The organism is Pseudomonas sp. MG-9, assembly GCF_018729515.1.
Taxonomy (GTDB): Bacteria; Pseudomonadota; Gammaproteobacteria; order Pseudomonadales; family Pseudomonadaceae; genus Aquipseudomonas; species Aquipseudomonas serboccidentalis.
Genome location: NZ_JAHHZH010000006.1, coordinates 114,261 through 171,931 on the forward strand (window position 1 = coordinate 114,261; position 57,671 = coordinate 171,931).

Annotated in this window: 50 protein-coding genes (2 of these 50 cut by a window edge); 30 read left to right on the forward strand and 20 right to left on the reverse strand. The window is 60.9% G+C overall.

Translation table 11 applies throughout. The features are described 5' to 3' along the window. The 4 genes from KKQ10_RS17100 to KKQ10_RS17115 form a co-directional block, all read right to left on the reverse strand. On the reverse strand, window positions 1-543 hold the 5' portion of the coding sequence (locus KKQ10_RS17100) for an amino acid ABC transporter ATP-binding protein (RefSeq protein WP_003221897.1). It extends 222 nt beyond the left edge of the window; only the first 543 of its 765 coding nucleotides appear in the window; the start codon lies at window positions 541-543; its stop codon lies beyond the left edge, outside the window. 13 nt (window positions 544-556) lie between these two features. After that, window positions 557-1,651: an amino acid ABC transporter permease gene (locus tag KKQ10_RS17105; protein ID WP_215501758.1), complete on the reverse strand. Its 1,095-nt coding sequence runs from the start codon at window positions 1,649-1,651 to the stop codon at window positions 557-559. 10 nt (window positions 1,652-1,661) lie between these two features. After that, the gene (locus KKQ10_RS17110) at window positions 1,662-2,843 is read right to left on the reverse strand and encodes an amino acid ABC transporter permease (protein WP_215501759.1); all 1,182 of its coding nucleotides are present in this window, start codon (window positions 2,841-2,843) and stop codon (window positions 1,662-1,664) included. 66 nt (window positions 2,844-2,909) lie between these two features. Further along, the gene (locus tag KKQ10_RS17115; protein WP_103305207.1) at window positions 2,910-3,941 is read right to left on the reverse strand and encodes an amino acid ABC transporter substrate-binding protein; all 1,032 of its coding nucleotides are present in this window, start codon (window positions 3,939-3,941) and stop codon (window positions 2,910-2,912) included. A 468-nt stretch (window positions 3,942-4,409) separates the two neighbouring features. Here KKQ10_RS17115 and KKQ10_RS17120 point away from each other — a divergent pair, with 468 nt between their 5' ends. From KKQ10_RS17120 to KKQ10_RS17140, 5 genes are all read left to right on the forward strand, one after another. Next, window positions 4,410-5,066 (forward strand): alpha/beta hydrolase, encoded by a 657-nt coding sequence (locus KKQ10_RS17120; RefSeq protein WP_215501760.1) that lies wholly within the window; start codon window positions 4,410-4,412, stop codon window positions 5,064-5,066. A gap of 96 nt (window positions 5,067-5,162) precedes the next feature. Continuing rightward, window positions 5,163-6,629, forward strand: coding sequence for an ATP-dependent RNA helicase RhlB (gene rhlB, locus KKQ10_RS17125; RefSeq protein WP_127650898.1), 1,467 nt, complete (start codon window positions 5,163-5,165; stop codon window positions 6,627-6,629). Window positions 6,630-6,763: 134 nt separating this feature from the next. Beyond that, window positions 6,764-7,708 (forward strand): ornithine cyclodeaminase family protein, encoded by a 945-nt coding sequence (locus KKQ10_RS17130; protein ID WP_215501761.1) that lies wholly within the window; start codon window positions 6,764-6,766, stop codon window positions 7,706-7,708. 129 nt (window positions 7,709-7,837) lie between these two features. Beyond that, entirely contained in the window at window positions 7,838-8,965 is a 1,128-nt protein-coding gene (locus KKQ10_RS17135; RefSeq protein WP_127650901.1) for an NAD(P)/FAD-dependent oxidoreductase, read from the forward strand. Between the two features lie 93 nt (window positions 8,966-9,058). Next, window positions 9,059-9,685 (forward strand): helix-turn-helix transcriptional regulator, encoded by a 627-nt coding sequence (locus tag KKQ10_RS17140; protein ID WP_064586076.1) that lies wholly within the window; start codon window positions 9,059-9,061, stop codon window positions 9,683-9,685. Window positions 9,686-9,769: 84 nt separating this feature from the next. Here the strand turns inward: KKQ10_RS17140 and aotJ are convergent, their stop codons facing one another. The 6 genes from aotJ to KKQ10_RS17170 all read right to left on the reverse strand — a co-directional run bounded on the left by aotJ (window position 9,770) and on the right by KKQ10_RS17170 (window position 15,009). Beyond that, window positions 9,770-10,546: an L-arginine-binding protein AotJ gene (gene aotJ, locus KKQ10_RS17145; protein WP_127650902.1), complete on the reverse strand. Its 777-nt coding sequence runs from the start codon at window positions 10,544-10,546 to the stop codon at window positions 9,770-9,772. Window positions 10,547-10,793: 247 nt separating this feature from the next. Continuing rightward, window positions 10,794-11,246 (reverse strand): molybdopterin synthase catalytic subunit MoaE, encoded by a 453-nt coding sequence (gene moaE, locus KKQ10_RS17150; RefSeq protein WP_215501762.1) that lies wholly within the window; start codon window positions 11,244-11,246, stop codon window positions 10,794-10,796. A 3-nt stretch (window positions 11,247-11,249) separates the two neighbouring features. After that, entirely contained in the window at window positions 11,250-11,492 is a 243-nt protein-coding gene (gene moaD, locus KKQ10_RS17155) for a molybdopterin converting factor subunit 1 (protein ID WP_103521386.1), read from the reverse strand. Beyond that, window positions 11,489-11,962, reverse strand: coding sequence for a cyclic pyranopterin monophosphate synthase MoaC (moaC, locus tag KKQ10_RS17160; RefSeq protein ID WP_007972660.1), 474 nt, complete (start codon window positions 11,960-11,962; stop codon window positions 11,489-11,491). The genes moaD and moaC overlap by 4 nt, the downstream gene beginning before the upstream one ends. A gap of 238 nt (window positions 11,963-12,200) precedes the next feature. Next, window positions 12,201-13,595 carry a PhoH family protein gene (locus tag KKQ10_RS17165; RefSeq protein WP_215501763.1) on the reverse strand — a complete coding sequence of 465 codons (1,395 nt, stop codon included), beginning with the start codon at window positions 13,593-13,595 and terminating at the stop codon, window positions 12,201-12,203. Between the two features lie 337 nt (window positions 13,596-13,932). Further along, a complete protein-coding gene (locus tag KKQ10_RS17170; protein WP_502941627.1) occupies window positions 13,933-15,009 on the reverse strand; it encodes a polysaccharide deacetylase family protein in 1,077 nt (358 codons plus the stop codon). Between the two features lie 311 nt (window positions 15,010-15,320). Between KKQ10_RS17170 and yaaA the strand changes: the two genes are divergently transcribed. From yaaA to KKQ10_RS17245, 15 genes are all read left to right on the forward strand, one after another. Further along, window positions 15,321-16,100, forward strand: a complete 780-nt coding sequence (yaaA, locus tag KKQ10_RS17175) for a peroxide stress protein YaaA (protein WP_215501765.1) — start codon at window positions 15,321-15,323, stop codon at window positions 16,098-16,100. An 811-nt stretch (window positions 16,101-16,911) separates the two neighbouring features. After that, window positions 16,912-18,228: a nucleotide sugar dehydrogenase gene (locus KKQ10_RS17180; protein ID WP_127651066.1), complete on the forward strand. Its 1,317-nt coding sequence runs from the start codon at window positions 16,912-16,914 to the stop codon at window positions 18,226-18,228. Between the two features lie 251 nt (window positions 18,229-18,479). Continuing rightward, window positions 18,480-19,961 (forward strand): mannuronan synthase, encoded by a 1,482-nt coding sequence (gene alg8 / locus KKQ10_RS17185; protein ID WP_414891963.1) that lies wholly within the window; start codon window positions 18,480-18,482, stop codon window positions 19,959-19,961. A 35-nt stretch (window positions 19,962-19,996) separates the two neighbouring features. Continuing rightward, window positions 19,997-21,166 (forward strand): alginate biosynthesis protein Alg44, encoded by a 1,170-nt coding sequence (locus KKQ10_RS17190; RefSeq protein ID WP_215501766.1) that lies wholly within the window; start codon window positions 19,997-19,999, stop codon window positions 21,164-21,166. 9 nt (window positions 21,167-21,175) lie between these two features. Continuing rightward, on the forward strand, window positions 21,176-22,681 hold the full coding sequence (gene algK, locus KKQ10_RS17195) for an alginate biosynthesis TPR repeat lipoprotein AlgK (protein WP_215501767.1): 1,506 nt from the start codon (window positions 21,176-21,178) through the stop codon (window positions 22,679-22,681). Beyond that, a complete protein-coding gene (locus tag KKQ10_RS17200; RefSeq protein WP_127651069.1) occupies window positions 22,678-24,165 on the forward strand; it encodes an alginate export family protein in 1,488 nt (495 codons plus the stop codon). The genes algK and KKQ10_RS17200 overlap by 4 nt, the downstream gene beginning before the upstream one ends. 26 nt (window positions 24,166-24,191) lie before the next feature. Continuing rightward, on the forward strand, window positions 24,192-25,778 hold the full coding sequence (algG, locus tag KKQ10_RS17205) for a mannuronan 5-epimerase AlgG (protein ID WP_215501768.1): 1,587 nt from the start codon (window positions 24,192-24,194) through the stop codon (window positions 25,776-25,778). Between the two features lie 10 nt (window positions 25,779-25,788). Next, window positions 25,789-27,249, forward strand: coding sequence for an alginate O-acetyltransferase (locus tag KKQ10_RS17210; protein ID WP_215501769.1), 1,461 nt, complete (start codon window positions 25,789-25,791; stop codon window positions 27,247-27,249). 8 nt (window positions 27,250-27,257) lie between these two features. Next, complete coding sequence (locus tag KKQ10_RS17215) at window positions 27,258-28,382, forward strand: mannuronate-specific alginate lyase (protein ID WP_127651072.1); 1,125 nt, start codon at window positions 27,258-27,260, stop codon at window positions 28,380-28,382. A gap of 210 nt (window positions 28,383-28,592) precedes the next feature. After that, window positions 28,593-30,158 (forward strand): MBOAT family O-acyltransferase, encoded by a 1,566-nt coding sequence (locus KKQ10_RS17220; protein WP_127651073.1) that lies wholly within the window; start codon window positions 28,593-28,595, stop codon window positions 30,156-30,158. A gap of 10 nt (window positions 30,159-30,168) precedes the next feature. Next, window positions 30,169-31,344: an alginate O-acetyltransferase gene (locus tag KKQ10_RS17225; RefSeq protein ID WP_127651074.1), complete on the forward strand. Its 1,176-nt coding sequence runs from the start codon at window positions 30,169-30,171 to the stop codon at window positions 31,342-31,344. Window positions 31,345-31,359: 15 nt separating this feature from the next. Beyond that, on the forward strand, window positions 31,360-32,016 hold the full coding sequence (locus KKQ10_RS17230; protein ID WP_127651075.1) for an alginate O-acetyltransferase AlgF: 657 nt from the start codon (window positions 31,360-31,362) through the stop codon (window positions 32,014-32,016). A 209-nt stretch (window positions 32,017-32,225) separates the two neighbouring features. Further along, entirely contained in the window at window positions 32,226-33,677 is a 1,452-nt protein-coding gene (locus tag KKQ10_RS17235) for a mannose-1-phosphate guanylyltransferase/mannose-6-phosphate isomerase (RefSeq protein ID WP_215501770.1), read from the forward strand. Between the two features lie 232 nt (window positions 33,678-33,909). Further along, window positions 33,910-34,374: a multidrug transporter gene (locus tag KKQ10_RS17240; protein ID WP_215501771.1), complete on the forward strand. Its 465-nt coding sequence runs from the start codon at window positions 33,910-33,912 to the stop codon at window positions 34,372-34,374. 36 nt (window positions 34,375-34,410) lie between these two features. Continuing rightward, window positions 34,411-35,235 carry an SDR family oxidoreductase gene (locus tag KKQ10_RS17245; RefSeq protein ID WP_215501772.1) on the forward strand — a complete coding sequence of 275 codons (825 nt, stop codon included), beginning with the start codon at window positions 34,411-34,413 and terminating at the stop codon, window positions 35,233-35,235. 134 nt (window positions 35,236-35,369) lie between these two features. Here KKQ10_RS17245 and KKQ10_RS17250 read toward each other — a convergent pair whose 3' ends face one another. Next, entirely contained in the window at window positions 35,370-36,251 is an 882-nt protein-coding gene (locus tag KKQ10_RS17250; RefSeq protein WP_215501929.1) for a LysR family transcriptional regulator, read from the reverse strand. Window positions 36,252-36,360: 109 nt separating this feature from the next. Here KKQ10_RS17250 and KKQ10_RS17255 point away from each other — a divergent pair, with 109 nt between their 5' ends. Together KKQ10_RS17255 and KKQ10_RS17260 are read left to right on the forward strand one after the other, a co-directional pair. Next, window positions 36,361-37,731, forward strand: coding sequence for an MFS transporter (locus tag KKQ10_RS17255; RefSeq protein ID WP_215501773.1), 1,371 nt, complete (start codon window positions 36,361-36,363; stop codon window positions 37,729-37,731). Continuing rightward, window positions 37,728-38,126 carry a DUF4440 domain-containing protein gene (locus KKQ10_RS17260; protein WP_215501774.1) on the forward strand — a complete coding sequence of 133 codons (399 nt, stop codon included), beginning with the start codon at window positions 37,728-37,730 and terminating at the stop codon, window positions 38,124-38,126. The genes KKQ10_RS17255 and KKQ10_RS17260 overlap by 4 nt, the downstream gene beginning before the upstream one ends. Before the next feature lie 146 nt (window positions 38,127-38,272). Here the strand turns inward: KKQ10_RS17260 and KKQ10_RS17265 are convergent, their stop codons facing one another. The 4 genes from KKQ10_RS17265 to KKQ10_RS17280 all read right to left on the reverse strand — a co-directional run bounded on the left by KKQ10_RS17265 (window position 38,273) and on the right by KKQ10_RS17280 (window position 43,219). Then, on the reverse strand, window positions 38,273-39,136 hold the full coding sequence (locus KKQ10_RS17265) for an efflux RND transporter periplasmic adaptor subunit (protein WP_215501775.1): 864 nt from the start codon (window positions 39,134-39,136) through the stop codon (window positions 38,273-38,275). A 25-nt stretch (window positions 39,137-39,161) separates the two neighbouring features. After that, the gene (locus tag KKQ10_RS17270; RefSeq protein WP_003221811.1) at window positions 39,162-39,362 is read right to left on the reverse strand and encodes a DUF1656 domain-containing protein; all 201 of its coding nucleotides are present in this window, start codon (window positions 39,360-39,362) and stop codon (window positions 39,162-39,164) included. After that, a complete protein-coding gene (locus KKQ10_RS17275) occupies window positions 39,352-41,544 on the reverse strand; it encodes an FUSC family protein (protein WP_215501776.1) in 2,193 nt (730 codons plus the stop codon). Before KKQ10_RS17275 ends, KKQ10_RS17270 begins: the two co-directional genes overlap by 11 nt. A gap of 175 nt (window positions 41,545-41,719) precedes the next feature. Next, window positions 41,720-43,219 carry an efflux transporter outer membrane subunit gene (locus KKQ10_RS17280; protein WP_215501777.1) on the reverse strand — a complete coding sequence of 500 codons (1,500 nt, stop codon included), beginning with the start codon at window positions 43,217-43,219 and terminating at the stop codon, window positions 41,720-41,722. Between the two features lie 274 nt (window positions 43,220-43,493). Here KKQ10_RS17280 and KKQ10_RS17285 point away from each other — a divergent pair, with 274 nt between their 5' ends. The 4 genes from KKQ10_RS17285 (at window position 43,494) to KKQ10_RS17300 (ending at window position 47,473) form a co-directional block, all read left to right on the forward strand. Beyond that, entirely contained in the window at window positions 43,494-44,462 is a 969-nt protein-coding gene (locus tag KKQ10_RS17285; RefSeq protein ID WP_215501778.1) for a LysR family transcriptional regulator, read from the forward strand. 382 nt (window positions 44,463-44,844) lie between these two features. Further along, a complete protein-coding gene (locus KKQ10_RS17290) occupies window positions 44,845-45,219 on the forward strand; it encodes a DUF6124 family protein (protein WP_127651089.1) in 375 nt (124 codons plus the stop codon). Window positions 45,220-45,831: 612 nt separating this feature from the next. Beyond that, entirely contained in the window at window positions 45,832-46,806 is a 975-nt protein-coding gene (locus KKQ10_RS17295) for a 2-hydroxyacid dehydrogenase (RefSeq protein WP_215501779.1), read from the forward strand. Window positions 46,807-46,963: 157 nt separating this feature from the next. Further along, window positions 46,964-47,473 (forward strand): DUF2165 family protein, encoded by a 510-nt coding sequence (locus tag KKQ10_RS17300; protein WP_215501780.1) that lies wholly within the window; start codon window positions 46,964-46,966, stop codon window positions 47,471-47,473. A gap of 20 nt (window positions 47,474-47,493) precedes the next feature. Here the strand turns inward: KKQ10_RS17300 and KKQ10_RS17305 are convergent, their stop codons facing one another. Further along, window positions 47,494-48,396 carry a DMT family transporter gene (locus KKQ10_RS17305; RefSeq protein WP_215501781.1) on the reverse strand — a complete coding sequence of 301 codons (903 nt, stop codon included), beginning with the start codon at window positions 48,394-48,396 and terminating at the stop codon, window positions 47,494-47,496. Window positions 48,397-48,683: 287 nt separating this feature from the next. On the opposite strand from KKQ10_RS17305, the gene KKQ10_RS17310 reads away from it, so the two are divergent. Continuing rightward, window positions 48,684-49,559, forward strand: a complete 876-nt coding sequence (locus KKQ10_RS17310) for an AraC family transcriptional regulator (RefSeq protein WP_215501782.1) — start codon at window positions 48,684-48,686, stop codon at window positions 49,557-49,559. 97 nt (window positions 49,560-49,656) lie between these two features. On the opposite strand, the gene KKQ10_RS17315 is transcribed toward KKQ10_RS17310, so the two are convergent. From KKQ10_RS17315 to KKQ10_RS17330, 4 genes are all read right to left on the reverse strand, one after another. Next, the gene (locus KKQ10_RS17315; protein WP_215501783.1) at window positions 49,657-52,086 is read right to left on the reverse strand and encodes a TonB-dependent siderophore receptor; all 2,430 of its coding nucleotides are present in this window, start codon (window positions 52,084-52,086) and stop codon (window positions 49,657-49,659) included. A 198-nt stretch (window positions 52,087-52,284) separates the two neighbouring features. Further along, complete coding sequence (locus tag KKQ10_RS17320) at window positions 52,285-53,274, reverse strand: FecR family protein (protein ID WP_215501784.1); 990 nt, start codon at window positions 53,272-53,274, stop codon at window positions 52,285-52,287. Beyond that, a complete protein-coding gene (locus KKQ10_RS17325; RefSeq protein ID WP_029977467.1) occupies window positions 53,271-53,837 on the reverse strand; it encodes an RNA polymerase sigma factor in 567 nt (188 codons plus the stop codon). Before KKQ10_RS17325 ends, KKQ10_RS17320 begins: the two co-directional genes overlap by 4 nt. 37 nt (window positions 53,838-53,874) lie before the next feature. Beyond that, window positions 53,875-54,180 carry a DUF3649 domain-containing protein gene (locus KKQ10_RS17330; protein ID WP_127651097.1) on the reverse strand — a complete coding sequence of 102 codons (306 nt, stop codon included), beginning with the start codon at window positions 54,178-54,180 and terminating at the stop codon, window positions 53,875-53,877. A gap of 178 nt (window positions 54,181-54,358) precedes the next feature. Here KKQ10_RS17330 and KKQ10_RS17335 point away from each other — a divergent pair, with 178 nt between their 5' ends. The 3 genes from KKQ10_RS17335 to fecA form a co-directional block, all read left to right on the forward strand. Beyond that, window positions 54,359-54,847: a sigma-70 family RNA polymerase sigma factor gene (locus KKQ10_RS17335; protein ID WP_215501785.1), complete on the forward strand. Its 489-nt coding sequence runs from the start codon at window positions 54,359-54,361 to the stop codon at window positions 54,845-54,847. Further along, complete coding sequence (locus tag KKQ10_RS17340; protein WP_215501786.1) at window positions 54,844-55,776, forward strand: DUF4880 domain-containing protein; 933 nt, start codon at window positions 54,844-54,846, stop codon at window positions 55,774-55,776. The genes KKQ10_RS17335 and KKQ10_RS17340 overlap by 4 nt, the downstream gene beginning before the upstream one ends. A gap of 177 nt (window positions 55,777-55,953) precedes the next feature. After that, a protein-coding gene (fecA, locus tag KKQ10_RS17345) for a TonB-dependent Fe(3+) dicitrate receptor FecA (protein ID WP_215501787.1) crosses the window boundary here: on the forward strand, window positions 55,954-57,671 show its 5' portion. The gene runs 613 nt beyond the window's last position; 1,718 of the gene's 2,331 nt are visible here — the first part of the coding sequence; it begins with the start codon at window positions 55,954-55,956; its stop codon lies off the right edge, out of view.

Genomic DNA, 57,671 nt, shown 5'->3' on the forward strand with positions numbered 1-57,671 from the left:
GTCGAGTGCCGAGGTCGGTTCGTCGAACAGCATGATTTTCGGTTTCATGCACAACGCGCGGGCGATCGCCACACGTTGCTGCTGGCCGCCGGACAGTTGCCCCGGGAATTTATGCGCCTGCTCCGGAATGCGTACGCGCTCCAGATAATGCATGGCGATTTCCTCGGCCTTGCGCTTGGGCATCTTGCGTACCCACATCGGCGCCAGCGTGCAGTTCTGCAGGATGGTCAGGTGCGGGAACAGGTTGAAGTGCTGGAACACCATGCCGACTTCGCGGCGGATCGCTTCGATCTGCTTGAGGTCGTTGGTCAGTTCCACGCCGTCGACGACGATGCGGCCCTGCTGGTGTTCTTCCAGACGATTGAGGCAACGGATGGTGGTCGACTTGCCGGAACCCGACGGGCCGCACAGCACGATGCGCTCGCCCTGTTTGACGTTGAGGTTGATGTCTTTGAGCACGTGGAACTGGCCGTACCACTTGTTCACGCCCTGCATCTGGATAATGCCTTCAGGGCCCACAGGCTTTTTGATTGCTTCGCTCATTTACAGAGAACTCCTAACGCTTGTGGCCAGTGTCGAGCTTGCGTTCCAGATGCATGGAATAGCGCGACATACCAAAACAGAAAATCCAGAACACCAGGGCGGCGAACACGTAGCCTTCGGTGGCCATGCCCAGCCATTTCGGATCGGCAGCGGCTTGTTTGACGCTGTTGAGCAGGTCAAAGAGGCCGATGATGATCACCAGGCTGGTGTCCTTGAACAGCGCAATGAAGGTGTTGACGATGCCCGGAATCACCAGCTTCAGGGCTTGCGGCAGAATCACCAGGCCCATGGCGCGCCAGTAACCGAGCCCCATCGCCGCAGCGGCTTCGTACTGACCTTTGGGAATCGCTTGTAGACCGCCGCGCACCACTTCGGCGACGTAGGCCGACTGGAACAGGATCACGCCGATCAGTGCCCGCAGCAGCTTGTCGAAGTTCATGCCTTCAGGCAGGAACAGCGGCAGCATCACCGAGGACATGAACAGCACGGTGATCAACGGCACGCCGCGCCAGAACTCGATGAACGTCACACACACCACGCGAATCGCCGGCATGTTCGAGCGACGGCCCAGCGCCAGGATGATCCCCAGTGGCAAGGCACCGGCGATACCGACGGTAGCGATGACCAGAGTCAGCATCAGACCGCCCCACTGGCTGGTCGCCACATTGCTCAGGCCGAAACCGCCGTGCAGCAGGATGTAGGCAATGATCGGGTACAGCACCAGGAAGCTCAGACCGTACACCGCTTTACGCGGGAAGCGCGAGATGAACAGTGGCGCCACGCCGATCACCGCCAGCCACACGGTCAGGTCCACGCGCCAGCGCAGTTCCGTCGGGTAGTAGCCGTACATGAACTGGCCGAAACGCTGCTGGATGAACACCCAGCAAGCCCCGTCCTTGGTGCAGTCGGCGCGGGTGGTGCCAACCCAGTTGGCATCGAGGATCGCCCAGCTGAGAATCGGCGGGACCACGAGGTAGATCAGGTAGAACGCAAACAGCGTCAGCAGGGTGTTGAGCCAGCTGGAGAACATGTTCGCGCGCATCCACGCCACCACGCCGATGCTGCTGTTCGGTGGGGGCATGTCGGGTTTGAAAGTATGAGTACTCATGCGCTTTTCCTTACCGCTCGATCAGCGCAATGCGCTTGTTGTACCAGTTCATCAGCAGGGAGATGCTGATACTGATCGCCAGGTACACGCTCATCGTGATGGCAATCACTTCGATGGCTTGACCGGTCTGGTTAAGCACGGTGCCAGCGAACAGCGACACCATTTCCGGGTAACCGATACCGGCCGCCAGCGAGGAGTTCTTCGCCAGATTGAGGTATTGGCTGGTCAGGGGTGGAATGATCACGCGCAGGGCTTGCGGAATGATCACCTTGCGCAGGGTCGGGCCGTTGCGCAGGCCGAGCGAGCGCGCCGCTTCTGTCTGGCCATGGCTGACCGATTTGATGCCCGAACGCACGATCTCGGCGATAAACGCCGCGGTGTACACGGTCAGGGCCAGGGTCAAGGCCAGCAGTTCCGGGATCAGCACCCAGCCGCCGACGAAGTTAAAGCCTTTGAGCTCAGGCATTTCCCAGTGCAGCGGGGCGCCGAAGATCAGTGCGCACAAGGTCGGGATCACCAGCAGAATCGCCAGACCGACCCAGAACTTGTGGAACGGCACGCCGGTTTCTTCAAAGCGCTTGTTGGCCCAGCGGCACATCAGCACGATGGCGACGATGGCCAGCACCACGCTGACCACAAACGCCCAGAAACCGTCGGCGGCCAGAGCGGCCGGCATGTTCAGGCCCCGGCTGCTGACGAAGAAGGTGTCACCGAAGTTGTGGCTGTTACGCGGCCCCGGCATGGTCAGGAATACCGCGAAGTACCAGAACAGGATTTGCAGCAGCGGCGGAATGTTGCGGAACACTTCCACATACACCGTCGCCAGTTTGCTGATGATCCAGTTCTGCGACAGCCGTGCCACACCTATGATGAAACCGAGGATCGTCGCTAGAACCACGCCGATCACGGTCACCAACAGGGTGTTGAGCAGACCGATCACAAAGACGCGGGCATAGCTGTCCGCTTCGGTGTAGTCGATCAGGTGTTGAGCGATGCCGAATCCGGCACTGCGCTCCAGAAAGCCGAAACCGGAAGTAATGCCCCGGTGCTGAAGGTTGGTTTGCGTGTTGTCGAACAAGTACCAGCCCAGCGAGACCACCGCCACAACGGTAATGATCTGGAATAGCCACGCACGCACTCGTGGATCGCTGAGGCTGAGCCTCTGCTTTGGTGCGCCGATTGAATTTTGCATGAAGTGCCCCGGAAGAAATGGAACAAGAACATCACCCGGCGGTTGGCCCGCCGGGCGATAGAACCATTAGCGCACTGGTGGTGCGTACTGAATGCCGCCGTTGTTCCACAGGGCGTTCAAGCCGCGGTCGATTTCCAGCGGAGTGCTCTTGCCGAGGTTTTTCTCGAAGATTTCGCCGTAGTTGCCGACTTGTTTGACGATCTGCACAACCCAGTCTTTCGGCAGTTTCAGGTCTTTGCCGTACTCGCCGTCAGCACCGAGCATACGGGCAACGTCCGGGTTCTTGGTCGACTTGGCTTCAGCTTCAACGTTCTTCGAAGTGATGCCGGCTTCTTCGGTGTTGAGCAGCGCGTAGCCAACCCAACGGACGATTGCCAGCCACTCGTCATCACCGTTACGTACGACCGGGCCCAGCGGTTCTTTGGAAATGGTTTCCGGCAGAACCACGTAGTCCTTCGGCGATGCCAGCTTGGAGCGCTGGGCGAACAGTTGGGACTTGTCGGAGGTCAGCACGTCGCAACGACCGGATTCCAGCGACTTGGCGCTTTCATCGGAGGTGTCGAAGGTGATCGGGGTGTATTTCAGACCGTTGCCACGGAAGTAGTCGGAAACGTTCAGCTCGGTGGTGGTACCGGCCTGGATGCAGATGGTTGCACCGTCCAGCTCTTTGGCACTTTTCACGCCCAGCTTGTTGTTAACCAGGAAACCGATGCCGTCGTAGTAGGTAATGAAGCCCGGGAATTTCAGGCCCATGCCCGCGTCACGCGAACTGGTCATGGTGGTGTTACGCGACAGGATGTCGATCTCGCCCGATTGCAGCGCGGTGAAGCGCTCCTTGGCGTTCAACTGGCTGAACTTGACCTTGGTCGCGTCGCCGAATACGGCAGCGGCCACGGCGCGGCAGACGTCAGCGTCGATCCCGAGGATCTTGCCGGTTGCGTCCGGTACCGAGAAACCCGGCAGACCGTCGCTCACGCCACACTGCACGAAACCTTTCTTCTGCACGGCATCCAGGGTTGCACCCGCCTGAGCGAACCCGCTGACGCCGAGTACTGCTGCAGCAGTCACGACCGCCAGAGTGGATTTCAACATCTTCATTCAAACCTCCAGTTTTGCTCTTGTTGTGTCGGAGCTTGAGTCCAGTCGCACCCTTTTGAGGCGTTGTTGACCCGTGTTGGCTTTTTTTGGGGTCAACCGACGTAAGACCTTCGCTATGAGTCTAGTAGGAGAAAATCCACATCATGGACAACTCACTTCTCACCAGTCGGCCGAACGGGCTGTAGCCCTTTCACGTTCGCGTTGCCCGTAGCGGCCATTGGCGAACATCCATCACCGGATTCTTTGCAATCCCGTCGCAAGTCGTACACTGATAGTGTTACCGCCACACGCGAGATCGGTTGCACGCTGAGAGCCATAGCAAAGCCCGTACCACACCGCTTGCTGAAGCGATTGCGCGACAGGTCAATAGCAAAACTTGTAGCCTTGCGACATCTTGTTAACGGATCGAACGGGCGCGCACGCAAATCACGCACTTATTGAGAGCGCCCGCACATTTTTGGAGCAGCCATGACCGAGCCCCTGATTCTTGAACCCGTAAAGCCCGCAGACGCCTGCGTGATCTGGCTGCACGGCCTCGGCGCTGACCGCTATGACTTCCTGCCGGTGGCTGAAGCCCTGCAGGAAAGCCTGTTGAGCACGCGCTTCGTATTGCCTCAGGCACCGACCCTGCCCGTCACCATCAATGGCGGTTACGAGATGCCGAGCTGGTACGACATAAAGGCCATGAGCCCGGCGCGGGCAATTGACCGTGCGCAGCTGGAAGAATCGTCAGAGCGCATCGTCAAATTGATCGAAGTGCAGCGCGAGGCCGGAATAGACGCCTCGCGAATTTTCCTCGCCGGGTTTTCCCAGGGTGGCGCCGTCGTCCTGCACACCGCCTATCTGAAGTGGCAAGGTCCGTTGGGTGGCGTACTTGCCCTGTCCACCTATGCCCCGACCTTCACCGATGAAATGGAGCTTTGCGCCAGTCAGCAGCGCATTCCGGCGTTGTGCCTGCACGGCCAGTTCGATGGCGTGGTGCAGAACTCCATGGGCCGCAGTGCCTATGAGCATTTGGTGAAGCATGGTGTCACCGTGACATGGCAGGAATACCCAATGGAGCACGAAGTGTTACCCGAAGAAATTCGCGACATCGGCGTCTGGCTGGGCGAGCGTCTACGCTGATTCGGCCGCTCAGCGGACCCCTTTGATCATCCCACTACGCCGAGCCCGCTTCTTGCATTACACTGGCCGGCGTACATTCCTTAACCAATTGATGAGATGACCGTGCTCAAAGCACTCAAGAAAATGTTCGGTAAAAGCGAGGCTGAGCAACTCGCGCCAGTCCCCAGTGCGCCGTCGCACGCCCCCGGCCCTCGCAGCGATGCGCCCAAGGCTGAACGTCCGGCTCCGGTAGCGACACCCAAGCCCGAGCCGCAACCCGTTACTGCCGCCGAACCTGTCCGCGCCGAAGCACCGAAACCGGCCAGGCCGCGCCGCGAACCGAAGCCCAAGGCACCGGTCATTCCCTGGAAACTCGAAGATTTCGTCGTCGAACCCCAGGAAGGCAAAACCCGCTTCCACGATTTCAAACTCGCTCCGGAACTGATGCACGCCATCCAGGACCTGGGCTTCCCGTACTGCACGCCGATCCAGGCGCAGGTGCTGGGTTTCACCCTCGCCGGCAAAGATGCCATCGGCCGCGCACAGACCGGTACCGGCAAGACGGCCGCGTTCCTGATCTCGATCATTACCCAGTTGTTGCAGACCCCGCCGCCGAAAGAACGCTACATGGGCGAGCCCCGTGCGCTGATCATCGCGCCGACCCGCGAGCTGGTGGTGCAGATCGCCAAGGACGCCGCTGACCTGACCAAGTACACCGGCCTCAACGTCATGACGTTCGTCGGCGGCATGGACTTCGACAAGCAGCTCAAGCACCTCGAAGCGCGTCACTGCGACATCCTCGTCGCCACCCCGGGCCGTCTGCTCGACTTCAACCAGCGCGGCGACGTGCACCTGGACATGGTCGAAGTGATGGTGCTGGACGAAGCCGACCGCATGCTCGACATGGGCTTCATCCCGCAGGTGCGGCAGATCATTCGTCAGACCCCGCCGAAGGCCGAGCGCCAGACCCTGCTGTTCTCCGCGACCTTCACCGAAGACGTGATGAACCTGGCCAAGCAGTGGACCACCGATCCTGCCATCGTCGAAATCGAAGTCACCAACGTGGCCAACGAAAACGTCGAGCAGCACATCTACGCGGTGGCCGCTGCCGACAAATACAAACTGCTCTACAACCTGGTCAACGACAACGGTTGGGAGCGGGTGATCGTGTTTGCCAACCGCAAGGACGAAGTACGGCGCATCGAAGAGCGCCTGGTGCGTGACGGCATCAACGCCGCGCAACTGTCCGGCGACGTGCCGCAGCACAAGCGCATCAAGACTCTGGAAGGCTTCCGTGAAGGCAAGATCCGCGTGCTGGTGGCCACCGATGTCGCCGGTCGCGGTATTCACATCGACGGCATCAGCCACGTGATCAATTTCACCCTGCCGGAAGTCCCGGACGACTACGTGCACCGCATTGGTCGTACCGGTCGCGCTGGCGCTGACGGCGTGTCGATCAGCTTCGCCGGCGAGGACGATTCCTACCAGTTGCCGTCCATCGAAGAGAAGCTGGGTCGCAAAATCAGCTGCGAAACCCCGCCGACGCATCTGCTGCGCGCGGTTGAGCGCAAGCGTCCGCAATAAGCGCCCCAAAAACAAAAAGCGCAGTCGGCAACGACTGCGCTTTTTTTTGTCCAGCGTTTCATCAGATGCTTGCGAGAGACAACTAAAAGTCCATAATGGACAAATTAGTTTAGATTTAATCTCCGGAGCCTGACATGTCCAGTACGCCCTACGTAATCGACCAACGCCAGGCCCGCGAGCTGCTGGCGCGCATCGACGTGCCGCAGATCCTGCGCAAACTGTTTCGCGACCTCGCCGCCGGTCACGCCGTGCAACCGCCGCAGCAATGGGTGGAATTCCCGCAGGGCGCCGGCGACTTCATCAATTATCTGGGTGTGCTGGCCGAAGACGGCGTGTACGGGGTCAAGACTTCGCCGTACGTCGTCCGTGAACAAGGCCCGCTGGTGACGGCGTGGACCCTGTTGATGTCGATGCACACCGGCCAGCCGCTGCTGCTGTGCGATGCCGGCGAACTGACCACCGCGCGTACCGCCGCGACCACCGCGGTAGCAGTTGATGGCCTCGCCCCGCTCAATGCCTCGCGACTGGCGATCATCGGCAGTGGCAAGGTCGCTCAGGCGCATCTGCACTACGTGAAAGGCCTGCGTGACTGGCAGAGCATCAGCGTGTATTCGCCGAGCCTGGCTGAAGACGCTGAAACCCAGGCGCTCATGAAACAGATTTTCCCTCGATTGCAGATTGCCGACAGCCGCGACGACGCCCTCGCCGAGGCCGACGTGATCATGCTCTGCACCTCGTCCGCCGGGCCGGTGATCGACCCGGTCACCTTGAGCAAACCGGCGCTGATCACCTCGATCAGCACCAACGCCCCGCGCGCCCATGAAGTGCCGCCGCAATGCCTCAACGCCATGCAGGTGTTCTGCGACTATCGACTGACCACGCCGGGCTCGGCGGGTGAGATGCTGATCGCGACGGAGCAGCATGGCTGGGACAAGTCTGCGATTGTCGGTGACCTTGCCGATCTGCTCAGCGAGAAAGTGCCGCGCCCCGGTTACGACCGTCACGTGTTTTTCCGTTCAATCGGCTTGGGCCTGGAAGACATCGCGCTGGCCAATGCGGTTTATCACCTCAAGCACTGACCCCTCGATCCCTTGTAGGAGCCGTCGAAGGCTGCGATCTTTTGATTTTTAAAAGGCAAGATCAAAAGATCGCAGCCTCGTTTCACTCGTCAGCTCCTACAGAGAACCTCAATGACTCAGGAGACGTTCATGAGCCAGGCAGATTTCATCATCATCGGCGGCGGGATTGCCGGCGCTTCCACCGGTTTCTGGCTGTCGCCGCACGCCAAAGTGATTGTGCTGGAGCGCGAATCGCACCCGGCCTACCACTCCACCGGACGCTCGGCGGCGCTCTACACCGCCGCATACGGAACGCCACAGGTGCGGGCGCTGACGCTGGCCAGCCGGGCTTTTTTCGATCACCCGCCCAGCGGCTTCTGCGAGCATCCATTGCTCACACCGCGCGGCGAAATGACCGTCGATTTCACCGGCGATGACGCCGAACTGAACCACCAGTACCTCAGCGCCAAAGCCACAGTGCCGGAGATGCAGTTGCTCAGCGCCGACGAAGCCTGCGCACGCCTGCCGATCCTGCGTCGGGAAAAGGTCCACGGCGCGATCTACGACCCGACCGCCAGCGACATCGACACCGACGCCCTGCATCAGGGTTACCTGCGCGGTATCCGCCGCAACAACGGCGAGGTGCACACCGATTGCGAGGTACTGGGCCTGAGTCGCGACGCTGACGGCCAGTGGCAAGTGCAAACCAATAGCCAGACATTCAGCGCCCCAGTGGTGATCAACGCCGCCGGCGCCTGGGCTGACAAGATCGGCGCATTGGCTGGCGCAAAATCGCTGGGCCTGCAACCCAAGCGCCGCGCCGCGTTCATCTTCGCCGGCCCCGAAGGCGTCGACAGTCATCACTGGCCGATGCTGGTCAGCCTCGATGAGTCGTTCTACATGAAACCCGACGCCGGGATGTTCCTCGGCTCGCCGGCCAATGCCGACCCAGTCGAACCGCATGACGTGCAGCCGGAAGAGCTGGACATCGCCATGGGCATCTATCAGATCGAAGAAGCCACGACCTTGACCATCCGCCGCCCGACCCGCACCTGGGCCGGTTTGCGCAGTTTTGTCGCGGACGGTGATCTGCTCAGCGGTTTCGATCCGCAAGTGCCAGGGCTGTTCTGGGTCGCCGCCCAGGGCGGTTACGGCATTCAGACGTCGCCGGCCATGGGTCAGGCCAGCGCGGCATTGGTGCGGGGTCAGTCGCTGCCCGAGCCTCTGCAGCAGGTCGGCCTGAGCAGCGCCATGCTCTCCCCCGCACGGCTGGGCTGAGCACCCTCGCGGATGACGCGCCCAACGGATTGCGGCACACTCGCAGCGCCCCCTGTTCACGGGGGCGTTGACGCCGCCTGGAGTTCCACAACCATGACCGCCCCCGAATTCGATCCGGCACTGGATAACTTCCGTGCCGTCGCCGACGCCATCGCCACGCTGTTCTTTCCCCACGCCGAAGTGGTGCTGCACGACCTGCGCACGCAAAAGGTCGACTACATCGCCAACAACCTGTCCAAACGCGAGATCGGCGACGACTCATCGCTCGAAGACATGCTCAGCGAGGACGTCAGCGACCGCAACATCGGCCCGTATGAAAAACTGAATTGGGACGGCCAGAAGATTCGCAGCCTGAGCACGGTGCTGCGCGACAGCGAAGGCCGGCCGCTGGCGGTACTGTGCATCAATCTGAATATTTCGCTGTTCGAGAATGCCAAGGCCGCGCTGGACCTGTTCCTGTCGCCGAGCAAACTGATCCCGCAACCGGACTCCCTGTTTCGAGATGACTGGCAGGAACGCATCAACACCTTCCTCCACGCCTGGCTGCGCGAACGCCAACTGAGCCTGAATCTGCTGACCCGCGATCACAAGCGCGAACTGGTGCTGGCACTGCACGCCGAGGGCGCGTTCAAGGGCAAGAGCGCCTCGAACTATGTGGCCAATGTGCTGAACATGGGACGGGCGACGGTGTACAAGCATTTGAAGGAATTGAAGGGCTGAAAATCAAAAGATCGCAGCCTGCGGCAGCTCCTACAGGAGAATGCATTCCTATGTAGGAGCTGCCGAAGGCTGCGATCTTTTCTATCAATCGCCGTAAATGTCAGACTTGAAATATTTCTCGGAAATCTTCTGATACTCGCCACTCGCACGAATCCCGTCGATGGCCGTGTTCAACTCGCTGACCAGCTCGCCATTGCCCTTGCGCACCGCAATCCCCGCGCCCTCACCCACGTATTTCGGGTCTTTCAGTTCCGGCCCGACAAACGCAAAGCCCTTGCCACGGGGCATCGACAGGAAGTCCGTCAGCGGAATGGTGTCGGCAAAAATCGCATCGAGGCGCCCGGCCGCCAGGTCCATGTAGATCTCTTCGTTGTTGCTGTAACGCTTGACGTTGATGCCCTTCGGCTCGAATACCTCGGTGGCATAACGGTCGGTGGTGGTCGCGCGCTGCACGCCGACGTTCTTGCCCTTGAGGCTGGCGTATTGATCATCGACCGTGGCGCCTTCCTTCATCACCAGTCGCGACGAGGTGAAGTAGTACTTGTGGGTGAAATCCACTGACTTCTTGCGATCTTCATTAATGGTCATCGACGACAGCGCCATGTCGATTTTTTTCACTTTCAGCGAAGGAATCAGGCCATCGAACTCACCCTCCACCCATACGCACTTGACCTTCATTTGCGCGCACAGGGCATTGCCGATGTCGTAGTCGAAACCGACGATTTCACCCTTGTCGGTTTTCGAAGCGAACGGCGGGTAAGCCGCCTCGATGCCGATGCGCAGGGTTTTCTCGGCGGCAAACGAGCTGGTGCACGCCAACAGGCTCAGGGCCAGACCGGTGATGAGGGGGAGTTTCTTCATGTTCGTTCTCTCGCGGGTTGTTGTTGGTTTGGCAAGACAGAAGAAAGAGCTGGAACGGGGGAAATGTTTTTTGTACTTGTAAATCCATACTGGACTTTTATGTATAACCCGTCAATCGGGCAAAGAGGCAGGATTTTTTTGTATGGCGGATGGCGCTATCGCGAGCAGGCTCACTCCTTCAGGGGAACGCATTCCAACTGTAGGAGTGAGCCTGCTCGCGATGGCTGACTTGAGGGCGACGCGGGTTTTACTTCTTCCAGCGATCGGCGGCGGCATGATCACTGTCACGCCCCTCGACCCAACGCGGGCCGTCGCTGGTGGTTTCTTTCTTCCAGAACGGCGCACGGGTTTTCAGGTAGTCCATGACAAAGGCGCAGGCATCGAACGCCGCCTGACGATGGGCACTGGCCGCGCCGACAAACACGATCGGCTCGCCCGGCTCCAGTGCGCCGATGCGGTGCAACACTTCCAGCTTGAGCAACGGCCAGCGCTGCTCGGCCTCGACGGCGATCTTGCCGAGGGCTTTTTCAGTCATGCCCGGGTAGTGTTCGAGGAACATTCCGGCTACATCCAGCCCGTCATTGAAGTCGCGCACATAGCCGACAAAGCTCACCACTGCACCGACGCCAACGTTGGCCGCGTGCATCGCGTTGACTTCAGCACCGGGATCGAACGCCATGGACTGCACACGAATCGCCATGCCTCAGCCTCCGGTCACGGTGGGGAAAAACGCCACTTCGTCACCGTCGCTCACCGGCTCGTCGAGCTGGCACAGGTCTTCGTTGCGCGCACACATCAGGTTCTGCTCGCTCAACACCTCGGCGCCGTCACGTTGCGCGAGCAGTGCACGCACGTCATCGACAGTGGCGAAATCACCTTCGACCGCCACCGAGTCCACGCCCAGCGCTTCACGGTAACGGGCGAAAAACTTCACGGTCAGGTTCATGGCTGCTCCGCCTGGAAGTGCCCGCTCTTGCCGCCGACCTTCTCCAGCAGACGCACGCTTTCGATGGTCATGCCGCGGTCCACGGCCTTGCACATGTCGTAGATAGTCAGTGCGGCAACGCTGGCGGCGGTCAATGCTTCCATCTCCACGCCGGTCTGCCCGGACAGCTTGCAGCGCGCGACGATGCGCACGCTGTCGTCACCTTCGGCACTGAGTTCGACTTTGACGCCGGTGAGCATCAGCGGATGGCACAGCGGGATCAGATCACTGGTTTTCTTCGCCGCCTGGATGCCGGCGATACGCGCCACGGCAAATACATCACCCTTGGGATGGCCGCCACTGACGATCATCTGCAGGGTTTCAGGCAGCATGCGCACCAGCGCCTGGGCGGTCGCCTCGCGGAACGTCACGGCTTTTTCGGTGACGTCGACCATGTTGGCGCGACCTTGGGAATCTAGATGAGTCAGCACGGGATTACTCCTGATCAGGAGCTGGGATTGTAAACCTGCGGGTCAAATTTCCGCGAGCGCGATTACAGCCACACCGCAAATCCCTGTAGGAGTGAGCCTGCTCGCGATAGCGGTCTGACATTCAGCATTAATGTCGACTGATACACCGCTATCGCGAGCAGGCTCACTCCTACGGGGGTTGTGTATTTATCCATAAAAAACCGGGCAGCTTGTGGGCCGCCCGGTTCTGATCGAAGGGTTACAGATGCGATTCGGCGTATTCGGCCAGAATCGAGCGCGGCACACCCTGCAGGGTGATGTGCACACCGTTGGGGAAATCCTTGAAGCGTTCGGTCAGGTAGGTCAGCCCGGAACTGGTCGCGGACAGGTAAGGGGTATCGATCTGTGCCAGGTTGCCCAGGCACACCACTTTGGAACCGGCGCCGGCCCGGGTGATGATGGTTTTCATCTGGTGCGGCGTGAGGTTCTGGCATTCGTCGATCAGGATCAGGCTCTGCTGGAAGCTGCGACCGCGAATGTAGTTGAGCGATTTGAACTGCAACGGCACTTTGCTGAGGATGTAGTCGACGCTGCCATGGGTGTTTTCGTCATCCATGTGCAAGGCTTCGAGGTTGTCGGTGATGGCGCCCAGCCAAGGCTCCATTTTTTCCGCTTCGGTGCCGGGCAGGAAGCCGATTTCCTGGTCCAGCCCCTGCACGCTGCGGGTGGCGATGATCCGCCGATAACGCTTGCTGACCATGGTCTGCTCGATCGCAGCGGCCAGCGCCAGAATGGTTTTACCCGAACCCGCCGCCCCCGACAGGTTGACCAGGTGAATGTCCGGATCCAGCAACGCATACAGCGCCAGGCTCTGATAAATGTCCCGTGGCTTGAGCCCCCAGGCTTCCTGGTGCAGCAGCGGTTCCTGGTGCAGATCGAGGATCAGCAGCTTGTCTTCCTGGATTTCCTTGATCCAGCCGACAAAGCCTTGTTCGTCAATGATGAACTCGTTGATGTGCACCGCCGGCAGGTTGTCGATCAGTTGCACCTGATGCCAGGTGCGGCCGTGATCCTGACGGGTGTCCACCTTGCTGACGCGGTCCCAGAAGGAGCCGGTCATGTTGTGGTAGCCGTTGGGCAGCAGGGACACGTCATCGACCAGTTGGTCGGTGCTGTAGTCCTCGGCATCGATCCCGCAGGCGCGCGCCTTGAGGCGCATGTTGATGTCTTTGGTGACCAGCACCACGGCCTTCTTCGGATCACGGGTGTGCAGGTCGATCAGTTGGTTGATGATTTTGTTGTCGTTCAGATGCTCGGGCAGAATCAGGTTCGACTCGGCCTGCTTGCTCATCAGAATTGACAGCAAGCCCTTCGGCCCGCCCTTGCCGCGCTGGATCGGCACGCCCAGCTCGACGTCCTCGGGGGAGGCATCGCCCAGGGTCTTGTCGATCAGCCGGATAGCCTGGCGGCATTCGGCAGCAACGCTGTGATGCCCGCTCTTGAGCTTGTCCAGCTCTTCGAGCACGGTCATCGGGATCGCGACGTGGTGTTCTTCGAAATTCAGCAGGGCATTTGGATCGTGAATCAATACGTTGGTATCGAGTACATAAAGGATTGGCTGGTTGGAAGAAGGGCTACGTCCGTGATCATCCATACTCGGTCACCTTTGTGGGAGCCATTCGACGCAATACCTGGGCGGTGCTGCGCCTCGAAGTGACTGCCGAATTCATCCCTGAGGGTTTGGATGAACTGCACACAAAAGGAGTCTTGGAAGACGCCACCTGTGTTGCAGGTTTCGGCGGTCTGTCTTCGTAATACTCCAAAACCCATGACATAAAAAAGCACTTTGACGGTTTTTTTAAGTTTATTTTGCAGAGTGACGAAAAGCCCTTGGCGGACCGCCCAGACCCCGCTAAAGTCGGAAGTCCGCCTGCATCGAATTCTCATCAAAAATCGCCCCAAGCCCAATGTTTCCGGGCTTTTTTCGTTTATCAGCGAAACCCGTCCTGACAATCCTCCCAGCCGATTCCGCTTTGCGCGGTTTGCGTGATCAGCCACGGCAACGCGGTCTTCACCGCATCCTGTTTCATGTTGAAATTGATCACCCCGTGGCGCCACAAGAGCATCAGGGTCAGCACCCGCTGCGCACTCGGCGCCCCTTTGAGCTTGCCCGCACCGTCCTGGGCATCGATGTCCCACAGCGCCACTTGCAGGCCCTGATTGCGGAAGAAGCTGCCGGAATCACTGCGCCGTTGCCCTTCCGGCGGACGGAACAGCGGCACGTAGTTTTCCGGCAACTTGTTCCTCACCAGATCACTGCTGCGGCGCACCGAGTCCTGCCAGTCCTGCCAGTGGCTGTGAGAGCGGAACTCCCAGCCCTGCACGCCAACACAGAGATTCGAGAACTCCGATTGCAGGTTGTTCACCGAACGATCCGCCAATCGCGCCTGCACATCCTTGCCCAGCAAGAAGAAAGTGCCGCTCAGACGGGATTTACGCAGGTAGTCGGCGATCCAGTCGGTGTTGTCCGGCTGCAGATTGGCGGCGCTGTCGAAACTCAGCAGAAACAGCCGATCGTGCATCTCGTCGCCGTTACGCTCGTAGTCGCCAAAACGATCGACTTCGCTGCTGGTCTGCGGCGACAGCGCGGCCTTGCGCATCAGCTCGTCCAGGTATTGCAAATGAAACAGCCGGCTCGGCTCGGCCCACTTGGTGTAATAGCTGTCGTCACTGACCGCAAATTTGGCGGCCTGCTCGCGCAACGTTGGCAAGTCTTCGACGAGGAAGCAGAACGAGGCGTCCTGGTCGCAGCTCTGCTGGGCGAAGTTGTAGTTGGCCAACAGGCGTGCCCACAGCCGCTGACGCAGGCTGTTGATCGCATCGACATTGACCGTGCGCAGCCCCAGTCGCTGGGCCAGCGCGGCTTCATCCAGCGCTTCGGTACCGAGCAGGCCACGGGCGAACATAAGGATTTCCGCGCGGGACGCGACGTCGAACAGGGTCGGGCTGCCGAGCTGCTCCGGCCAGGTGCTGCGATCCAGCGTCGCCACATCACCCGGCGCCGCCATGGCACCGAAGCTCAACAGCCACGCGGTGAATAAAAGAACAATGCGCAAAGGGGTGTCTCCATAACCAAACCCGCGCGGCACTATAGCTGATAAGCCACCCATTCCCGCAGCCACATCGATCCCCTGTAGGAGTGAGCCTGCTCGCGATAGTGGTGTATCAGTCGACATTAATGCTGAATGTCAGACCGCTATCGCAACAGGCTCACTCCTACAGGGATCGTGGCGGGCCATCGATCACCTATCACGCTCATAGCTGGAGTCAACTCGGACAACCCCCTAGAATCGCCCCCACGATTAAAGGAGACGACTTCATGCTGATGGTGATTTCCCCCGCCAAGACCCTCGATTACGAAACACCGCCGGCGACCCAGCGCTTCACCCAGCCGCAATACCTCGACCACTCCCAGGAGCTGATCCAGCAACTGCGCGAACTGAGCCCGGCGCAAATCAGCGAACTGATGCACGTGTCCGACAAGATCGGCGGCCTCAACGCCGCACGTTTCGGCAGCTGGACACCCGCCTTCACCCCGGAAAACGCCAAGCAGGCCCTGCTCGCGTTCAAGGGTGATGTGTATACCGGTCTCGACGCGCAATCGTTCAGCGAAGCCGAATTCGATTACGCGCAACAGCACCTGCGCATGCTCTCCGGCCTCTATGGCCTGCTGCGTCCACTGGACCTGATGCAAGCGTATCGTCTGGAAATGGGCACCAAACTGGCCAATGCCCGTGGCAAGGATCTGTACGCCTTCTGGGGCACGCGCATCAGCGAATGGCTCAACGAAGCGCTCGCCGAGCAAGGTGATGACGTGCTGCTGAACCTGGCCTCGAACGAGTACTTCTCGGCGGTCAAACGCAGCGCCCTGAATGCACGAATCATCAACACCGAGTTCAAGGACCTGAAGAACGGTCAGTACAAGATCATCAGTTTCTACGCCAAAAAAGCCCGTGGCCTGATGAGTCGTTTCGTGATTCAGGAGCGAATCAACGATCCGGCCGCCCTCAAACAGTTCGATGTGCAGGGCTACCGCTACAGCGTCGAACAGTCGAAACCCGACAATCTGGTGTTTTTGCGCGACCACGCCCCAGAATAAAGCATGCCCATTGCACGACTCTTTCTATAAAGAGTCGTGCAGCTCGCACGACGTCAAAAATCCCCCGCCACATTTCGCCGCTTTATTGGCGCCATAAAATTGTCCTCTCGAATTCTAATTTTAGTTTCACTCGACAGCCGCACTTTTTTTCAGTAGTGGCACGTAAATTTTTTTACGGTAGTGGCACAAAACTATCTGGCTCGATTAAGGGCCTATTAATAAAGGCTCAAATCGAAAGTGCTATCAGATTGAGACCAGTGCCATCTTTGGCAATATTTCAAAAAATTTCAGATTTGCCGATGAGTGGGTAGGAACTATGTCCAAATGCATAGCTCATACCACCGGTAACGATTCTCGCCGAGTTTGTACGAGATAACTTACGCAGAGCGGAGAACCATGTAACCAAGTTGTCACAGCAACTTGCCTAGATGGTTCACTCATCTGAACAACTAACGATGGATAGGTGATACGCACCATAAACATCCTCTACAAGGCCAAAGGCTGCGCCCCTGTAACCGTGCTCGCCTGAGCACCCAACCGCTTGATCTACGGGCCTTACGCCCGACATCAGGTGGACTGGACACATGCACAAGAGTCTTCCACCAAGAAGATCGGCTGCATAACAGGGCAAGTCATAACAACTAGGCCTAGTTGCGCACATCTTGAGTGCACTTATTTAGACACTCGGAACTTAGTATGCCTGCACACGGCATTGTGGCGTCTGTATGCCGCACTTTCGAGTGCACTATGACCGCTGAACACCATTAACTCCGGCCATCTAATGGCTTGATAAAACACAGAGGTAATTGCGATGCGCATCAGCATATTTGGTTTGGGTTACGTTGGCGCAGTGTGTGCCGGTTGCCTGTCTGCACGGGGCCACGACGTGGTTGGCGTCGATGTTGCCAAAGACAAGATCGACATGATCAACGCCGGCAAGTCGCCGATTGTTGAACCGGGTCTGGGCGAACTTCTGGCTCAGGGTATCGAGACCGGTCGTCTGCGCGGTACTACCAACTTCGCCGAGGCGATTCGTGACACCGACCTGTCGATGATCTGCGTCGGTACACCAAGCAAGAAGAACGGCGACCTGGAACTGAACTACATCGAAGCGGTGTGCCGCGAGATCGGTTTCGTCCTGCGTGAAAAATCTACCCGCCACACCATCGTGGTCCGCAGCACCGTGCTGCCGGGTACTGTCGCCAACGTGGTGATCCCGATCCTCGAAGACTGCTCCGGCAAGAAGGCCGGCGTCGATTTCGGCGTCGCGGTCAACCCGGAATTCCTGCGCGAATCCACCGCGATCAAGGACTACGACCTGCCACCGATGACCGTCATCGGCGAGTTCGACAAGGCCTCGGGCGACGTTCTGCAATCGCTGTACGAAGAACTCGACGCGCCGATCATCCGCAAGGACATCGCCGTCGCCGAGATGATCAAGTACACCTGCAACGTCTGGCACGCGACCAAAGTGACCTTCGCCAACGAGATCGGCAACATCGCCAAAGCAGTCGGCGTCGATGGCCGTGAAGTGATGGACGTGGTCTGCCAGGACAAGACCCTCAACCTGTCCCAGTACTACATGCGCCCGGGCTTCGCCTTCGGCGGTTCGTGCCTGCCCAAAGACGTGCGCGCCCTGACCTATCGCGCCGGTTCGCTGGACGTCGAAGCGCCGCTGCTCAACTCGCTGATGCGCAGCAACGAATCGCAAGTGCAGAACGCCTTCGACATCGTTGAAAGCCACGACAAACGCAAAGTCGCCCTGCTCGGCCTGAGCTTCAAGGCCGGTACCGATGACCTGCGCGAAAGTCCGCTGGTGGAACTGGCCGAAATGCTGATCGGCAAGGGCTACGACCTGAGCATCTACGACAGCAACGTCGAGTACGCCCGTGTTCACGGCGCGAACAAGGACTACATCGAGTCGAAGATCCCGCACGTGTCGTCCCTGCTCAACTCGGACTTCGATTCGGTGATCGACAACTCCGACGTGATCATCCTCGGCAACCGCGACGAGAAGTTCCGCTCGCTGGCCCAGCAAGCACCGCAAGGCAAACAGGTCATCGACCTGGTGGGCTTCATGGCCAAAGCCACCAATGCCGGTACTCGCACCGAAGGTATCTGCTGGTAAAGCAGACGTTGCGCGCCGCCGCGTAACCCATAGGCGGCGCGCAACCAATGTGTGAACCCGAATGTAGGAGCTGCCGAAGGCTGCGATCTTTGCCCCAAACACTTGAGTCCCGAGTGGACCGGCAAAGATCAACAGATCGCAGCCTTCGGCAGCTCCTACAGGGTTCGCCCGAATTGCGCGTGACATCGCAGTTCTTTGTAAGCCTGCCTTAACCCCATCGGGCTCGCCCGAGATAGAGACGGATGCAGATTATGCACAGGCTAAAGCACGGCCTACTTCAGGCCGCCGGTTGGCTGTTTTACCTCAGTTTGTTGATGGGCCTGGCCTTGATGCTGCCCACGTCCACGTTCGACTCCGAGTCGAAGGACTTCATTTTCCTGATTGGCGCCGTGGGTATCTGGCGCTACTCGATGGGTGCAACGCACTTTGTGCGCGGCATGATTTTTCTCTACATCGTCTACCCGCACCTGCGCCGCAAAGTGCGCAAGCTGGGTAAAGCGGCGGACCCGTCGCATGTGTTTCTGATGGTCACCAGTTTCCGTATCGACGCGCTCACCACGGCGCAGGTCTACAGCTCGGTGATCCGCGAAGCCATCGACTGCGAACTGCCGACCACCGTGGTCTGCTCGATCGTGGAAATGTCCGATGAGCTGCTGGTCAAGGCACTGTGGGCACGGATGAATCCGCCGGCACGGGTCAAACTCGACTTCGTGCGCATTCCCGGCACCGGCAAACGTGATGGCCTGGCCTATGGTTTCCGCGCGATCTCCCGTCACCTGCCGGACGACCGCGCCGTGGTGGCCGTGATCGATGGCGACACCGTGCTCGGCGAAGGTACCGTGCGCAAGACCGTGCCGTGGTTCCAGCTGTTCGGCAATGTCGGCGGCCTGACCACCAACGAGTTCTGCGAAGTGCGCGGCGGCTACATCATGAGCGAATGGCACAAGCTGCGTTTCGCCCAGCGTCACATCAACATGTGCTCGATGGCCCTGTCCAAGCGCGTGCTGACCATGACCGGACGCATGTCGGTGTTCCGCGCCACCGTGGTCACCAACCCGGAATTCATCGCCGACGTTGAAAGCGACTCGCTGCAACACTGGCGCCTGGGCCGCTTCAAGTTCCTCACCGGCGACGACAAGTCGAGCTGGTTCAGCCTGATGCGCCTGGGTTACGACACCTTTTACGTGCCGGATGCGGCGATCAACACCGTTGAGCACCCGCCGGAAAAGAGCTTCATCAAGGCCAGCCGCAAACTGATGTTCCGCTGGTACGGCAACAACCTGCGCCAGAACTCGCGAGCTTTGGGCCTGGGTGTGAAACGCCTCGGCGCCTTCACCTCGGTGGTGCTGTTCGACCAGCGCGTGTCGATGTGGACGTCGCTGCTGGGCCTGACCGTGGCGATCATCGCCAGCTTCAAATACGGCACCGCGTTCATCCTGGTTTACCTGCTGTGGATCGGCATCACCCGTCTGATTCTGACGCTGTTGCTGTCCTGCTCCGGTCACCGGATCGGCCCGGCTTACCCGGCGATTCTCTATTACAACCAGATCGTCGGTGCGCTGGTGAAGATCTACGTGTTCTTCCGCCTCGACCAACAATCCTGGACTCGCCAACCCACTTCCCTGACCCGTGATCTCGCCAGCTTTCAACGTTGGTTCAACACCTGGTCGTCTCGGACCATGACCTTCTCCGCCGGCAGCATTTTCGTCGCCGTGCTGCTGATGATGGTCTGACCCGCCCCTATTGAATTAACAAGGAAATCGCCCCTATGAATACCGCCGTCAACGCCAACGTAGTGCATGAATCCGAAGCCCAGCGTCAGCACGCCCGAGTGAAAATCCCGGCCAAACTGCGTTTCTTCGGCCCAGACCGGACGCCAGTCGAGGCACGGGTCATCGACCTCTCGGCCGGTGGTCTGGCGTTCAACGCCGGGCAACTGCCGCTCAAGGCCGGCGACGTGTACAAGGCGCGTCTGCAATTCGTGATCGACAACCTCGGCCTGGCCATGGACGTCGAACTGCAAGTGCGCTCCTACGACCGCCAGACCGGCCGCGCCGGTTGCCAGTTCCAGAACCTGGAACCACAGGACATCTCGACCCTGCGTCACCTGATCACCTCGCACCTGGCCGGCGACATCGTCAGCATGGGTGAAGTGCTGGCGACCCTGCAGCGCGACAACTTCACCAAGGCGCGCAAGGTCAAGGACGGCGGCCACGGCATGACCCCGTTCGGGCGTCTGAAAGCGGTGACCTTCAGCGCCGGGGTCTTCGCCATCGGCCTGGTCGCGTTCGGTTTCGTGTTCAAGTCGGTGTACGGCATGTACTTCGTCAGCCATGCGCAGGCGGGCCTGGTCAGCGTGCCGGGGATGAACATCACCATGCCGCGCGACGGCACCGTGCAGAGCCTGGTCAAGTCCGACGGCGTTGCGGCCAAAGGCGCACCGCTGGCGACCTTCAGCACCAGCATGCTCGACGTGCTCAAGGGCCATCTGGACGAAGACCAGCTGCAACCGGCCAAGGTTGAAGAACTGTTCGGCAAGCAAATGACCGGCACCCTGACCTCCCCTTGCGATTGCACCGTGGCCCAGCAACTGGTGGCTGACGGTCAGTACGCGAGCAAGGGCGACGTGATCTTCACCCTGGTACCGCGCAACACCCAGGCCACCGTCGATGCGCGCTTCTCCTATCGCCAGTTCGGTGACGTGCGTCCGGGTACGCCGGTGAGCTTCCAGATCGCCGGCGAAGACAAGACCCGCACCGGCAAGATCGTCAGCAGCACCAGCCTGAAGAGCGCCGACCTGTCCTCCGACATCCGCGTGCAGATCCAGCCGGACGAGCCGCTGGACAGCGCCTTCGCCGGCCGCCCGGTGGAAGTGAACAGCGACCGTGGTCCGAACCTGAACTGGCTGATCGACAAAGCCATGGCTGCCGGTCTTTAAGTCGAGGACATGCCTGTGACTACTCATATCTTGAACACACCGCCGACCCTGTGGGAGCGAGCCTGCTCGCGATTGGATCGCCGCGGTATGTCTGATGCACCGAGTGGCTTGCATCGCGAGCAGGCTCACTCCTACAGGGGGACGGTGTGTGCCTTGGCATTGGCAGTCAGTCTGGCCGGTTGCGCCGGTCTGCCCGACCAGCGTCTGGCCAACGAAGCGCTCAAGCGTGGCGACACCGCCACCGCCGCGCAGAACTACCGCGCGCTGGCCGATCTGGGTTACAGCGAAGCGCAAGTCGGCCTCGCCGATATCCAGGTCGACAGCCGCGACCCCGAGCAGATCAAACAGGCCGAGGCGACCTACCGCGCTGCCGCCGATGTTTCGCCACGGGCCCAGGCCCGTCTCGGTCGCCTGTTGGTGGCCAAGCCGGGCTCGACCGAGGCCGAGCATCACGAAGCCGAAAGCCTGCTGAAAAAAGCCGCCGCCAATGGCGAAGGCAATACGTTGATCCCGCTGGCGATGCTGTACCTGCAATACCCGCACAGCTTCCCGAACATCAACGCCCAGCAGCAGATCGATCAATGGCGCAAATCCGGCTACCCGGAAGCGGGTCTGGCCCAAGTGCTGCTGTATCGCACCCAGGGCACTTACGACCAGCACCTGGATGACGTGGAAAAGATCTGCAAAGTCGCGCTCAACACCACCGACATCTGCTACGTCGAACTGGCCACGGTCTATCAGAAACGTGCCCAGCCGGAGCAACAGGCCGAGCTGATCAAGCAGATGCAGGCCGGTTACAGCCGTGGCACGGTCAGCGCGCAGCGTGTCGATTCCGTGGCTCGTGTACTGGCCGATTCGACCCTGGGCAAGACCGACGAGAAGACCGCGCAGTCGCTGCTCGAGCCGATCGCTCCGGGCTATCCGGCGTCGTGGGTGACCCTCGCGCAACTGCTCTACGACTTCCCGGAACTGGGCGACGTCGATCAGATGATGAAGTACCTGGACAACGGCCGCGCCGCCGACCAGCCGCGCGCCGAGCTGTTGCTGGGCAAGCTCTACTACGAAGGCAAACTGGTGCCGGTCGACGCGAAAGTCGCCGAAGAACACTTTCAGAAAGCCGTCGGCCGCGAAGTCGCCGCTGATTACTACCTCGGCCAGATCTATCGCCGTGGTTACCTGGGCAAGGTCTATCCGCAGAAGGCCCTCGACCATCTGCTGACCGCTGCGCGCAACGGCCAGAACAGCGCCGACTTCGCCATCGCCCAACTGTTTTCCCAAGGCAAGGGCACCAGGCCCGACCCGCTCAACGCCTACGTGTTCAGCCAGTTGGCCAAGGCGCAGAACACCCCGCAAGCCGATGAACTGGCGACCACCCTCGCCGCGCAATTGCCGCCCGAGCGTCTGGCCGAAGCCCAGCGCCTGCTGCAACAGGAACAGGCCAGTCGTGGCGCCCAGAACCCGAACGCATTGCAACTGCACGCCCTGCAAGAAGAAGACGGCGAGGAAAAATTATGAAGTTGAATCCATTCGTGAAGGCCGGTATTGGCCTCACCTTCGCACTGATCTGGTCTTGCCCGACACTGGCTGCGATGACTGAAAGCAAGAACTTCGGCCTGGAAGTGAAAATCACCGGCCAGTCCGAAGACGACCGCGACCTCGGTACCGCACCCGGTGGCGACGTCAACGGTGTGGGCCTGGACCTGCGTCCGTGGGTCTACGGCGAAAGCGGCGCGTGGAGCGCCTACGCCATGGGCCAGGCTGTCACCTCGACCGATATCATCGAAACCGACACCCTGCAGCAGTCCGACAGCGAAGGCAGCCAGACCACCGACAACGGTGATCGCAAGACCAAGAAAAACTACTTGGCGATGCGCGAGTTCTGGGTCGGCTACAGCGGCCTCACCCCCTACCCTGGCGAAATACTCAAGTTCGGTCGCCAGCGTCTGCGCAATGATGACGGCCAGTGGCGCGACACCAACATCGAAGCGCTGAACTGGACCTTCGACACCACCCTGTTGCGCGCCAACGTCGGCGTCGCCGAACGCTTCAGCGAATACCGCACCGACTTGAAAGAGCTGGCGCCCAAAGACAAGGATCGCCTGCACGCCTACGCCGATGCCGCTTACCAGTGGACACCGGGTAACTGGGTCGGCATTCGCGGCCACCACACCCACGATGACGGCAAACTCGACTACGCCGAACCGGGTGTGCCCCGCGACTCGCTCGACAAGACCCAGAACGGTGACATCAGCTGGCTCGGCCTGACCGCCGACAGCGACGCCTACAACTGGCGCAACACCAACACCGTCAACTACTGGGGCAGCATCACCGGCATGAGCGGCGACCGTGACTCGGTCAACCCGCTGAACGCCGACGGCACCGCCCCGGCGCAAGCCAAACGCAGCGATGACATCAACGGCTGGGCCACCGATATCGGTGTGCGTCTGCGCCTTGACCCGCAATGGCAAGTCGGCGGTGCCTATGCCCGCGCCAGCGCCGATTACCAGCAGAACGGTCTGGAGAGCAACCGCTCCAACTACACCGGTACGCGCTCGCGGGTACACCGTTTCGGCGAAGCGTTCCGTGGCGAAATGAGCAACATGCAGACCGCCACCCTGTTCGGTTCGTGGATGCTCAACGACCAATACGACGCCAGCCTGATCTACCACAAGTTCTGGCGCGTGGACGGCAACAAGCCGGTGGGCAGCAACGGCATCAACGCCGTGGAAAACAACACCGACGACGTGACCGGCGCGATCCTCTCCAGCACCTCGCTGCCGCTGCAGGATGGCAACAAGGACCTGGGTCAGGAGATGGACCTGGTGGTCACCAAGTACTTCAAGCAAGGCCTGTTGCCGGCCGCGCTGAGCCAGTCGATCGATGAACCGTCGGCGCTGGTGCGATTCCGTGGCGGCGTGTTCAAGCCCGGGGATGCCTATGGCAGCCAGGTCGACTCGTACATGCACCGCGCGTTCATCGACGTGATCTGGCGCTTCTGATGCAAACCGCCAAGGGAGTGCCCGACATGCACCATGCAAGGAAAGGCTCGATCAGCCTGTTGGCCGGCGCCATGCTGCTGGCCTCGGCGAGCGCCTTTGCCAGTGTCGAACCGGCGGCGCCGCAACCAGGCAAACCGGTTACGACCGCCAAAGAGCTGCAACAAGCCAAGACCTACACCGTCAGCAGCGCGCCGACCGAGGCGCTGGAACTGGCCAAGCCGACACTGCCCGACCTGTCCGGCTTCACCGCCGAGGCCGCTGCCGCGAAAATCGTGCGCAGCAAACCGGGCAAGATCAGCGTGCGCCGGATGATGCAGGAAGACGCCCTGAAGGACTTCATCGGCGGCGACAACAAGATGGCCGAATGGGTGGTGCGTCAGCACGGCATCCCGCAGGCGATCTTCGTCGACGACGGCTACCTGAACCTCAAGGATCTGGCGAAAAAAGTGCCCAAGCAGTACTTCAGCGAAACCTCGCCGGGCGTGTATCTGGCGAAGTTGCCGATCGTGGTCGGGCGCAAAGGCATCCTCGAAATCGATGACCAGACCCAGGAGTTGCGCCTGTCGCAGGAGGCGGGTTCGTTCCTGGTCAACGACGGTCAGCTGTTCGTGCGTGACACCAAGGTCACCGGCTGGCGCGAGAAGGACAACGGCCCGGCCACCTTCCGTACGCCGAAGGAATTCCGTCCGTTTCTGCTCGCCTGGGGCGGCACCGAGACCTACATCGTCAACAGCAAGATGGCCAGCTTCGGCTACGCCAACAGTAAGTCGTACGGGGTGAGTATTTCCCAGTACACGCCGAACATGGCCAAGGTGCTCAAGCGTCCTGAACCGACCGGCTGGATCGTCGGCTCCGAGTTCTCCGACATGTGGTACGGCTTCTACTGCTACGAAACCCGTGACTTCGTGGTCAAGGGCAACACCTACAAAGACAACATCGTCTACGGCATCGACCCGCACGACCGTTCCCACGGTCTGATCATCGCCGAGAACACTGTGTACGGTACGAAGAAGAAGCACGGGATCATTATTTCCCGTGAGGTCAACGACAGCTTCATCTTCAACAACAAGAGCTTCGACAACCACCTCTCGGGCCTGGTGATCGACCGTAACAGCGTCAACAACCTCATTGCCTACAACGAGATCTACAAGAACCACACCGACGGCATCACCCTCTACGAGTCTGCCGACAACCTGCTGTGGGGCAACAAGGTCATCAGCAACAAGCGCCACGGCATCCGCATTCGTAACAGCGTGAACATCCGTCTGTACGAAAACGTGGCCATGGCCAACGGTTTGACCGGCGTCTACGGCCACATCAAGGACCTGACCGACACCGACCGTGACATCAAGCTCGACCCGTTCGACGCCCAGGTGTCGCTGATCGTGGTCGGCGGTGAACTGGCGGCCAACGGCAGCGGCCCGATGGCCATCGACTCGCCGTTGAGCGTCGAGCTGTACCGGGTATCGATGCTGGCGCCGACCAAATCCAGCGGCATCAGCTTCAACGGCATCCTTGGCGAGCGCCAGGATGAAATTCTCGACCTGCTGGTGCGCCAGCAGAAAGCCGTGCTGATCGACCCTGTCGAACGCCAGACCGAAATGCGGGACTGAGGATAATTCCATGCACTCACACTTGATCAAATTACTCAGCCTGTCGGCCCTGACCGTGGGCATTCTGGCGGCGAGCAATGGCGCCCGCGCCGATGAAGCGGCGGGCGCCACCCCGCCGAAGTTCAACGCCGAACCGTGCTGCAACCTGTGCCCGGCCGCCCATGACGCGAAGAACTACACCACGCGTTATCAGCAGAACTTCACCACCCTGGTGCAGGCGCAGGGCGACTGGCTGTTCCGCACGCAGGAAGATTTGCGCACCGAGTTCAACACCACCCCGGCCGGCTACAAGCGCCTGCAACAGCTGCACGATGCGTTCAAGGCCAAAGGCGTCGAGCTGGTGATCGTTTACCAGCCGACCCGTGGCCTGGTGAACCGCAACAAGCTCAACCCGCAGGAAAAAGCCGCGTTCGATTACGAGAAAGCGCTGGGCAACTACAAGACCATGCTCGGCCGTTTCGCGCAGATGGGTTACGTGGTGCCAGACCTGTCGCCGCTGACCAACGAATCGCTGCCAGACACCCTGCCCGCCCACGATTTCTACTTCCGTGGCGACCAGCACTGGACCCCGTACGGCGCACAGCGCACGGCGAAAATCGTCGCCGAGAAGGTCAAGCAGATCCCGGCCTTCGCCGACATTCCCAAGCGTGAATTCGAGACCAAGCGCACCGGGCGCATGGGCAAGACCGGCACCCTGCACAACATGGCCGGACAACTGTGTGGCACCAGTTACGCGATCCAGTACATGGACCAGTTCACCACCGAGCCGAAAGGCGAAGCCGGTGATGGCGACCTGTTCGGTGATTCCGGCAACCCGCAAATCACCCTCGTGGGTACCTCGCACAGCGGCAAGAACTACAACTTCGCCGGCTTCCTCGAAGAGGCGATCGGCGCCGACATTCTCAACGTCGCCTTCCCCGGCGGTGGTCTGGAAGGTTCGATGCTGCAGTACCTGGGCAGCGACGAATTCCAGAAGACTCCGCCGAAGATTCTCATCTGGGAATTCTCGCCGCTGTACCGTCTCGATCAGGAAACCATCTATCGCCAGATGATGTCCCTTCTCGACAACGGTTGCGAAGGCAAAGACGCCCAGATGACCGGCAGCGCCACGCTGAAACCGGGCAGCAAACAAGAACTGCTGGTCAACAGCAAAAACCTGAACCTGCAGAACAGCAGCCACCAGGTCGACATCCGCTTCGCCGACACCTCGGTGAAAACCCTGCACGCCACCCTCTGGTACATGAACGGTCGCCACGAGGACATCAAGATCGAGAAACCGGAAACCTCCGACACCGACGGTCGTTTCGCCTTCGAGTTGCGCACCGACGAAGACTGGGCCTCGCAAAACCTGCTGGCGGTCGAAGTCCAGGGTCCGGAAGCGGGCACCGCGCCACAAAAAGTCGAAGCGAAAATCTGCAAACGCAACGTATTCCCGGGCGCTGGGCAACAAACCGCTCAGGTCGGGCAATGAGGTCTGCTATGCGAAATCCGAAATTGAAATCTTTACTGGCTCCCACCCTGTTGAGCCTGGCGATGTTCGCCGGCGCCACTCAGGCCGCCGCGCCACTGCGCCCGCCGCAGGGCTACTTCGCGCCGGTGGATAAATTCAAGACCGGCGACAAGAGCGAAGGCTGCGACGCTATGCCCGCGCCGTACACCGGTCCGCTGCAATTTCGCAGCAAATACGAAGGCTCGGACAAGGCCCGCGCGACACTGAACGTGCAGTCGGAAAAAGCCTTCCGTGACACCACCAAAGACATCACCACGCTGGAGCGCGGCACCGCCAAACGGGTGATGCAGTTCATGCGCGACGGTCGCCCGGAGCAGCTCGATTGCACGCTCAACTGGTTGACCGCTTGGGCCAAGGCCGACGCGTTGATGTCGAAAGACTTCAACCACACCGGCAAATCGATGCGCAAATGGGCGCTGGGCAGCATGGCCTCTTCGTACATTCGCCTGAAGTTCTCCGACTCGCATCCGCTGGCCGCGCATCAGCAAGAGGCGCAGCAGATCGAGGCATGGTTCAGCAAAATGGCCGATCAGGTGGTCAGCGACTGGGACAACCTGCCGCTGGAAAAAACCAACAACCACTCGTACTGGGCTGCCTGGTCGGTGATGGCAACCGCCGTCGCCACCAACCGTCGCGACCTGTTCGACTGGGCGGTGAAGGAATACAAGGTCGGGGTCAATCAAGTCGACGCCGACGGCTTCCTGCCCAACGAACTCAAGCGCCAGCAACGCGCCCTCGCCTATCACAACTACGCCCTGCCGCCGCTGGCGATGATCGCCAGTTTCGCCCAGGTCAACGGTGTCGATCTGCGTCAGGAAAACAACAGCGCGCTCAAGCGCCTGGGTGATCGGGTACTGGCCGGGGTGAAAGACCCGGATGCATTCGAGAAGAAGAACGGCAAAGAGCAGGACATGACCGACCTGAAAGAGGACATGAAATTCGCCTGGCTCGAACCGTTCTGCACCCTCTACACCTGCCCGCCGGATGTGATCGAGAAGAAGCACGGTATGCAACCGTTCAAGACCTTCCGCCTCGGTGGCGACCTGACCAAGGTCTACGACCCGTCCCATGAAAAGGGCAACAAGGGTTCGTAGGCCGCACACATCCCAATGTAGGAGCTGCCGAAGGCTGCGATCTTTTGATCTTGCCTTCAAAGATCAAGATCAAAAGATCGCAGCCTTCGGCAGCTCCTACAGAGGGCCGGTGTCAGGTTTTAGATTTGTGAGTTGGCCCTCCGGTTCTACGTGGGGGGTTTGGGGGGGGCTTTGGCCCTTGACTGTTGGTTCAAACATGGAGAGATCGGGATGGTATTTTCATCCAACGTGTTCCTGTTTCTGTTCTTGCCGATCTTTCTCGGCTTGTACTACCTGAGCGGGCAACGCTATCGCAACCTGTTGCTGCTGATCGCCAGCTACGTGTTCTACGCGTGGTGGCGAGTGGACTTCCTCGCGCTGTTCGCAGCGGTGACGCTGTGGAACTACTGGATCGGCCTCAAAGTCGGTGCCGCTGGCGTCAGGACCAAACCGGCGCAGCGCTGGCTGCTGCTCGGCGTGGCGGTCGACCTGTGCATCCTCGGCTACTTCAAGTACGCCAACTTCGGCGTGGACAGCATCAACGCGATCATGACCTCGTTCGGTCTGGAGCCGTTTATCCTGACCCACGTACTGTTGCCGATCGGCATCTCGTTCTACATTTTCGAGTCGATCAGCTACATCATCGACGTGTACCGCGGCGACACCCCGGCCACGCGCAACCTGATCGACTTCGCGGCGTTCGTGGCGATCTTCCCGCACCTGATTGCCGGCCCGGTCCTGCGTTTCCGCGACCTCGCCGACCAGTTCAACAACCGCACCCACACCCTCGACAAGTTCTCCGAAGGCTGCACGCGGTTCATGCAGGGTTTCATCAAGAAGGTGTTCATCGCCGACACCCTCGCGGTGGTGGCCGACCACTGCTTCGCCCTGCAAAACCCGACCACCGGTGATGCCTGGCTCGGCGCACTGGCCTACACCGCGCAGCTGTATTTCGACTTCTCCGGTTACAGCGACATGGCCATCGGCCTGGGCTTGATGATGGGTTTCCGCTTCATGGAAAACTTCAAGCAGCCGTACATCAGCCAGTCGATCACCGAGTTCTGGCGCCGCTGGCACATCAGCCTGTCGACCTGGCTGCGTGACTACCTGTACATCACCCTCGGCGGTAACCGCAAAGGCACACTGATGACCTATCGCAACCTGTTCCTGACCATGCTCCTGGGTGGTCTGTGGCACGGCGCGAACATCACCTACATCGTCTGGGGTGCCTGGCACGGCATGTGGCTGGCGATCGAGAAAATGCTCGGCATCAACACCTCGCCGCGCAGCCTCAATCCGATCCGCTGGGCACTGACCTTCCTGCTGGTGGTGATGGGCTGGGTGATCTTCCGCGCCGAAAACCTGCACGTTGCCGGGCGCATGTACGGCGCGATGTTCAGCTTCGGCGACTGGTCGCTGTCGGAACTCAACCGCGCCAGCCTCACCGGTCTGCAAGTGGCAACGCTGGTGGTGGCGTACGCAACGCTGGCGTTCTTCGGCCTGCGTGATCTGTACACCAATCAGCCGCCGGTCAAGACCAAACCTGAAGTCAACGTCGAGGCCGACGGCCCTGCCACTGCGACCCCGGGAATGATCAAGGCCGCACCCGGCGAAAACCCGGCGAACATCCATGAGCCTGGCTACACCGTCGGCGTCGAAGCCCAGGTGCAACCGGCCTACTGGACCGCGGACTGGTCGCGCTATGTGATGCGCGGCTTGATCCTGCTGCTGTTCATCGCCTCGATTCTCAAACTCTCGGCGCAAAGCTTCTCGCCGTTCCTTTACTTCCAGTTCTGAGGGATCTGACATGACCCGCTCATTACGCATCTTCTACATCGCGCTGTTTCTGGTGACCCTGCTGGTGCTCGGTCTGTGGTCGGTGCGCAGCTTCTTCGGCTTCAGCACCAACGCCGACGCGACGGTGCTCAACGGTCGCTGGACCAAAGCCGTGGAAACCCACTACGACGACCAGTTTCCGATCAAGCGTCTGGGCACCAACCTTTGGGCTGCGCTGGATTTCAAACTGTTCAACGAAGGTCGTCCGGGCGTGGTGCTCGGTCGCGATCAGTGGCTGTACAGCGACGAGGAATTCAACCCGATCGTCAACGAAGAGCTGAACCTGCAAGGTAACTACGCGCTGGTCGAAGGCGTGCGCCAGACCCTCAAGGCCAAAGGCGTGAAACTGGTGATGGCGATCGTCCCGGCCAAGGTTCGCCTGTACCCGGAACACCTGGGTGAAGTGAAACCGGCGAGCATCCACGAAAACCTGTATCAGGACTTCCACGCCCGTGTCGCGGCGGACAAGATCCTCGCCCCGGACCTGCTCGGCCCGCTGCAACAGGCCAAGCAGAACGGTCAGCAAGTGTTCCTGCGCACCGACACCCACTGGACGCCTGAAGGCGCCGAGATCGCGGCCAACACCCTGGCGAAAACCATCGCCGACAAGTTCCCGCTCAGCGGCGAGCCGCAGCGTTTCGTCACCACGCCGGCAGAGAAGGTCACGCACAAGGGCGACCTGCGTCTGTTTCTGCCGCTCGATCCACTGTTTGAAAACCTGATGCCGGCGCAAGAGCCGCTGCAAAAGCGCAACACCGTGGCCGCCGCCGAGCAGCCTGCCGGTGACGATGCCCTGTTCGCCAACAGCGAAGTGCCGGTCGCGCTGATCGGCACCAGCTACAGCGCCAACCCCAACTGGAACTTCGTCGGTGCGCTGAAACAAGCGCTGCACAGCGACGTCGTGAACTACGCCGAAGACGGCCATGGCCCGATCCTGCCGATGCTCAGCTACCTGAAAAGCGATGACTTCAAGAACAGCCCGCCACAGGTGCTGATCTGGGAGTTTCCTGAACGATATCTGCCTGTGAACAACGAAATCGGCGACGCCGACCCGCAGTGGGTCGCAGAGCTCAAACAAGCCGGTGCTCGCCAACAAAACGTAGCCATCAACACTAAATCCGAGACGCCCGATCGGGCGCAAAACTGAAAGAGAGGTAACACCATGACTTTCACAACTACTCCTCGTCGTCTCGCAAAACGCTTCGCACTGGTCGCTGGCCTCAGCGTGCTGTCGGTCCAGGCTTTTGCCGGTGGTGACGCCGCACTGTACGGCCCGACCGCACCGAAAGGCTCGACCTTCGTGCGGGTCTACAACGCCAGCAACGCCGAAGTCAGCGCCACCGTCGGCAGCACCAACCTGAGCGATGTTGCGCCACTGGCCAGCAGCGATTTCAGCTTCATGCCGGGCGGCGACTACAGCGCCAAGATCGGCAGCCAGACCCTGCCGGTCAAACTCGCCGGTGACCACTACTACACCCTGGTCAACAACGCGTCCGGCGCGCCGCAACTGATCGAAGAGCCACCATTCAAGAACAAGCAGAAATCCCTGGTGCGCGTGCAGAACCTCAGCGACAAGCCGCTGACCCTGAAGACCGCCGACGGCAAGACCGACGTGGTGCCGAACGTGGCCGCCAAGGGCCGTGGCGAACGTGAAATCAACCCGGTGAAAGTCAGCCTCGCGCTGTACGAAGGCGACAAGAAAGTCGGCGACGTGAAACCGGTTGCCCTGGAGCGCGGTGAAGCAGCCGTGCTGTACGTCACAGGCTCCGGCAGCAGCCTGTCGCCAGTCTGGGTGAAACGCCCGGTGTCGACGCGTTAATCATTTTTCCGATGAGACGCTGATCCCTGTAGGAGCTGCGGCACGCTGCGATCTTTTGACTTTGCTTTTAAAGATCAAGATCAACAGATCGCAGCCTTCGGCAGCTCCTACAGGGGAATGCGGTGGCCTCTCGGTACGAGACAAAAACAAGAGTGAAACGACACAACGTTCGTGCCTCTAACCCAATTGATTTTTATGGAGTAAACAACATGATTCCGGTGATCTTGTCAGGTGGTAGCGGTTCGCGTCTGTGGCCACTTTCGCGCAAACAATTCCCTAAGCAATTCCTCGCCCTGACCGGTGAGCACACGCTGTTCCAGCAAACCCTGGAGCGCCTGGTGTTCGAAGGCATGGACACGCCGATCGTGGTCTGCAACAAGGATCACCGCTTCATCGTCAACGAGCAGTTGGCCAACCGTAACCTCGAATGCCAGCGCATCCTGATGGAACCGTTCGGCCGCAACACCGCGCCGGCGGTGGCGCTGACCGCGATGATGCTGGTCAATGAAGGTCGTGACGAGCTGATGCTGGTGCTGCCGGCCGACCACGTGCTGGAAGACCAGAAAGCCCTGCAACGCGCCCTCGCCCTGGCGACTGTGGCCGCTGAAAACGGCGAAATGGTGCTGTTCGGCGTGCCGGCGACCAAACCGGAAACCGGTTACGGCTACATCAAGTCCACCGCTGATTCGCTGCTGCCCGAAGGCGTCAGCCGCGTTTCGCACTTCGTCGAAAAACCCGACGTCAAACGCGCCACCGAGTACGTCGAATCCGGCGGCTACTACTGGAACAGCGGCATGTTCCTGTTCCGCGCCAGCCGCTTCCTTGAAGAGCTGAAAAAGCACGATCCGGACATCTACGACACCTGCCTGCTGACCCTTGAGCGCAGCCACCAGGACGCCGACACCGTCACGCTGGACGAAGCCACCTTCGCCTGCTGCCCGGACAATTCCATCGACTACTCCGTGATGGAAAAAACCCAGCGCGCCTGCGTGGTGCCGCTGACTGCTGGCTGGAGCGATGTCGGTTGCTGGTCGTCGCTGTGGGAAGTCAACGAGAAGGACGCCAACGGCAACGTCAGCAAAGGCGACGTGGTGATCCAGGACAGCAAGAACTGCATGATCCACGGCAACGGCAAACTGGTGTCGGTGATCGGCCTGGAGAACATCGTCGTGGTCGAAACCAAGGACGCGATGATGATCGCCCACAAGGACAAGGTCCAGGGTGTCAAGCAGATGGTCGCCACCCTCAACGAGCAGGGCCGCAGCGAAACCCAGAACCACTGCGAGGTCTACCGTCCGTGGGGCTCGTATGATTCCGTGGACATGGGCGGGCGTTTCCAGGTCAAGCACATCTCGGTGAAACCGGGCGCGTGCCTGTCGCTGCAGATGCACCACCACCGCGCCGAACACTGGATCGTGGTCAGCGGCACCGCCGAAGTGACCTGCGATGAAAACGTGTTCCTGCTCTGCGAAAACCAGTCGACCTACATCCCGATCGCCTCGGTGCACCGCCTGCGCAACCCGGGCAAGATCCCGCTGGAAATCATCGAAGTGCAATCGGGTTCGTACCTGGGCGAGGACGATATCGAACGCTTCGAAGATATCTACGGTCGCTCCACCCCGATCGAACGCGGCGTGTCGGTGAAAACCATCGCGCAGTGATCACCGCGTAACAAGAAGCCCCCGTCCAGCCCACTGCGTCCCCTATCCGCAGCGGGTTGGGCGGGGCTTTTTTTGAAGCAAAAGATCGCAGCCTGCGGCAGCTCCTACAGGGAAAACGCATTCCAACTGTAGGAGTTGCCGCAAGCTGCGATCTTTTGACTTTGCCCTGCCCATCGCCAACCTCACCTACGCTTAGGTAGGATGCCCCTCTATCCCCGCGAGGTTGTGCGACATGTTCATCGGCGTTTTGCTGGTCATCACCTGGCTGGTCCTGTTGCTGCGCTATCCGGCCAAGGCTGTACCGGTGTCGGTGGCTGCCGCCGTTGGCTTGGGGCTGGTGGCGGTCTGGGTGGTGTGGCTGGACAACCGCGAGCTCAAGCAACTGGCGCGTCTGGAGATGCGCATTGCCTACGCCCCTGAACAGTGCCCGGCAGATCGTCCGCTGCAACTGAAAATAAAAAACGGCAACGACGTCCCGCTGACCGAACTGCGCTGGCGCATCGCCGCTTACGCGCCCGGTGACACTGTCAACCTGGCCGACAACCAATACACCGCGCCGCGCTATCGTGGCCCCGGTGAATTGCAGGCCGGCGGCAACTGGGAAGATTGCTTGCCAATGCCACCACTGCGTCCCGGTTATCGTCCGCAAACCCTGGAGTTCCGCGCCGAGCGTTTGCAGGGCAGTTTCTCCGACTGATCCCCTCCCTTAACTTTCTTGCACAAGGAATGCGCCATGCCCGTTGCGTTGATCACCGGTTGCTCCAGCGGCATTGGCCGCGCCCTCGCTGATGCGTTCAAAGCCGCCGGCTACGAGGTCTGGGCCAGTGCGCGCAGGGCCGAAGACGTCTCGGCCCTCGCCGCTGCCGGGTTCACGGCGATCCAGCTGGACGTCAATGACAGCGTGGCGCTGGAACAGCTTGGTGAGCGGATCAACCAGCAACACGGTGGCCTTGATGTGCTGATCAACAACGCCGGTTACGGCGCCATGGGGCCGCTGCTCGACGGCGGCGTACCGGCCATGCAGCGCCAGTTCGAAACCAACGTATTCTCGATTGTCGGCGTGACTCGCGCACTGTTCCCGGTGCTGCGCCGGGCCAAGGGCCTGGTGGTGAACATCGGCAGTGTGTCTGGGGTTTTGGTCACGCCATTCGCCGGCGCCTACTGCGCCTCGAAAGCCGCCGTGCATGCCCTGAGCGATGCGTTGCGCATGGAACTGGCGCCGTTCGGCATTCGCCTGATGGAAGTGCAGCCCGGGGCGATTCAGTCGAGCTTCGCCAAGAATGCCGGGCATGAGGCGGAGCAGTTGATCAACGAGCAATCGCCGTGGTTTCCGTTGCGTGAGGGGATCCGCGCGCGGGCCAAGGCCTCGCAGGACAAACCGACGCCGACCAGTGAGTTTGCCGCGCAACTGCTCAAGGCTGTGCAACAGGACAAGCCGCCGCGGTTGATCCGCATCGGGAATGGCAGCCGGGCGTTGCCGTTGCTGGCGACACTGCTGCCCAAAGGGTTGCTGGAGTCGACGTTGATGAAGCGGTTCGGGTTGCGTGGGAAGCTCTGAGACCGAGGCGCCCCCATCGCGGGCAAGCCACGCTCCCACAGGGTTTTGCGGCGTACACAGATATCCAGAACGACACAAAAACCTGTGGGAGCGTGGCTTGCCCGCGAAGAGGCCGGAACAATCACTCGAGATCCTCAGCCCCACCCCTTCATGAAATCAATAAACGCCCGCACCTTCAGCGGCAAATGCCGGGTATCCGGGTACAACGCGTAAACACCCTGTTGGGCAAAACGGTAATCGGCCAGCAAGCGCACCAAACGCCCGGCCTCCAGATCATCCTGAATCAGCCACTGCGGCAAAATCGCCACGCCTTGCCCGGTCAACGCAAACGCACGCAACGTCGCTGAGTTGTCGGCGACGATGGCGGTGGTCCCCGGTTTGGGCTGGTAGACGTGCTCGCTGCCGGCCGGGTCGGTGACCGTCATTTCCGGCACTCGCCCATGCCCCAGCGTCGGCATCGACTCCAGCGTCGCCAGCGTGGCCACCGGCGTGAAGCGCTCGACCAAACCTGGCGCCGCCACTGCAAACACTTCGAACGTCGACAACTGCACCGCCCGCAGATTGGAGTCGTGCATGCGGCCCAGGCGGATCGCCATGTCAAAGCGCTCTGAGATCAGATCGGCATGGGTCGAGGACGTCGACAGGTGGATGTTCAATTGCGGCTGTTGCTGACGAAACACCTCCAGCGCCGGCACCACTTGGGCCAGGGCAAATTCCACGGTGGTGGTGATGCGCAATGTGCCCTTGAGTTGCGAATGCTCGGAACGCGCTTCCTCGATCGCCAGTCGCGCTTCGTCGAGAGTGCGCAAGCAGCGGCGATAAAAGCGTTCGCCGGCATCGGTCAGGGCCAGTTGTCGGGTGTTGCGCGTGAGCAACGTGACGCCCAGTTCCTCTTCCAGCCGTTTGAGGTTGAAACTCACCACTGCCCGGGTCTGGCCCAATGTATCGGCGGCGGCCGTCAGTGACCCGGCCTCCACCACGGCTTTGAACGTGTCAAAACGGTCCAGGCTGACCATCGTCACGGCACTCTCTGTCAAAATAATTTTGACAAACTAGCAGGCAAACCAGCGTTTTCCTAACGCCACAAGCGCCCTAACCTGCACGCCTCATCACAGGGAAGCTGCCATGGCCTATCGCTCGAAAGTCGCGCTGGTGTATTTGTTCGGGTTCGCCCTCGACTTGCTGAACATGTTCGCCGCCAGCATTGCCTACCCGGACATCGCCCGAGAACTACAGGCATCGGTGACGCAATTGGCGTGGATCACCAACGCCTACATGCTCGGGCTGACGCTGATCATTCCGATGAGCGTGTGGCTGGCCGCACGCCTGGGCGAGCGCCGGCTGATCCTCGGTTCATTGTTGCTGTTCGGGATCGCTTCGGGTCTGGTGGCCCAGTCTGGCTCGATTGAAAGCCTGATTGGCTGGCGCCTGCTGCAAGGGCTCGGTGGCGGCTTGTTGCTGCCGGTCGGTCAGGCCCTGGCGTATCGGCAATTCCCGGCGGCACAACGTGCGCACCTCACTGGCGTGGTGCTGTTGGTGGCGCTGATGGTGCCGGCCCTGTCACCGGCGGCGGGCGGCCTGATCGTCGAGGCGTTGTCGTGGCGCTGGATTTTCTACCTGAACATGCCAATGGCGCTGTTGGCTTTCGCCCTGGGCTTGCTGTGGTTGAAAGCCGATCAACCCACCACGGAACGCCCGACGCTGGACATTCGCGGCCTGCTGCTGGCGGTCTCAGCCCTGAGTCTGTTGCTGATTGCCGTGAGCCTGGCGAGCGCCTCCGCGACCCGTCACCTCGCGGGCGGCGTCTTGCTGCTCGGTGCCTTGACCTTATGGCTGTACCTGCGCGATGGCTGGCACAAACCCGACGCCGTCCTCGACCTGCAACTGATCAAAAGCCCGTCGCTGCGCCTGGCGATGCTGATCTACCTGTTCGTGCCCGGAGTCTTTACCGGGACCAACATGATTGCCGTGCTGTACCTGCACGACCTCGGTGTCGGCGCGGCGCAAACCGGCGCGCTGATGTTGGCCTGGGCCGCTGCCTCGGGCGTGGCGATCATGCTCGGCAAACGCAGTTTCAATCGCATCGGCCCCAAGCCGTTGCTGATCGCCGGCATGCTCCTGCAATGCCTGGGCATTGTCCTGCTGATGCGCATCGAACACCCCGCCGCTGCGCCGCTGATCATCGCCTACGCGCTGATGGGGCTGGGCGGCAGTCTGTGCAGCGTCACCGCGCAAACCCTGGCGTTTGTCGGCATCGCGCCGGAAAAAATGGGCCACTCCAGCGCCCTGTGGAACATCAATCGCCAACTCGGTTTCTGCCTGGGTGCGGCGCTGCTCAGCTCACTGCTGGGCGCACTCGGCGGCAACGGTTTTCACTACTGCTTTTTCGCCGCCGCACTGCTGACGCTGTTGCCGATGGTCGCCGTGCTGCGTTTCGATGCCACCCACGTGCTCGCCCTGCTGAGCTCACCTCCCCTTCAGGAAAAATCCACATGACTGACTACCAAGAATATTTTGACGAAGTGATCCAGGCACATGAGGCCATCGAACAGTGGTTTGCCGTGGAGCAGGATTCGGCCGAACTGGAGCGCTTGCTGAGCCGCTTCTCGGCGGACTTTTCCATGGTCACACCGCTGGGCCGGGCGCTGGATGTCGCAGCCTTGCGCGCACTGTTTCAGGCGGCGGGCGGGAAGAAGTCAGGCTTCAGTATCGTGCTCAGTGAGCTGCGTGTAATTGCGCTGCATGAGCGCGGCGCAACGTTGAGTTACCGCGAGCAGCAGACCGATGCGAGCGGGTTGCACACGGATCGGCGCTCGACGGTGGTGTTTGAAAAAAACGAGGCCGGGCGGGTGCTGTGGCGGCATTTGCAGGAGACGTTTTGCCAAGGCTGACGCGATCCCTTTGTGGCGAGGGAGCTCGCTCCCGCTGGGCTGCGCAGCAGCCCCAATACCTGCCCCCAACCCTGTCAGGCAAACCGCGCAGTCAGATTTTACGACTGCTACGCAGCCGAGCGGGAGCAAGCTCCCTCGCCACAGGTTTACTCTCCCGTGTCCTGCTTCACCACCACGGTGCAGGTAATCCCCGCCGCCAACAACACACCTTCCGGCACTTCATCGATGTGAATCCGCACCGGCACCCGCTGCGCCAGGCGCACCCAGTTGAAGGTCGGGTTCACATCGGCGATCAGCTCGCGGCTTTCCGGGTTGTCGCGGTCGTAGATGCCGCGGGAAATGCTTTCTACATGGCCCTTGAGCACTTCGCCGCTCATCAGTTGCATGTCGGCCTTGTCACCCTCGCGCACGTGCGGCAGTTTGGTCTCTTCGAAGAAGCCGTAGACCCAGAACGAGTTCATGTCGACCACGGCCATTTTCGCCTCGCCGATGCGCGCGTAATCACCGCGATGCACGTTGAGGTTGGTCACGTAGCCGTCCACCGCTGCACGTACTTCGGTGCGTTTGAGGTTGAGTTCGGCGGCTTCCAGTTGCGCTTGCGCGTGTTGGTAATCGGCCAGCGCAGCGTCGGCGATGTTGCTGGCGTCGTCGCGGTTTTCCTTGGAGATCACCAGGTTGTCCATATCGGCGCGGCGATGCGCGTTGACCTTGCGCATCTCCCACGTCGACTTGCGCGAAGCGACCAGCGACTGTGCCTGTTTGACCGCGATACGGTAGTGCTCGGGGTCGATCTGCATCAGCAAGTCACCCTTCTTCACCAACTGGTTGTCGCGCACCGGCACGTCGATGACTTCACCGGTGACGTCGGCCGCGACGTTGATGATGTCGGCGCGAACGCGCCCGTCGCGGGTCCACGGGGTGTTCATGTAGTGCTCCCACAACGTGCGGCCGATCCACAGCGCCAGGGCCAGCACCAGCAGGGTCGCGAGCAGGCTGAAAAACTTTTTCATCAGGGCCTTCTTCAGAGATAGAGAGTCAACGGTAAACAGTCAGCGCCATGGCGCCGAACAAACAGGTAAACAGGCTCAGGCGCAGCAGCGCCGGGTGCCAGAAGAAGCGGTACAGATCAAACCCCGAGAGGAACCGGTCCAGCGCCCAGGCCAGGGCCGCAGCGACAAAAAACATCAGGGTCATGGTCGGCATGTACACGCCGTGGAAGGCAATTTCACGAGGCATGGGCAAGTCCTTCGGGCTTGGCGACGGCATAGGCGGCGAGCGGTGATTGCGGGTCGAGCAACGAGGTGCGGATGAAGTGCAGGTAGCTCTTCACCCGGCGCAGGGCCGAGGTATCGAAGTGCGGCGCGAACGGCTCGTCGGTCGCGGCAACCCGGCTGATCGCGTGATCGACCGCCACCAGTGCGCGCTCCAGATTGCTCTGGTTCGGTTGCAGAAACAGTCGCACCAGCGCCCGGCCCATCACGCGGATCGCCTGACGCCACGGCTGCGATTCGGCATACGCCGGGTGCACCGGGAGAATCGCCTGTTCCTTGCGCAGCTCGATAATCGCGTGGCCGACTTCCAGCACCACGAACATCCAGCGCAGCAGCTTCTTTTGCACGGCAGGCTGCCCGGCGGCGAGCCCGTAAGCCTGATGCAACAGGTCGCGGGTGCGGCTCTCGAAACTCGACGCCAGGCCCTTGAGCTTGCCACTGATCGCGTAGACCACCTGGCCGCGCAGATCCTGCTCCAGCCGCTTCCACAACCAGCGACTGTTCGGCGGCAGAATGATTGCCCCCGCCGCCGCGCAGACCAGCATGCCCATGACCATGGCGATGTAGTCGTTGATGAAGGTGTAGGGGTTGTAGACGGTCAGGTTGTCCGGCACCGAACCGGTGCTGAAGAAGATCAGCAGACCGAGACCGACCCCGGCGTATTGCGGCCGCGAAGCGAGAAACGAACCGAGCACAATCACTGGCGCCAGCATCACGCACAGCAGCGGGAAACCATCGATCCACGGGAAGATGAAAAACATCTCGACGAAACCGATCAGTGCCCCGAGGAAGGTCCCGCAAGCCATCTGGAACGCCATGCGTTTCGGGTTCGGTGTGGCGGCGGACAGGCCCACGGTCGCCGCAGCAATCAAGGTCATGGTCGCGCCACTTGGCCACGCGGTGGCGACCCAGTAACTGCCCAACACAATCAGGATGAACGAGGCGCGAATCCCCGAAGCGGCGGCGGCCCACCAGTTGGTTTGCGGGGTAAACGGCTCGTCCCAGCGCTCGCGTTCGTGGCTGTGATCGGCCAGCGAGGCGTGGGTCTGGGCATAACTGTGCAGGTCGTCGACGAAGCGATAGAGCAGTTCGTAGGCGGTGTGAAAATCCAGTTGCTCGGCTTCACTCGGACCGGTTTGCTGGAAGGTTGCGCGCAGGGTTCGCACGCGAGTCGGCAAACCTTCCTTGTAGGTCGCCAGCGCCGTCGCCAGACGCGCAGCGTCCGGGCTGGTCAAGGCGCGGCCACTGAAGCCGTCGAGCACTTCGGCCAGATCCTGCAGGCCCGGTTTGATCGCGGCCACCACGTGTTCTTCACCGTTGCCGCGCAGGCGCTCCAGCAACTGATGCAAGGCGTTGAAGCGCGTGGTGATGCCCATGAACTCGCTGTTCAAACGACTGAGGCGACCGTTGCGCCGACGCATGTGCGGGTCTTCGAACACCGTCACGCTGCGCAGCCCTTCCAGGCCCACCGCTTCGGCGATGAAGCGCACGTTGTTGGTCTCGAAGGCGTCGGCCTTGCTGCGCCCACGCAGGCCATCGGTGACGAACAGGGCAAACACACCGAAGCGTTGATACAAGGCGTTGCGCATCGCCGCACTGGCGGTTTGCGGCAGGATCGCGGCACTGACCACGGTCGAGCAGAGAATCCCCAGCGAGATCTCCAGCACCCGCCACACAGCGGCCATGAACGCCCCGTCCGGATGTGCCAGCGCCGGCAGCCCGACCATCGCCGCGGTGTAGCCGGCGAGGACAAAACCGTAGGCGCGAAAGTTACGGCAGCGCGCGGCACCGGCCGAGCAGATACCGACCCAGATCGCCAGCGAGCCAAGGAACAGTTCGGTGTTCTGCGCGAACAGCGCGATCAGCGTAACCATCATCGCCGACCCGGCCAGGGTGCCGAGGAAGCGATAGAAACTCTTGGCGAACACATGGCCGCTCTGCGGCTGCATGACGATGAACACGGTGATCATCGCCGTGCGCGGCTGCGGCAATTCCAGACGCATCGCCAGCCACAGGGTGAGAAACGCGGCGAGCAATACCTTGAAGATATACACCCAGGTCACGCCATCGCTGCGCGCCCAGTCAAACAAACCCCGACGCCATTCCAGGGAGTAGAGCCAGCGTATTGGTGCGGGCAAGGGAGTCATTTGGTCTTGCTCAATGAATTGGCACGGAATAATTGCGCAGCGGATGCAAAAACCTGTGGTGAGGGAGCTTGCCCCCGTTGGGCTGCGAAGCGGCCCAAAAATCTTGTGAGCGCTGCGCACTCAAGCGGGGGCAAGCCCCCTCGCCACAGAGAAACAGTTGCCTGGTAGATGGGGTTCACCGCAGGAGAACCGGGGTTTTCGGGGCCTGGGTTTTCTCGGCAGCGGGCACATCGTTGCCAGCCCCGAGGCCGCCACCCAGCGCCGTCACCAGCTCGGCATGCGCACTCAACCGCGCCGCCTGCACCTGCTGCTGCACTTGCTGCTGCTTGAACAGCAAGGTCTGCGCATTGAGCACGTTGAGGTAATCGGTGAGGCCACGCTGATAGGCGATCATCGCGATGTCGTAGGTCTTCTGCGCGGTGGCCACCGACTCGGCGGCGAAGGCTTGCTGCTTGTCCATCGACTCGCGGCGGATCAACTGGTCGGAGATGTTCTTCAGCGCATTGACCAGCGTCTGGTTGTAATGCGCCACGGCAATGTCATACCCGGCGGACGCTTCACCCAGTTCGCTGCGCAGACGCCCACCGTCGAAAATCGGCAAGGAGATCGCCGGGCCGACGCTGTAGTTGAGCTTCTTGCCGGTCAAAAACTCCAGCGCTCCGCCGCCGGTGGCCATGTAGCCGAGGCTGCCGACCAGATCGACGTTGGGATAAAACCCGGCGTGCGCCACATCGATGCCGCGCGCCTGCGCCGCCACCTGCCAGCGACTGGCGACCACATCCGGCCGCTGACCGAGCAACTCCGCAGGCAATGCCGACGGCAGTTTCAACGCAGCCCCCAGCGCCAGGGTCGGCCGCTGCAACTGCGCGCCGTCGCCCGGGCCTTTGCCCGCCAGCGCGGCGATCTGATTGCGGCTGAGGGCAATTTCTTCGTCCAGCGCATCCAGTTGCCGATGGGTTTCCGGCAATGGTGTTTCTGCCTGACTGACTTCGAAGTGCGTGCCGATGCCGCCGTCCAGACGCTTCTGCGCGAGGTCGAGAATCTGCTGTTGCTGCTTGAGCGTCGCGGCGACGATGTCGCGCTGGGCGTAATGCAGCGACAGCTCGATGTAGGCGCGCACGATGTTGTTCTGCAATTCCAGCTGCGCCAGCCGCGCTTCTGCAGCGCTCATGTGCGCCAGATCCACTGCCCGTTCGGTGGCATTGCTTTCGCGGCCCCAAAGGTCGAGGGCGTAGCTGAAACCCAGCGCGGCGTTGTTGTCCCAGGTGGTGCTGTTGGCCAGCTTGCCGGGGCCGTAGAACTGGTCGGTCGGCCAATTGTGGCGCTTGAGCGTCGATTCACCATTGATCTGCAACGACTCGGCCGCTTCGGCGATACCGGCCATCGCCTTGGCCTGACGCACCCGCGCAGCGGCCATGGCCATGGTCGGGCTGCCCTGCACGGCGAGGTCGATCCAGTGATTGAGTTGCGGGTCACCGTAGGCTTGCCACCATTGCGCGGTGGGCCAGTTGGCGTCTTTGGCGGCGTGGGCAATCGCGTCATCGGTAGCCAGCGTATTGGCCTCCAACGCTTTGCCCTGCGGGGCAATTCCTCCGGTACCGATGCAGCCGCTGAGACCCAGGGTGATAGCCAGAACACTGAGCGGCAAAAGCGCTCTGTTGATGCGACGCGGCACAGCTGCAAATTCCTGAAAGGGATAAACCGGGGGACTGGTGTAGGAGCTGCCGAAGGCTGCGATCTTTTGATTTTGCTGTTCACAATCAAGATCAAAAGATCGCAGCCTGCGGCAGCTCCTACAGGGAACGGCGCAATTCTAGGTGGGTGCCTTTGTGGCGATAAGCTGGGATTCCTGTGAATCTTTGTTACCGTTAGCGAGATAATCCCTTGGTCGGGGGTCTCAGCCCCTGAAACTTCGTGTCACAATTTGCCATCTCCCTTGAGAGCACCCCATGGACACATTGCAAAACATGCGCGCCTTCAGTTGTGTGGCCGAAGCCGGCAGCTTCACCGCCGCCGCCGTGCAACTCGACACCACCACGGCCAACATCTCGCGCGCGGTCTCCAACCTGGAAGCCCACCTGCAAACCCGCCTGCTCAATCGCACGACCCGGCGCATCGCCCTGACCGAGGCCGGCAAGCGCTACCTGCTGCGCTGCGAACAGATCCTGGCCTATGTCGAAGAAGCCGAAGCCGAGGCCAGCGAAGCCCACGCCCGCCCCGCCGGCCAGCTGAAAGTGCACACCATGACCGGCATCGGCCAGCACTTCGTGATCGACGCCATCGCCCGCTACCGCAAGACCCACCCGGACGTGACCTTCGACCTGACCATGGCCAACCGCGTGCCGGACCTGCTCGACGAGGGCTACGACGTGTCCATCGTGCTGGCCACCGAACTGCCGGACTCAGGCTTCGTCTCGCAACGCCTGGGCATCACCTACAGCATCGTCTGCGCCTCCCCGGCCTACGTGAAAGCCAACGGCTGCGCGCAAAAGCCCAGCGACCTGCTGAACCACGCCTGCCTGCGCCTCGTCAGCCCGGTGATCCCCCTGGAAAAATGGGCCTTCAACGGCCCCGACGGCCAGGAAATGGTCACCATCAACAGCTCGCCCTTCCTGGTGAACTCCGCCGACGCGATGAAAACCGCAATCATCAGCGGCATGGGCGTCGGCGTGCTGCCGGTCTACGCCGCCATCGAAGGCCTGCGCAACGGCACGCTGGTGCGGATGATGCCGAACTACCGCTCGCAGGAACTCAACCTGTACGCGATCTACCCGTCGCGGCAATACCTGGATGCGAAGATCAAGACGTGGGTTGAGTATTTGCGCGGCTCGTTGCCGGAAATTCTCGCCGCCCATCAAGCCGAACTGGCTGCTTACGAATTAAGCGGCAGCCTCGCTGGAGCCCGAGTCGCCAACTGACCTTAAACACACTACGAAACCTGCAGGAGCTGCCGCAGGCTGCGATCTTTTGCCCTTGATGTTTAAAAATCAAAAGATCGCAGCCTACGGCAGCTCCTACAGAAGCGGTGATTTGAGGGGAGTTTTCCGACAGGTTTTGACGGTTGTGGGTTGGAAGTGGGGTGGATAGGCTCAGGGGGTCGTTGACGAATCAGCGACCGGACTTGGTCGTCCGGGTTTAGAATGGCGCACTTTTCAAGCTTGCTTAATGGCGAGCTGTGCGTGGGAGGGCCTTGGCCCTGCCGGGTTTCCATTCCCTGGTCGACCAACCTGCGTACGGTTCGCCACCCTATTGCTTGGTCGCAGTACGTGGCGAACTCCACATCCCGAATGGAGCTTCACCATGATCAAACCCACACCCAATCCGCCCGAAGCGGACTGCACTTCCCCCTACGAATCCCTCGACTCAAAAAAGCTCCACGACGCCGCCGAGCGCGCGCTCGACCACTACCTCAAACCTTCCGCCACTACCCTCAAATTCCACAAACCGAGCACGATGTTTCAGGTTGCCCCTGATATGGATAACGAGAGCCTGCTGGTTCATGCCTGCGAATCACTGGCCTCGGCGAGCATCATGACCAGCGACATTGCGGCCTACGTCGATCCGCCGCAGCGGCACACCCTTCTGGCGATTCAGCAGATCATCATGCTGGCGGAGCTGGCGGTGAATCGGGTGCTGGATAATGTGGAAATCAGCCAGTCTGCAGCACACAGCTAAACCCCTGAGGGAGCGGTGGGTCAGCAAATACCTGCGTTGAATGACACACCGCATTCGCGAGCAAGCTCGCACAGTTAGATTGGGTGCAGGCAGTTGGTGATTGGTCGGCTGACAGGCCGCCATCGCGAGCAGGCTCACTCCTACAGCTGGATTGGGTGCAGGCAGTTGGTGCATCCGCTTCTCACCACTCAACAGGATGAGCGCAAGCTCGGCTGCAGCTCTTGATCTTGCCGTACCGGCCCCTTCGGCAGGCTGAGTGGAGGGGTTCATCCGGGGGTGGGAGCGCAGCGACCGTTTGGCGAAGCCAAACACATCGAGAGGAGGTGCAGCGAAGCAAACCGTAGGCGATGCCCCCGGATGAACCCCGTAACGAAGGAACCCGAGCCACGGCGAGGGCCGAACGCCGGGGCCCAGCGTTTTGGTTACTTTTGGGCGTCTGCAAAAGTGACTCGCTGTAAGAGCGAAACCGCCAGCCGCCACACCCGCAGAAACGGATATACACCCAAAACCCCAAGAACCTGGTCGGCCCAGAGGCCGCCAAGACAAGCCAAACCCCACAAAGAAATGTTAGCTTGCTTGGCAATAAAGCCCCGAAGCCCGAGCCCCAGCCCAATGAAAAAAACAGTCCTGGCCTTCAGCCGCATCACCCCCCCAATGATCGAACGCCTGCAACAGGAGTTCGACGTCATCGTTCCCAACCCCAAAAACGGCGACATCAACGCCCAATTCAACGAGGCCCTGCCCCACGCCCACGGCCTCATCGGCGTCGGCCGCAAACTCGGCAAAGCCCAACTCGAAACCGCCACAAAACTTGAAGTGGTCTCCAGCGTCTCCGTCGGCTACGACAATTACGACCTCGACTACTTCAACCAACGCGGCATCATGCTCACCAACACCCCCAACGTGCTCACCGAAAGCACCGCCGACCTCGCCTTCGCCCTGATCATGAGCAGCGCCCGCCGCGTCGCCGAACTCGACGCCTGGACCAAGGCCGGCCAATGGCAAGCCAGCGTCGGCGCGCCACTGTTCGGCTGTGACGTCCACGGCAAAACCCTCGGCATCGTCGGCATGGGCAACATCGGCGCCGCCGTCGCCCGACGTGGCCACTTCGGCTTCAACATGCCGATTATCTACAGCGGCAACAGCCGCAAGACCGAACTGGAACAACAACTCGGCGCACAATTTCGCAGCCTCGACCAGTTGCTGGCCGAAGCCGACTTCGTCTGCCTGGTGGTGCCGCTCAGCGACAAGACCCGCCACCTGATCAGCCACCGCGAACTTGCCCTGATGAAGCCCGGCGCGATCCTGGTCAACATCTCCCGTGGCCCGGTGGTCGATGAACCGGCGCTGATCGAAGCGCTGCAAAACAACCGCATCCGTGGCGCCGGCCTGGATGTCTACGAAAAAGAACCGCTGGCCGAATCGCCCCTGTTCCAGCTGAAAAATGCGATGACATTGCCGCACATCGGCTCCGCCACCCACGAAACCCGCGAAGCCATGGCCAACCGTGCCCTCGCCAACCTGCGCAGCGCACTGCTCGGCGAACGCCCGCAGGACCTGGTCAATCCGCAAGTCTGGCGAGGCTGAAAAAACGGGCAAGCACCTCATCGGCACTTGCCCGCTTAAATTAACCCCTTGGCCAACCGTTACATACCTTGCAACTCAAGCCTCAACTAAAAACACAACACAGAACATTAAACTCTCCAGACTTATCGACAGCACGATAAACATTCTGGAGAAACCCTTGAACAACCTGAACATCCAAAAACTCATTCGCTACAGCAAAGTTACCCTGATGGCTTACATAAGTTTTTTCGGCTTGCTGGTGATGTACAGCAACTTCACCGACTACGCGTCAAACTATACATATGTCGGTCACATCCTCAGCATGGACACCACCCAGACCAACCCCAACATCCGTTACCGTGCAATCGAGTCACCGATACTGCACCACCGGATCTACTGGTTCATCATCACCACGGAAGTGATCTGGACCACGTGCTGCCTGGTCGGCACCTACCAGCTTCTACGCAAGATAAAAGCTTCAGACAAAGCCTTTCACGATGCCAAGAAGTTTTCGATTATTGGTTTATTGATCGCGATCTTTGTTTATTACATCTGCCTGCAAGTCATCGGCGTCGAATGGTTCGACATGGACACATCGCAAGTCTGGAACGCCAAGGACTGGGCGCGGCACATTGTTGACTTCATCTTACCGGTATTGCTTTACATCACATTGAAAGTCGAGCGCTGAATGTTCAGCGCTCGCGGATTTCACGCCAACTTTCCTTGAGGAGGCAACACCGCCCCCTTGGATTTACGAAACACCAATACATTGCCAAACATCACCAATACCAGCCCAAGCAGCGCCGGCACCGTCCACTGATACCCTTCGGCAAACGCCGACACGTTCAGCGCCACCACCGGGAACAGCACGGTGCAATACGCCGCACGTTCCGGCCCCATGCGCCCGACCAGCGTCAGGTACGCGGTGAAGCCGATCACCGAACCCGGGATCACCAAATACAGCAGAGCGCCGACGTAGCGCGGCGACCAATCCATCTCGAACGGAATGCCTTTGAACAAGCACCACACCGACAACATTGCCGCGCCATAGGCCATACCCCAGGCATTGGTGGTCAACGGTTTCAGGCCGGCCTTCTGCTGCAGGCTCGACAACATGTTGCCCGCCGAGAAACACAACGTGCCACACAGCGCCAGCGCCAGACCGAGCAAGGTCTGCGGGCTGGCGTGATGACCGGCCAGTTCCGGCCAGAACAACATCCCCAGCCCGAACAAGCCGAGCGCCCCGCCCATCAGCACGTTGCGCGCAATGCGCTGGCCGAAGAACACCCGTGCATTGAGCGCGTTCCACAGCGTTGCCGTGGAAAACACCACCGCCACCAGACCGCTGGGAATCCACTGGCTGGCGGTCAGAAAGCACATGAAGTTGACGCAGAACAGGCACAAGCCCTGCGCCACGCAGATCAGATGCCCTCGGCGATTCATCGGCTGCAGCCGGCGACTGAGCAGCAACAGCACGAACAGCACCAGCGCGGCGAGACCGAAGCGATAGACGATCGACACTGGAATCGCCACCACACCCAGTTGCCATTTCAGGGCAATCCAGGTGGTGCCCCAGATCAGCACGGTCAGCAGATACAACGACAGATTCATGGCAAACACTCCTTGATGCGGCAACGCTGAGCGCTTCTGTGGCGAGGGAGCTTGCGCCCGCTTGAGTGCGCAGCACTCGCAAATCTGCATTAGCAACCCAGAATTTTGGGGCCGCTTCGCAGCCCAGCGGGAGCGAGCTCCCTCGCCACAAGGTTTTGCGCTGAATTGAAGATCAGGGTGCGGCAGCAGGGATCGGGGCGCTTGCAAAATCTTGCGCTTTTGTCGCCCGGCAGGCTGGCAGCGCAAAGGCTACGGAGTAGGATGCAAGGCGTTGGAGAGAACCGAACATGGCCGCTATCGATACCCTGCAAGTCTTTCAAGCCCTCAACCGCTCGCCGAACGCACGCCTTGTGCACAGCGCCGAACTCGGTGACGGCTTGTCTGCGGCCCTGTGGACCAACCACCACGACGCCCAGGAATACGAAGCGCCGAGCCATCACACCCTGTCGTGCTACATCGCCGGCGGCACCGGGACCTTTCGCCGTGACCAGCCTGGCCACAAGGGTGGGCCGGACAAGTTGTGCATCCTGCCGGCCGACCACCAATCGGGCTGGGTGATCAATGGCGATATCCGCCTCGCGCATCTGTATTTCAGCGCCGAGCAATTTGCCTTGGGTTGCGTCACTTTGCTCGATCGCGAGCCGCGAGAAATGCAGTTGCGCGAGCAGACCTTTCTCGAAGACCCGCAACAGGCGCGGCGCTTTCGGCAGTTGCTCACGCTGAACTGGGACGAACCGGCCGAGCGCTTGCTGACCAGCAGCCTTGCACACGAATTGCTCAGTCATACCCTGCTCAGCCAGGTCGGTGCCCGTCAGGGTTTGCGCCTCAAGGGCGGGCTGGCGCCCCACCAGCGTCGGCAATTGGTAGGGTTCATTGACAGTCATCTGGCCGAACCGATCAGCCTCGGGCAACTGGCCGGGCTGTGCGCGCTGTCGGAATACCACTTTGCGCGGATGTTCCGCGCCAGTTTCGGCTTGCCGCCGCATCAGTACGTGCTGGCGCGCCGCTTGAGCCGGGCGCGGGAGTTGTTGCGCGGGACGGCGTTGCCGCTGGGAGAGATTGCGCTGGCGTGCGGCTTTGCCAGTGCCAGTCATTTCACCAACCGGTTTCGGCAGGTGCTGGGCGGGACGCCGGGGGAATATCGACAGGCGTTTTTGCGTTAGCGCCAGATCAAAAGATCGCAGCCTTCGGCAGCTCCAACAGTTGGAATGCGTTCCTCTGTAGGAGCTGCCGAAGGCTGCGATCTTTTACGGTTCCGGGTCAGAACTCCAACGTGCTCGACAACGAAATCTGCCGCGAATCACCCATCGACACAAAGAACCGGCTCGCCGCCGAGGTGTAATACGTGCGGTCGAACAGGTTCTTCACGTTGAGCTGGAACTTGACCTTCTGCCCCTCAAGCTTGGTGTCGTAAGTGGCGAACGCATCGGCCACGGTGTAGCTCGGCAGGTCGAAATCATTCACCGCGTTGCCCGCGCGCTCGCCGACATACCGCGCCCCGGCGCCGACCCGCAATTGATCGCCACCGATCACGCTGCCGAAGTCATACACCGCCGACAATGAGCCGCTGTTCTTCGCCACGTTTTGCAGGCGATTGCCTTGGTACTCCGGGTCTTTGGTGACCTCGGCATCGGTGTAGGCATAGGCGCCGATCAGGCTCCAACGATCACTGAGTTGACCGGTCAGGTCCAGTTCCAGACCCCGGGAACGCACTTCGCCGGCGGCGCTGTAGATCGTGGTCGGACCTTCGGAGTTGGCCACCAGCACGTTGCGTTTTTTGATGTCGAACAGCGCGATATTACCGGTGAGACGCCCCGGCATATCCAGGCGCGCGCCCAGCTCCCACGACTTGGCTTCTTCCGGCGCGATACTGCCGTCGAGCACGGTGCTGCTGCCGCCGAGCGGGGCGATGGTCGAGTTGGGTTTGAACGATTCGGTGTAGCTGCCGTAGAACGACAACTCATCGGTGTAGCGATACACCAGGCCGGCACGCGGCACGAACTTCTGCCCGTTGCTGTCGGTGTTGGCCTTGAACGGTACGCCTTTGCCGGCGTACTGGTCGTACTCCTGGAAGCGCCCGCCGGCGACCAGAATCCACTGGTCGTTGAGGTGAATGGAGTCCTGCAGGAACACCGAATCGCTGCGCAGCAGATCGGTTTGCGCGCTGTCGGCCGGGCTGACCGTGGTGCCTTCGACTTCGCGGCCATACACCGGATTGACGTAGCTGAAGGTGCTCAGGCTTTTCTGGCGGATCAGGTCGGCGCGGTAGATCTTGCGGTACTCGTCGTCGACGCCGAACACCAGGTCATGTTGCATGCCCAGCAGGTTGACCTTGCCTTCGAGGCTGGCGGTAGTGAAACGGTCAGTGCTGATCGCCCCTTGCGTGCCGTCCATGCTGCGGGTCAGCGTGCCTTTCCTGGTGTCGATGGCGGTCACGCGGACCTGGCTGGCGTCGTAGGTTTCGCGGTTCCAGCTGTAGCCGAAGTGGGCTTTCCAGTTGTCGTTGAGTTCGTGGTCGGCCTCGAAATGGTACAGGTCGGAACGGCCTTCCATGTCGTTGAACGGCTCGTCCAGACGCTCGTTGCGCGAGATATCCAGCGGGTGGTTGGTGCGTGGATCGATCACCGTGCCACGGTCGAACGGCGTGAGAAACTCGCGGTGCTCGTAGCCGAATGACAGCTTGGTGCGCTCGCCGAACCAGGCCAGCGACGGCGCGATCAGCGTCTCGCGGTGGGTGCCGTAGTTGCGCCAGTAATCTTCGTCTTCGTGATCGAGCACCAGCCGATAGGCCAGCCCGGATTCACCCAGCGCACCGGTGCTGTCGAAGGCGCCGCCGCTGCCATTCTTGCCGTCGCCGTAGGTCGAGCCGCGCAGGGTCAGGGCGTTGTACTGGGTCAGTTCCGGTTTCTTGCTGACCAGGTTGACCACGCCGCCCGGGTCCTGAATGCCGTACAACAACGACGCCGGCCCCTTGAGCACTTCGACACGATCGACTGTCGCATTCATGCCGCGGCCCTGCACGATCGGCATGCCGTCACGCATGATCGAGCCGTTGCGGTTATCACCGAAGCCGCGGGTCATCACCGAATCCTGAGTGCTGCCCAAGGTGTTGCCCTGGGTGATGCCGCTGACGTTGGCCAGCGCATCGTCGAGATTGCGCGGGGTCTGATCGCGGATCACCTGGGCCGGGATCACGTTGACGGTCTGCGGGATTTCCTGCAGCGACGCAGAAGAGCGCATGACCGAACTGGTTTGCGGCGGTTGATACGTCATCGACTCGTCGCGGGTCGAGGTGATGGTGGTGGCGCCGAGATTGAGCGCGCCTTCGGTGGGTTGCGGTTCCAGCGCCAGGGTATGGCTGTCGGTGCGACGGAAGGTCATGCCGGAGCCGCTGAGCAGGCGTTGCAGCGCTTGTTCGGCACTCATCTGACCGCTGACGGCCGGGGCGTTGAGGCCGTACGGCGCTTCATCGGTGTAGACCACGCTTTGCCCGGTGACGCGGCTGAAGTCGCTCAGGGCTTGCGGCAGCGGTTTGGCACTCAGGGAAAAACTGAACTGCTGTTGCGCCGGGCTGCTGACGGTTTCAGCGGCGAGCGCCACGCTCATCGGCAACAGCGCCAATGCGGAAAAACTCAACGCCGAAACGCCCAACCATTGTTTGACCGAACCCGATTTTGCCCTGGACTTCATTGCTCAATGACCTGTGTAGAACCGCAACGGATGCGAATGACTCGCAGTTTCAGTCACTACACGGATGGGGCTGGGGTTTACCTCACTACAATTTTGAAAAAGTTTTTCAGAAGCAAAAGATCGCAGCCTTCGGCCGCTCCTACAGAGGATCGCATTCCAATGTAGGAACTGCCGAAGGCTGCGATCTCTTGACGTTGATCAGCGCAAAATAATCAGATGCCCGAGAACCTGATGCTGCTCAAACCCCATCACCCCTTGCAGCGAACTCAACACAGCCTGCGGATCCTTGCTCGGAAAACTCCCGCTGACCTTGCGCGCCGCCAGCTCATCATTGAGCAACACAATCCGCCCCGGGTAATAGCGCCGCAAATCCTGCACCACATCGCCCAGCGTCGATTTGTAGTAACTCAGCCAGCCCTGACGCCAGGCCAGTTGCGCTTCGCTGTCCACTGCATGCAGCTTTTCGGCGCGGCCCTGCCCATAAGCCACTTGCTGGCCAGCCGTCAGAATCTGTTGCTGCGCGTTGCGATCCGCCGTCACGCCAACGCGCCCGGACAGCACCGTGACCTGCGCGCCCTGCGGTTGCAGACGCACTTCAAACTGCGTGCCGAGCACCCGCGCCTGGCCTTTCTCGGCCTCGACCACAAAGGGATCGCCGGTATGCGTCACGCTGAAAAAACCGGCGCCACGACGCAACTGCACATGCCGCTCGCCATGGCTGAAATCCACGGCGATGGCGCTGTCGGCGTCCAGCGTGACTTGCGATTGATCGGCCAGGGTCACCGTGCGGATTTCCCCCGGTGCCGAAACGTAATCGGCGCCCAGATCGTCGATCCAGCGCTGCGGCTGCCAACCCGTGCCGAGGCTGATCATCAGCAACAGGCACGCGGCCATCGCCAACGCACCCGACCAGCGCAACAGCGCTGAACGACGCGGACGATCCATCGCATTGAGGTAGCCCTGCAACGCCAATGCGTCTTCAACGGCCAGGGCGCGCGCCGGGCTTTCGCTCAATTCCCACATCACCTGCGCCTGGGCATAGGCCTCGGCGTGGGCCGGATCGGCGCGCAGCCATTGGCTGAACGTCAGTTGATCGCCCGTGCTTGGGCGGTCGTGCAACAGGCTCAGCCAGGCGAGCGCGGCCTGTTCCTGAGCGGGCGTCGGAGCGACGCGGTCGGTGGGCTTCACGGTGCTTTCCCTGGCAGGCGTGGCGCGGGTTCGCGCAGGCTGGCCTTGCAGGCCTCGAGGGCGCGCATCATATGTTTTTCCACAGCGCTTTGGGACAGGCCCATGGCCTTGGCGATGTCCGCGTATTTGCGTCCGTGGATGCGATTGAGCAAAAAGATCTGCCGGGTGCGCTCGGGCAAGGCGCGCAACGCCGCTTCGACATGGCGCAAATCATTGCCCGCTTCGAGCGCGGCCTGCGGTTCGCTGCCGTGGCTGTCCGGCTCGTCCGGTTGCCAGCCCTCGTTGACCCGCACTCGCGTGCCTTCGCTGCGCAAATGATCGATGGCGATGTTGCCGGCGCAACGCAACAGGTACGTGCTGAGTTCTTCGACCTGCACCAGCGGCCGACGCCAGAAGCGCAAGAACAGATCCTGCACCAGATCCGCCGCCGTGGCCCGGCAACCGACGCGCCGGTTCACCAGCGCTTCCATCTGCGAACGCTGCGAGAGGAACACCTGGAGAAAATGCGCACGCGCCCCGTGCGGCTCGTCGTCGCGGGATTCCGGAGGATGACCGATCAGCATCTCAGCATTGCACTCATGCTTTGGCGCAAACCCTCTTTCATGCGTACCCCAGGCCACGCGCGGCACCGGAAGCCGTCGCCAGGATCACGCTCGGCACCAGCAACCCGACCCACGCCGACCACGCGGTGCGACAGGCAAAACACCAGAGCACCGCGACCAGATAGACCAGAAAGGAAATGGTCATGCCGGTCACCACCGCTTCGGCACGGCTCAACGGCAGCCACAGCGTCAGGGCGACACTGGCCAGCGCCGCGACCAGATAGCCGCCAAACACCGCCGCCAGCACCCGCGAAGTGACGGCCAGACGATAGGACATGGGAAGTGAGGCGAGTTTGCCTTTCATGTTTCGACCCTGAAACGAAAAAACGTCCGACCGACAAGCCGAACCCACAGGCGAGCAATATTAATGATAAATATTCTCATACGCAAAAGCATCTGATTGCCGGGTGGCCTTCTCCACCCCTACAATGCGAACAGTTCTTGTTCTCTAACGCATGCTGCATGCGCCTGGAGTAATACCGTTGCCGTCCGCCCATCCCGTCGAATCGCTCTACCACGACCACCACCGTTGGCTCACCGGCTGGTTGCGGCGCAGACTCGGCTGCCCTGAGAGCGCGGCGGATCTTGCCCAGGACACCTTCATCCGGGTGCTGAGCGCCCGCGAACCAGCGGTGATCATCGAACCGCGCGCCTTCCTCACCACCCTTGCCAAACGCGTGCTGTTCAATCATTACCGCCGCCAGGACCTGGAACGCGCCTACCTCGAAACCCTGGCGCAAATGCCGGAAATGCTCGCGCCTTCGGAAGAAGACAAAGCCATCATCCTGCAAACCCTGATTGAGCTGGACCAGTTGCTCGACGGCTTGCCGCATCTGGTCAAACGCGCCTTTTTGCTGGCTCAGGTCGATGGCCTGACCTATCCGCAGATCGCCACTGAATTGAACATCTCGGTGGCCACGGTGAAGCGTCATTTGAACAAGGCAGCGATGCGCTGCTACTTCGCGCTATGAACCGCGTCCCGGACTTCTCTGCGCCAGTGGCCGAGCAGGCCGTGCACTGGCTGATGGAAATGCAGCAGGGCACGCTCTCCCCACGCCAGCAACAGGCCTGGCAGCAGTGGCTGGATGCGCACAGCGAGCATCGTCGGGCGTGGGAACACATTCAGCGGGTCAACCAGCGCTTGCGCGGTGTGTCTTCGCCGCTGGCACACGCAGCGTTGAACGGAGCGAAATCCGCCAGCCGTCGGCAGGCGTTGAAACTGCTGCTGATTCTCGGCGCCGGTTCGGCCGTCACCTGGGGCCTGCGCGAGCACAATCCGCTGCCGTCGCTGCTCGCCGATTACCGCAGCCCGGTGGGTGAACGACGCAAGGTCGCGCTGGACGCCAGCAGCCAGTTGCAACTCAACACCGCGAGTGCGGCGGACGTGGACAGCACGCAACGACTGATCCGTCTGCTGGAAGGCGAGATCCTCTTGAGCACCACGCAAGCGTTCGAAGTGCGCACGGCACAGGGCATTCTGAAAACCCGGGCGGCACGCCTCAACGTCCGGCAATTTGCCGATCGTACGCAGGTGGCAGTGTTCGAAGGCCAGGTCGAACTGAACGCCCACGGGCGCGCACCGATGTTACTGCCCGTCGCCCGTCAACTGAGTTTCAGCTCGACATCGATCAGCGAAGCCAGGCCGCTGGATGCCAACAGTGGCGCCTGGGCCGAGGGCATGCTGATCGCCGCGCACATGCGCCTGGGTGACTTCCTCGATGAGCTCGGTCGGTATCGTCGCGGGCAGCTGCATTGCGACGCGAAAGTGGCTGACCTGCTGATCTCCGGGACTTATCCACTGGACGACAGCGAGCGGATTCTTGATCTGCTGCAAATCAGTTTGCCGGTGAAAGTGCGGCGCTTTACCCGCTATTGGGTGAGCGTCGAAGCGCGGGTTTAGAAGCAGGATCAAAAGATCGCAGCCTGCGGCAGCTCCTACATTGGCTCGGTGTACATCCTGTCGGAGCTGCCGCAGGCTGCGATCTTTTGCTCTCGAAAAATAAATGAGCCGTTTTTCAGATCTGGCGTGACAGAGAAGGAAAGCCCCCTTGATTCAACCTTCTCAGGATCACCCTTCATGCACCCGACCCGCCTCACACCCCTGGCCCGCAGCCTGCGCCATCTCGTTCTCGGCGCCAGCCTGAGCTTCAGCGCCCTGCCCGTCCTGGCCGCCGAAGCCAAGGCCTACCACATCGCCCCGGCGCCGCTGGAAAACGCCCTCAACCAGTTTGGTCGTGAGGCCGGCGTGCTGATTTCCTTCGGCTCGCAGATCACCCGCGGCGTGCAAAGCCGAGGCCTGGAAGGCAGCTACACCGCCGCGCAAGGTCTCGACGCACTGCTCGAAGGCACCGGCCTGCAAGCCCGTGCCGAGGGCAACAATGCCTTCAGCCTGCAACCTGTGGCCGACACGGCGCTGGAGCTGGACACCTCGAAAGTCGTTGGCGACTGGCTCGGCGATGCGGCGCAGGTCAACGTGTTCGAGCATCCGGGCGCCCGCGACGTGATCCGCCGCGAAGACTTCGAACGCCAGGGCGCGACTCAGGCGCGGGACGTGCTCAACCGCATCCCCGGTGTCAACGCCCCGGAAAACAACGGCACCGGCAGCCACGACATGGCGCTGAACTTCGGCATCCGTGGCCTCAACCCACGGCTGGCGGCGCGCTCCACGGTGCTGATGGACGGCATTCCCGTGCCATTCGCCCCTTACGGTCAGCCACAGTTGTCGTTTGCGCCGATCAGCATGGGCAACATGGATGCGGTGGACGTGGTGCGTGGCGGCGGCGCGGTGCGGTACGGCCCGCAGAACGTCGGTGGCGTGGTCAACTTCGTGACCCGCGCCATCCCGGACGACCCGACGGTCAAGGGTGGTTTCCAGACGGAAACCAGTCAGTCGTCGAGCCATGACGGCTTCAAGACCAGCGCCAACCTGCTCGCCGGCGGCACCAATGAAAATGGCCTCGGCGGCGCGCTGCTGTACTCCGGCACCCGTGGCGGTGATTGGCGTGAGCATAGCGACACCGAGATCGACGACCTGATCCTCAAGGGCAAATACCAGCTCGACGAGGCCAACAGCTTCAATGCCATGGCCCAGTATTACGAAGGCAAGGCCGACATGCCCGGCGGCCTCAGCGTCGCCGATTACGACGCCGATCCGTACCAGTCGACGCGCCTGAAAGACCAGTTCTGGGGACGCCGGACGATGTTCAACTTCGGCTATCGCTATCAGGAAGATCGCCGCGAATTCACTGCCAACACCTTCTTCACCAAGACCCTGCGCAGCGGTTATCTGGATCAGGGCAGCTTCCTCTCGCTGTCACCGCGCGAGTATTGGGTGCGCGGTTTCGAAACCCGTTTCGCCCAGGGCTTCGACCTCGGCCCGAGCAGCCACGAAGTCGGCGTCGGCTACCGCTACATCAACGAGGCCGGCCACGAGTTGCGCTATCGCACGCCGATCAGCAGCAACGAATACCCGACCACCAACAGCCGCAATGATCGCGATACCCGGGGCGGCACCGAGGCCAACGCATTCTTCGTCGACGACCGCATCGACATCGGCAAATGGACCATCACCCCGGGCGTGCGCTACGAGATGATCGAGTCGCAGCAGACCAACAATCTGACCAACGTCAAATACAAGGGCGACTACAACACTGCGCTGCCCGCATTGAACGTGCTGTATCACCTGAGCGACAGCTGGAATCTGTACGCCAATACCGAAGGCTCGTTCGGCAGCGTGCAATACAGTCAGATGCCCAATCGCGTGAGCAGCGGCGAAGTGAAACCGGAGAAGGCCCG

Excerpts from the sequence above, each read along its gene's own strand:
- KKQ10_RS17105 (WP_215501758.1), bottom strand. The coding sequence starts at position 1,651 with ATGAGTACTCATACTTTCAAACCCGACATGCCCCCACCGAACAGCAGC.
- KKQ10_RS17110 (WP_215501759.1), bottom strand. The coding sequence starts at position 2,843 with ATGCAAAATTCAATCGGCGCACCAAAGCAGAGGCTCAGCCTCAGCGAT.
- KKQ10_RS17115 (WP_103305207.1), bottom strand. The coding sequence starts at position 3,941 with ATGAAGATGTTGAAATCCACTCTGGCGGTCGTGACTGCTGCAGCAGTA.
- KKQ10_RS17120 (WP_215501760.1), top strand. The coding sequence starts at position 4,410 with ATGACCGAGCCCCTGATTCTTGAACCCGTAAAGCCCGCAGACGCCTGC.
- rhlB (WP_127650898.1), top strand. The coding sequence starts at position 5,163 with ATGACCGTGCTCAAAGCACTCAAGAAAATGTTCGGTAAAAGCGAGGCT.
- KKQ10_RS17130 (WP_215501761.1), top strand. The coding sequence starts at position 6,764 with ATGTCCAGTACGCCCTACGTAATCGACCAACGCCAGGCCCGCGAGCTG.
- KKQ10_RS17135 (WP_127650901.1), top strand. The coding sequence starts at position 7,838 with ATGAGCCAGGCAGATTTCATCATCATCGGCGGCGGGATTGCCGGCGCT.
- KKQ10_RS17140 (WP_064586076.1), top strand. The coding sequence starts at position 9,059 with ATGACCGCCCCCGAATTCGATCCGGCACTGGATAACTTCCGTGCCGTC.
- aotJ (WP_127650902.1), bottom strand. The coding sequence starts at position 10,546 with ATGAAGAAACTCCCCCTCATCACCGGTCTGGCCCTGAGCCTGTTGGCG.
- moaE (WP_215501762.1), bottom strand. The coding sequence starts at position 11,246 with ATGGCGATTCGTGTGCAGTCCATGGCGTTCGATCCCGGTGCTGAAGTC.
- moaD (WP_103521386.1), bottom strand. The coding sequence starts at position 11,492 with ATGAACCTGACCGTGAAGTTTTTCGCCCGTTACCGTGAAGCGCTGGGC.
- KKQ10_RS17165 (WP_215501763.1), bottom strand. The coding sequence starts at position 13,595 with ATGGATGATCACGGACGTAGCCCTTCTTCCAACCAGCCAATCCTTTAT.
- KKQ10_RS17170 (WP_502941627.1), bottom strand. The coding sequence starts at position 15,009 with ATGGCGGCGCCGGGTGATGTGGCGACGCTGGATCGCAGCACCTGGCCG.
- yaaA (WP_215501765.1), top strand. The coding sequence starts at position 15,321 with ATGCTGATGGTGATTTCCCCCGCCAAGACCCTCGATTACGAAACACCG.
- KKQ10_RS17180 (WP_127651066.1), top strand. The coding sequence starts at position 16,912 with ATGCGCATCAGCATATTTGGTTTGGGTTACGTTGGCGCAGTGTGTGCC.
- alg8 (WP_414891963.1), top strand. The coding sequence starts at position 18,480 with ATGCACAGGCTAAAGCACGGCCTACTTCAGGCCGCCGGTTGGCTGTTT.
- KKQ10_RS17190 (WP_215501766.1), top strand. The coding sequence starts at position 19,997 with ATGAATACCGCCGTCAACGCCAACGTAGTGCATGAATCCGAAGCCCAG.
- algK (WP_215501767.1), top strand. The coding sequence starts at position 21,176 with ATGCCTGTGACTACTCATATCTTGAACACACCGCCGACCCTGTGGGAG.
- KKQ10_RS17200 (WP_127651069.1), top strand. The coding sequence starts at position 22,678 with ATGAAGTTGAATCCATTCGTGAAGGCCGGTATTGGCCTCACCTTCGCA.
- algG (WP_215501768.1), top strand. The coding sequence starts at position 24,192 with ATGCACCATGCAAGGAAAGGCTCGATCAGCCTGTTGGCCGGCGCCATG.
- KKQ10_RS17210 (WP_215501769.1), top strand. The coding sequence starts at position 25,789 with ATGCACTCACACTTGATCAAATTACTCAGCCTGTCGGCCCTGACCGTG.
- KKQ10_RS17215 (WP_127651072.1), top strand. The coding sequence starts at position 27,258 with ATGCGAAATCCGAAATTGAAATCTTTACTGGCTCCCACCCTGTTGAGC.
- KKQ10_RS17220 (WP_127651073.1), top strand. The coding sequence starts at position 28,593 with ATGGTATTTTCATCCAACGTGTTCCTGTTTCTGTTCTTGCCGATCTTT.
- KKQ10_RS17225 (WP_127651074.1), top strand. The coding sequence starts at position 30,169 with ATGACCCGCTCATTACGCATCTTCTACATCGCGCTGTTTCTGGTGACC.
- KKQ10_RS17230 (WP_127651075.1), top strand. The coding sequence starts at position 31,360 with ATGACTTTCACAACTACTCCTCGTCGTCTCGCAAAACGCTTCGCACTG.
- KKQ10_RS17235 (WP_215501770.1), top strand. The coding sequence starts at position 32,226 with ATGATTCCGGTGATCTTGTCAGGTGGTAGCGGTTCGCGTCTGTGGCCA.
- KKQ10_RS17240 (WP_215501771.1), top strand. The coding sequence starts at position 33,910 with ATGTTCATCGGCGTTTTGCTGGTCATCACCTGGCTGGTCCTGTTGCTG.
- KKQ10_RS17245 (WP_215501772.1), top strand. The coding sequence starts at position 34,411 with ATGCCCGTTGCGTTGATCACCGGTTGCTCCAGCGGCATTGGCCGCGCC.
- KKQ10_RS17250 (WP_215501929.1), bottom strand. The coding sequence starts at position 36,251 with ATGGTCAGCCTGGACCGTTTTGACACGTTCAAAGCCGTGGTGGAGGCC.
- KKQ10_RS17255 (WP_215501773.1), top strand. The coding sequence starts at position 36,361 with ATGGCCTATCGCTCGAAAGTCGCGCTGGTGTATTTGTTCGGGTTCGCC.
- KKQ10_RS17260 (WP_215501774.1), top strand. The coding sequence starts at position 37,728 with ATGACTGACTACCAAGAATATTTTGACGAAGTGATCCAGGCACATGAG.
- KKQ10_RS17265 (WP_215501775.1), bottom strand. The coding sequence starts at position 39,136 with ATGAAAAAGTTTTTCAGCCTGCTCGCGACCCTGCTGGTGCTGGCCCTG.
- KKQ10_RS17270 (WP_003221811.1), bottom strand. The coding sequence starts at position 39,362 with ATGCCTCGTGAAATTGCCTTCCACGGCGTGTACATGCCGACCATGACC.
- KKQ10_RS17275 (WP_215501776.1), bottom strand. The coding sequence starts at position 41,544 with ATGACTCCCTTGCCCGCACCAATACGCTGGCTCTACTCCCTGGAATGG.
- KKQ10_RS17285 (WP_215501778.1), top strand. The coding sequence starts at position 43,494 with ATGGACACATTGCAAAACATGCGCGCCTTCAGTTGTGTGGCCGAAGCC.
- KKQ10_RS17290 (WP_127651089.1), top strand. The coding sequence starts at position 44,845 with ATGATCAAACCCACACCCAATCCGCCCGAAGCGGACTGCACTTCCCCC.
- KKQ10_RS17295 (WP_215501779.1), top strand. The coding sequence starts at position 45,832 with ATGAAAAAAACAGTCCTGGCCTTCAGCCGCATCACCCCCCCAATGATC.
- KKQ10_RS17305 (WP_215501781.1), bottom strand. The coding sequence starts at position 48,396 with ATGAATCTGTCGTTGTATCTGCTGACCGTGCTGATCTGGGGCACCACC.
- KKQ10_RS17310 (WP_215501782.1), top strand. The coding sequence starts at position 48,684 with ATGGCCGCTATCGATACCCTGCAAGTCTTTCAAGCCCTCAACCGCTCG.
- KKQ10_RS17315 (WP_215501783.1), bottom strand. The coding sequence starts at position 52,086 with ATGAAGTCCAGGGCAAAATCGGGTTCGGTCAAACAATGGTTGGGCGTT.
- KKQ10_RS17325 (WP_029977467.1), bottom strand. The coding sequence starts at position 53,837 with ATGCTGATCGGTCATCCTCCGGAATCCCGCGACGACGAGCCGCACGGG.
- KKQ10_RS17330 (WP_127651097.1), bottom strand. The coding sequence starts at position 54,180 with ATGAAAGGCAAACTCGCCTCACTTCCCATGTCCTATCGTCTGGCCGTC.
- KKQ10_RS17340 (WP_215501786.1), top strand. The coding sequence starts at position 54,844 with ATGAACCGCGTCCCGGACTTCTCTGCGCCAGTGGCCGAGCAGGCCGTG.